This is a genomic window from Desulfobacter latus, from assembly GCF_013389365.1.
Lineage (GTDB): Bacteria > Desulfobacterota > Desulfobacteria > Desulfobacterales > Desulfobacteraceae > Desulfobacter > Desulfobacter latus.
Genome location: NZ_JACADJ010000016.1, coordinates 1 through 57,671 on the forward strand (window position 1 = coordinate 1; position 57,671 = coordinate 57,671).

A 57,671-nucleotide genomic window follows, 5' to 3' on the forward strand; every position below is an offset into this window, starting at 1 on the left:
TCTATTTGATTTTATTGATAAAATCAAATAGATAATTATTTCAAATATTTATAAGTAACCATTTGAAATAATTAATAAATAAATTTAATATTTGACATTAAAAACCATCGAACCGACAGTAATAATTAACCATTCGTTTTTTTTTTGCGTTAACTGAATTAGCAGCGTTCGGCATTAGCCTCTATGAGATGCAACATCTCACTAGGCAGTACAACGAGAATGCCGCACAATTGAGCAAGCTTAACTCTTCTTTTTAGTATGCCTTTGTCGGTCGTTACGAAAAACTTTCCATATTTTTGCGCTTCGAATACATGCTCTGAATCCTGTAGCATTTTGTCTCGCCGACCATTCCCAGCCAACAAATTCAAGATTTGTTCTTTTAAAATTAGCTCGGCTTCTGAAAGCTCTACCTCTATTGTATAAATTTTAGCATCTGCTTCCATTTTTACTACTGGTGGCACATTGGGATGTTCAATCTCCTTCATATTCGAGTGGGATATCACAAGATTTATCTCGCCAGCGTTATATAGCTGAAATAGCCTTTCAGAGGCTAAATCCTCTGGCATATACTTTGGATCGAAGGCGCATGAGTCTATAAAAATATTTGCCCTTCGTGTGTTAATAGATACTGAACCTAATGGTATTCTCCTTTTTGTATTTTCAGGTATGGATTTTTTCATTTTACGTTAAATTTTATCTTCGCTTGTGAAATTATTTGGTTTGCAATAGGAGAACAGACGTCAGCGGGAACTCCGCTGCAACTCAGATTCCCGCTATACCAGTTGCAACCGTCTTCGTCCTCATCTGTTAGGCATATTACCGAAGTGACTTGGCAAGTATTACATTCTTCGTGGTTCGATAACTCTGAATTTATTATTTTAAGTAGTTGTTGATGAGACACTAATGTTCTATCCATTGTATCCTCCAAATTTCAGTTTTTTGCCGAACGGGGGGCACATTGCCAAGCGCGTTGTAAAAGCCAAGTTTTTTCTAAAACCAAGCATTTTCAAAAAGCGATAACTCCCCGGTCGGCTGTAGCGTTGTTGTTCGGAGATCATCGGTTTTACAGGGACATGATGATGTTTGAATTTAATAAATAGGTATCATGTCCCCGGAATCCTTCGTAAAATGGTATTATGTCCCCGGAATTCCTAATATCCCTGATACTTTTCTATATAATAGATGTCATTGTTTTAGATATCCTCTAATATTTTTTTTCGCTCATGTCGCGTTTTGGGGTCTAATTTTTGACGATTACTTTAACTATTTGAAATAATTAGCAATATCTACATTTCCTTTGTATCGCAAGGCCGAGTCTTTTTATCATATATTTCAAATAGTTAACCTTATCAGCCCATAAAAAAACCCTGAAACACAACATGAGCCATCTGTTTTTCATTTTTTAATTCTTCCTTTCTTTTTGTTGGGCACAGTGGTCATTTCGTTGCCGCCGAACGGGGAGCTGAGGTGCCGGGCTTTAAAACCACAAAAGCTCCAATAAAAAGTTAAATTTTCATGCACCAAGAGCTTTCAAAAAGACGGCGCAGGTAGCCCGGTCACCTCGAGCGTTTTGTTAGCCATTTTTGAACACCTTTTCTCGATGATATTCCATGTATTTCATAAGTCTATCAGGGAGTTTTCTTAATTTCAAACTATCTGATAGTGTCAATTTCTTGATATCATCTTGCGATAATCTTGATGAAAATATTACAATACCTTTTACGTCAAATGAAATGAGTCCTGAATCAAATAGATGATCTAATGTCGGTTGAAGGAGTAGTCCATTCTTAGGGTCTAAGCGCTCCTGATTGGATGAATCTCTCCAGGGTTTTATATGTGATGCACGAAGTATAGAAAGGTTGCTTAGGCCTGTCACTGAACAATTGCCCCATAAGGCTACGACTCCATCTCTAAACAACCCTTGTCCGATACGACTTTTTATAATTGAGTCTTTTTCTGTTTGACTGAGAGATTTATAATCGTTTTGATGGAACTTGATGTCATCTAATAAGTCTGTCACTTGCTTTGCCTGGCCAATGCTAAAAACAAATTTGCTTGGTTCTTTTGTATGCAGGATATGGTTTTTTAGGAAAATTTCCCCATAATAAACAAATGGTGAATGATGAATATCTCGGTAAAATAGGTGAATTTCATCCTGCACAGACTTTGCATTTACAATCCTGCTATCTGAGGAATGCTTTTCTTCCCCTTCCCAGTGCAAAAACTCTCCATCCAAATAATCGTTGTATTGGGTTAAAGCCTGTTGTTTTTCTTTTGTGACAAATAAAATTATGAAATTGGTTCCCGAAGGGGTTACAACACCTCTTGAAATTGCCTGAAACCCTCTATATCCCCAAATGTCAGCTAAATAAGGGCGGTCGTATTTTTTCCCAATACTTAATTTATCAAAGTTAACAGGCACGGTTGTGGTGTCCTTATTTGGAGGCTAACGGGGAGCTGAGGGGCCAGGCTTCTTAAACCCCAAAAGCTCCGATAAAAAGTTAAATTTTCCTGAACCAGGCACTCCCGAAAGGCCGCGCAGTAAGCCTGGTCCCTCTCCAGCGTTTTGTTCTTTTCATTGCTTATTATGTAGCAACGGAATTAATCATCGGGGGATGAATCACTTTGTTTTTTTAATGGCCTAATAGCTGAAACTTCATAATCGCCCACAGGATTATCCACTTTATAAATTTCTACCAATCCTTTTTTTTCAAGGAGAGAAATAAGCTCGTATGAACTCCGAAAATCAAACCCTAAAATGCCTAAATGATTTTTAACAAAATGACTGAGTCCAACAAAGCCATCTGTGGACAGGAACTGTTCATACTGACTTTTAAGTTCCTCAAGAAGTTTATCTTCGCTGATGATATCAAAAGCACTATGTTCAACTATACTTTCCCGAATAGCATCCCTATCTAAATCGCTAAATTGTATATCTTCAACGCCACTATCAGCTTCATCTATAATTTCTAATAATTCTTTTATTAAGTTTTCTCCTATTTCACATTGATTTTGAGTGAAAAGGTTATTATGCGCAACTTTGTGACGAATTTTTTCTAAGTCTTCCCATTTTTTTTGAAAATCTTTTATCCGAAACGCGTCGTTAAAAAATTTTGTATAGTTCGTTTCAATTTCTTCCTTTAAAATACGTATAGAATTGACAGATTCATCCATATTTCGAATTCGTTTGATAATGTCATCTCGACTCAAAAAACCTGAAATTTGTTGAAACACAATTCTTCCCAAGTCACCGAAATCAATAAGATATGCTGAACTATCAAGCGATGTAGTTAAAACTCTACTTTCGACATTACGGGCTTTTGCTTTCCGGTTCATGTCTGAATCAGCTGTTACTTTCCACCAATTAGGGCCAAGTTTTTTTATGAAAAATTTGATCAGGTATCCTCTTAATTTGTTCTCTACTTGATGGATTCCTGGATAAAGTTGAGAAGCTATTCTTTCGGAGACTTCATCTAAAACAACGTAAATGGGTTCAAATTTTAATTCTTTTGAGTAGTCAATTATTGGTATTCTTAATTTTTCGGTGTCCTCAAAAGGTCCTTTTATATTTATCAAAAAAGCTCTTTTGAGTTGCTGATCGGTCTCATCCTCTGAATCAACAAGGGCTATCTTTACTTTAAGAGCCTGATCGCAAATAGTATCTGTTGCCTGTGAAGAAGGAGACTTCCATAAATTTGAATTAGCCAGTAATGCGTGTTTAAAATTTTCTACTGTTTTAATTACAGTTTTCCCGGTTTTATCAACACAAAGAAATTCAAAAGAAAAATCTGTTTTCATATTCATGGTCCCCTATTTCACCTGGAAGGAAATAATTCATTTCAAAGATTTTTATTTTTGAAGAAACCAAATATCAACATTCATTATTCTCGTTTAGTTGGTCTATTAAAAAAGAACAGTTGTTATAGATGGAAAATTTTCCATTATATCACTCTATAGAATAGAAAATTTTCCATATATTGAAATAATTAAGACGTAAATATGGAAAGAAGTCCTTGATTTTTCCATGTTTTTTTATATATCAGCTATTATCATGGCAAGCAAGAAAAAGTTCAGACCAGATCCGAATTTGAAATTAATGAATCTAATTCGTCGCTCTTTAAAATGTTATCATTTAACGCTTAAGTTAATGACTTTGCGGTACCAATGTCAAAGTCGTTTGTGCATGGGCCTTAATGGCAACATCTGAAAACCACCAGTACTGGACAGATCCATCCATAAAACCGTCAACCAGGTCTTTCTGGTGGGAATGAAAGGTCCGGCCTGACGCCCCGCCCGGCAACACCGCCATGAGCTTTTCATCATCCCCCATATCCGCCACAAAGCGCAGGGATGCACAATGGGTCACGGCATAGGGGGCGTCAAAATCATACCATCCCCGATACAGGGTTTCACCGGAGCCGCCCATGGGCATAGGCCCTGTGCCAAGCAAGCCCTTCAGTCGCCCTTTACGGACAAGGGGATTAACCAGTTCAAGGGTATGCAGATCCCCCCAGCGCCATTGGGCAGGGTTATCGCCAAGGGTCCGGGACAACTCCTTCCGGGCGGCATGGGCGGCCCGGACAAAAAGATCCGCCATGGTTTCTCTTTTACCGGCAGTGCATATATCATCAAAAAAAGGACTGTCACCGGCCAGCACAAATTGTAAGAGGCGCTCCTGCCAGTAATACCAGGCATTCAACAGCGTCCAAACCTTTTGTGGCCCCAGATCATCTTCAAACACCGCCAATGCAAACTGCCGGTATATGGCTTGAAAAATCAAAGGCCCGGCCTTTTCAGGATCATCTTTAAAATCCCAGTCCGCCACAATCCGTCCCAGATCTTTTGTATCCCCGTTTGCCAGAAGAATCCGTGCCATAATCGGTGCAATGCGCCGGGCCATGACATTGCCCGTATCTCTTTGATATTGCCACATATCCAAAGGTGTCTGCTGGACTTTGCCTGCCATGAGCTCTTTTAACCTTGCATAACGGAATGACGGTGCAAAATAGGATGAATAATAATGGGGAAAGCCTGTGTCCACCGTTTTATTGTTGCAGGTGCCAATCCATTTTTTTTCCGGGTTGATCTGCCCGGGCATCTGATCCGGGGCAATCCAGCCCTGCCAGTTGTCTGTGCTCTCTTTGACCACATGGGGAAACGTGCCGCCGTTCCGGCGCAGGGGAACCCGGCCGGATGTCTGGTGGCCGATATTGCCTGAAGTATCCGCAAACACCCAGTTAAAACAGGCCATGGTCAGGTCCTGCAAAGCCCGGGAAAGATCTTCGGCATTTTTTGCCGTCAGCAGATCCAGCACCCCGATATCCGGTGTCATGGATTCAAGCGGCGCAAATCTGAGCGTAAACACCTTATTGGTGTCCAGACCCTTGAGGACTTTAGATACCACCGGTCCCCTGCGGGTGGTGCGGATATCGATATCTTCCGTTCGAAAGCCGCCGGGTGCCGCCTTATCCTTAATTTTCAACCGTTCTTTAATATGCCCAAAGGCAATGGAATTGACGCCCTCCAGATAATGGTCCGGATTGCCTGAATCAACGGTTTCAATATACAGGTCCACCATGTCACCATAATTGTTGGTGGCGGACAAGGCAATGTGCTCGGTGCGCCCTACCCCCATCCCCGGGATGCCGGGGATCTGCACCCCAACGGCCCGGATGCCGGGGCAGATCAGCCCTGCCGGATACCAGACCCCCGGCAGTATTCTCGGGTCCAGGTGGGGATCGCCGGAGAGCACCGCAGCCCCGGTCACGGACTTTTCCGGCGCCATGGCCCAGTTGTTACTGCCCACCCGCAGCATCCTGTCCCCGGCAAAGGCCAAAAGAGCGGGGTCAAACGGCAGGGCCACCCCAAGGATCTCCTTGGGCGGCATGGCAATAAAGCCCTGGTCATCCGGGTCATCCACATTAATATTCAAAGGCAGCAGCATGGCGGTTTTTTCATATCCCAGGGTATCCAGCAGCATCTGGGAGATGATCTCCGTGGTCAGGTTGGCTGCCGTGGAATATCCCATATAAAACAGTACCCCCAGGCAGTCTTCCACCTGCCATAAATCCGGTTTGATCCCGGCCATACGAAATGCCAAAGCAAGATCATGTGGACATTTTTTTATGAAGGTATTTATGCCGTCCACATAGTGTTGAAACTGTTTTCGCAAGGCAGGATTCAATATCCGGGCCTGTTTTTTCGCCATGCGTAAAATTCCGATGGTGCGCATGCGCACATCCAGATCCCTGGCCTTCGCCCCTGCCAGCTCGCACATCCGTCCTTCATAATACATCCGGGTCATCTGCATCTGGAACAGCCGGTCCTGGGCCGTGACAAACCCTTGCGCAAACAACAGATCTCCAATATTTTCGGCATGAATATAAGCAATACCCGAATCGTCCCGGGTTACGGTTACGGGCCGGCTTAAGCCGGCAAGATTTAATTGTCCCTCATCTTGGTAATCATTAAACCGGGGCAGAAAGAAAAAAAGAATCACACAGCAAACCACCAGCAAAGCGATGGCGATACTGACACGCCGAATCCATTTCATGCCAACTATTTACATCTCCTTAACCGGAGCCGCCTATTCCGGCTTTTCGCCTTTATGTATTTCATGGCGATCCTTTGGAAAAATTGGATCAAACATTGCGATACATGTTTGAGATGAGTTCAATACCAGATAATATCCGATGCTCATGGCAAAAACAACACCAGCAATGGCCCACACATATTGCGGGCTGGTCTTGTTGAAGTCAAGAATGATAACTTTCCGGGCAATGGCCATCAGGGCGGTTGCCATGACAATCTGGACATGGATCACATCTTCTCTCAGGTAAATACATATATTTACAAATATTTCAATGGCAATGAGTACCGCCATAAAGGCCCCGAAAGTGGCAAGGATGTCACTCATGGTCAGCATGAATCTGGGTGGAGAGATCAATTCCTGATACAACACCCAACACACATCAACCACCCCCCAAAGAATTACAGCCGTCATAATCATAGCCAGAGCCCTTACGGCAAATCGGATGATGGCACGAAGTTTCAAAATCAGGGGTTCATCGTTTTTGTCATGAGAATCCATTCTATTCTATTTCTCCTGTATGAAATGAATCATTACTGTGATGTAAATGCGTCTAAAATATTTAATCCCTGGCCTTTTTCTTTAACTGCCAGAACCGGATTGTGTGTTGTCCGGATCAACCCTTCGGTAATGCTGCCCAGAAGTATTGCCGCGATATTGCCACTTCGACCCCGGGCCCCGACAACGATCAGGGCCTCCCCCAGGCTTTCTGAAAATTTCCGGATACTGCCGACAATATTTTTATCTTTTTTAAACACCGGTTTGATACGCACGGATTTAAGATCAACCTTGGACAAGGCGAGCCGTAATTTTGATTTTGCATTCTCAAGCATGATATCGGCAAATTCCTCGTAAGTCTTACCTGTTTTCTGGTGTCCGATCGGAACCTGATACGTATTCAATATATAGAGATGATCAATGCCGGCCGCCTTTGCAAAGGCACTGCCCACATCCAGTGCATTTAATGAGTGATCACTGAAATCCACGGCCACAAGAATTTCATCAAAATACGCAGTGGTATTGCTTGGGATAACCAGGACAGAGCAAAAGGCTTTACGGGCCAATTTTTCCGGAAGCCAATCGGCAGTGGCCGAGTCGTTGGGATGATGACCGACGACTAAAAGGTCTATATCATATTTTTTTGTACACGAAATCAGCATGCCCAGCCGGGGCCCTTCCATGATCTTGAACGTAACCGCAGTATCTTTATATCCGTTGAAATGCGCATCCACGATTTTTTGCATTTTTTTTTCCACCATCGCTTCCGGCGGTGCATCTAATTGAGGATAAATCTTCCTGATCTCCTCAGGGATATCAAATGAATCATACACATATACAAACAGAACCTCTTCCGACGTGGTCATCCGGGAAATGAGCCCTGCGTATTTAACCAGGTACCGATCATGTTCGTCCAGGTTCAGACAGACCATCAATTTTCTATATCGATACATACATTATCCTTTCAAGCAGCCTTAGATTCTGAACCCATCATAGACTGCCGCGTACTATCCGTCAACAATATCCAAATTCACCCAGTGCTGACGCATGAATAAACCGGGCCTTTATCATTGAACGACAAGTTGCACTAATTTTGCGCCAGCACCTTCCGCAGTTTGACTGCCAGATCACTTTTCGAGAACGGTTTCTGGATAAAATTCACATCCTCGTCCAGGACACCGTGGTGGGCGATCACGTTGGCGGTATAGCCCGACATGAACAGGCACTTCAGGTCGGGATAAAGGGAAAGGATGTTTTTGGCCAGGTCGCGGCCGTTCATTTCGGGCATCACCACGTCGGTCATAAGCAGGTGGATATGGCCGGCATGTTCCGCGGCCAGGCGGACGGCCTCACCCGGTGCGGCGGCCCCCAGCACGGTATAGCCCTGTCGCTCGAGCATCATGGTGGTCATTTTCAGGACCGAGGGCTCGTCCTCCACCAGCAGGATCGTCTCGCGGCCGCGTTTGCTCGGTTTATCCGGCCCCTTCTCCGGCACCGGGGGCGTTTTGGGTTTGTGGCGCGGCAGGTAAATCTTGAAGGTCGTTCCATGGCCCGGTTCGCTGTAAACATTGATGAACCCGTTGTTTTGTTTCACCGCACCGTAGACCGTGGCCAGGCCCAGGCCGGTGCCTTTGCCGACGTCCTTGGTGGTGAAGAACGGCTCAAAGATATTGGCGCAAGTCTCCTCGTCCATGCCGCAGCCGTTGTCGCTCACGGCCAGCATAACGTATTGTCCGGGCGTAAATCCCCCATGATTCCCGCAATAGGCTTCGTCGAAAGCGGTATTGCCGGTTTCGATGGTCACCTTGCCGACACCGGCGATGGCGTCCCGGGCGTTGACGCACAGGTTGGCCAGGATCTGGTCGATCTGGCCGGGATCGATCTTCACCTGTTGGACATTCCCGCCCGGAATCCAGGCCATATCAATATCTTCGCCGATCAGCCGCCGCAGCATATTGAGCATGCTTTCCACGGTCTTGTTGAGATCGATCAGCCGGGGGGCCACGGTTTGTTTGCGGGCAAAGGCCAGCAGTTGCCGGGTCAAGTCGGCCGAGCCCTCGGCGGCCTTGCGGATTGCCGCCAGGTTCTTTCGAAAGGGGCCATCAGTGGGCTGATTCTCGGACAGCATTTCGACATTGCCGAGAATGATGAAGAGCATGTTGTTGAAGTCGTGGGCCACGCCGCCGGCCAGACGGCCCACGGCTTCCATTTTCTGGGCCTGACGCAGTTGCGCTTCCAGTTTTTCATGGGCAATTTTTTGGCGGGCCTCTTCCCGGATGGCGAACAGGATCGGCGCGGTGTGTGCGGCCGCAGCTTCCAGGAGTTCCCGGTCCTCCTGGTTGTATCCCCCCGCCTTGTCGGCCACGACAAACTGGCCGATCAGGGTGTCGTGGTGCACGATGGGCACCGCCAGGGCGTTTTTCAAGACCACATGCCCCTGGGGAAGCCGGAGGTTTTCGTTGGCAACCAGGGTTCGCTTTTCCAGCAGGGACCGGCCCCACAGCCCGCCCCAGTCGGACCGGGGGAAGACGATACTCTTTTCGGCCACCGGGCATTGATCCCAGACGTCGCGCGTCATGGAGGGGCAGACCAGGTTGCCCGCCTCGTCGATATATCCGAAATAGCCGAACCGGCTGTCCAGGAGCCTCAGGATGACATCGAGAACTCCGGCAAAGACCTCGTCCCCAGAGGAGGTCAGGAAAACGGTGGCGATCCGGTTGTACAGATCAAGGGATCGTTGTTGCCGGCTCAGGTCCTTTTCGGCCTGTTTGCGGTCGGTGATGTCCAATACGTGACCGAGAAAGTTAAGCGGCTCACCATTCGAATCCCGTATCAGACATGCGGTCAAATGCCCCCAACGGACATCTCCGTTCTTGCGCACGAAACGCTTCTCCAGGCTGTATTGGTCGATTTCGCCGCGACCCAGGCGAGACTGCAGGCGGAGGTTCTCCGCCAGATCATCCGGATGGGTGAAATCCTTGAGTAAAAGGGTCTGAATCTCGGATTCGTCGCGTCCCAGCAAATCGCCATATGCCTGATTGAATGCCAGTAGGCGGTAATCCAGATCGACGAGAGCAATCCCAATCGGAGCATTCTCGAAAATCTTGCGAAACCGGCTTTCGCTCTCGCGCAGGGCCTCCTCGGCCTGTTTGATCCGCGTGATGTCGGTATGGGTACCGAACATGGACAAGGCCTTACCCGTATCGTCATGGGTCATAATACGCCCCTGATCGAGAATCCAGACCCATCGACCGTCCTTGTGTTTCATACGGAACTCGCATTTGTAGTCGGTTGTAATGCCGACAACGCAATCCGCCAGAGCCCGGCAGGCCTGTTCGAGGTCTTCCGGGTGGACCAGGCGTTCCCAGGTCGTGTAGTCGTAGGGGGTCAGTTCCTCGATGGTGTATCCGAGCATGCCTGCCCATTGCTCGTTGAAGCGGGTTTCGTTGGTCCGGACGTTCCATTCCCAGGTTCCCACACCCGAGCCTTCGATGACTAAACCCAGATATCGGTGGCTTTCCTCCAGCCGGTTGAGTTTGCGGATGGCCGGCATCACCTGCTTCTGGTGCGCTTGCCGGGCCTCGGCCTCAGCCGGGCGATCCACCAGGGTTTCTTGTTCGCCCGGAATGGTGTCCACCCGGCCTTCCCGGATAGCCTTCAACGCCGATTCCGCAGCCTCCAGGCGGCGCGTCAACTCGTCGTAAGATGGTGATTTCGGGGTACTCATTGCGTCTCATCCTTTTGGCGTTAAACAGCTCAAATTGCCGTAAATCGCACTCTCGGCCTAAATTCAAGCACCTGTTTATCTGCTGATCATTTTGATTTGCCCAGAAGCCGGTCTCTAAATTTTTTGTCAATTGGATTTTTACCGATCCAGATGGCAAATACCGCTCTGGCAAATTCCGATCCTTTTATTGTTCCGAGCGGCTCGGCATTAAGCGTCAACTGGGTTCCAAGTCCCGGCAGATAAGTCAACGCATAGCGGTCTTTGGGCTGAACATCTTTGTATAGTCGGTTCAATGACTTGATTTTTGGCAAAAGGCGCTGAAACGCGTCTTTGCTGACAGACGCCTTAATTTTTTCGGTGGTTGCCTTGGCAAAACCATCTGAAGACAGCGCCACACGATATTCCAAGACCAGGTGCTTGGATATATCATCCAGCGCATCCCGTCCATCCGTTTTCTCCGGCAAGTACAGTGCGCCGGTATATGCCTCTATGAAAAACATATATCTGAGCAGTGCCGCACCTGATAATTGCAGACGGATTCCCCGAACTTCAACCGAATTTGAAAATTCAGTCCCATTTACCATTATCGCACCGGCATGGCAAGTGCCTGAGACGGAAACACAGATAATTGCAGACAACATGCATATTGTTTTTAGTTTCATCATTGGCAAGGCTTAAAATCTGTTGTCAGTCAGGTTATAAAATGTACTTCAACATAATCACCTTTTAATATAATCAGATCCGAATCGTGTCAATTGATCTTGATGATAAACATAGCACATTTCGCGACGGGATGTGAGGTGCTGGGGAATGAAAATTCTTAGAAGTGAAGGTTATACTCATGAACGGCGTTTGTCAGACATTGATCTTCTTTTTTTTTATTTTTATTTTTATAATTTCTTATGTTTTTATTCATGATTTTATTTTATTGTTAAAGATGAAGTTTAAAAGTAATTTAAAAAAGAAATGGGAAAAAATGGCTAATATAAAGAAAAAGTGGATGGCATTATTCATCATCGGCTTACTTGCGATACTCGGTATCCTGGCCGCTACTGTTAATTTTATATTTCTAGATTTTTTTGTGGACTTGTGGTGGTTTCAAGCCCAAGGAATGACATCCTATTATCTTCTGAGGATACTCTATCCATACCTGATATTTATATTTTTTACGATCCTGTTTTTTGCAATCTTCTATATCAACTTCAGGGTTGCTTCCCATATTATTGGATTTGAAGACAAACCGGAGGGTTACAAAGAAAAAAAATGGCTCAAGCATCTCAATCATGCCTTGCGAAACATGTATCTGCTTCTTTCCTTTGTGATGGCTTTGATAGTTGCCATACCGGTTTTCAAAAATTGGGAAAATTCACTGCTGTTTCTCTTTGGAAGTCATAGTGGTGTGTTGGATCCTCTGTTCGGCAAGGACATTGGTTTTTACCTTTTTTCTCTTCCGATCTATAATTTGCTCCAAAAAGAAATCCTCATCGTCGTTACACTGATGCTCGCAGGCGTGCTCTTTATTTACTGGTACGAGAAAGCGGCAACCCCCATAGAATACCGTATTAAATCCCATAAAGCACATTGGCACACCAGTATCCTGGTGATATTTATTTTTGCGATTTTATGCTGGGGATTTATGCTGGAGCGGTATGATCTATTGTATGAAACAGTCAATCTTCCTGTTTTCAAAGGTCCCGGCTTTGTAGAGATGACTGTGATACTTCCCTTTATATGGGCGACAGTGGTTTCCCTGATGTTAACGGGTATTTTTCTGGTACTCAAAATTAACAGGCGCGTCGGATGGAAAATGCCCATTATCTTTTTTTTAATTTTTATTATTGCATTTCTGGGAAAAGATATTGAAACATTTGGGGATACCGTTAGAAAATACATCGTGATGCCAAACCAGATGGTTCGGGAGAAAGACTACATCAAAGCAAGTGTTGATGCTACGCTTGCGGCCTATGGGCTTGACAAGGTGGAAACCAGGGACTTTGAAACAACTTCGGCTGTCTCTTTCGATGCCGATGATCCGGATACCCTGCGTCGGTTGCGTAATGTTCCCGTCTGGGACAGAGAGATTCTTGGTAGTGTATTCGAGGAACTTCAAAGTATACGGACATATTATTCATTTCCAACGATTGATGTTGACCGGTATTGGGTAGATGGTGAATATCGACAGGTCTATCTTGGGGCCAGAGAGATAAATAATTCAAAACTGCCCGAAGTCGCTCAGAACTGGATTAACATGCATCTTCAATATACTCACGGTCAGGGCGTGGCCATGATTCCGGCCGCCAAGGCTGGAGATGAACCAATGACGTGGTTTATCAAAGACATCCCCCCGCGATCTCAATTTGGATTATCCAACGATCAAACCGATATTTATTACGGACTTGCGGATAAGCCCTACGCAATCGTTCCAAACAATGTCGGTGAAATCGGTTCGTCTACCGGAGAGGGTGAGAAGATAGTGCATTATAATGGAACGGGCGGCATCACGATCAATTCACTTTGGCGCAAATTTTTATTGGCAAATTATTTTAAAGATCGAGATATCTTTTTTACCACCAAAACAAACAACCAAAGCAGAATACTGTTTCGAAGAAATATTATAGAACGAATTCTGCATATTACCCCCTTTCTTAAACTGGACCAGGATCCCTATATCGTTCACACACCCAAGGGCCTTTTCTGGATACAGGACGCGTATACAACAGCATCCAATTACCCGATTGCACCCCCATACAACGAAGAAGGATTCAACTACATTCGTAATTCGGTAAAAATAGTGATTGATGCCTATAATGGAAACGTCTCATATTATATAGCCGATCCCGGCGATCCCATCATTAATGCGTACCGTAAAATGTATCCCGGAATATTCCAGCCGATATCTGAAATGCCGACGATTCTGAAACAACATATTCGGTATCCGCGTGATATCTTTACCATTCAAATGTCCATTTATGCGACCTATCACCAAACGAATCCGGAGCGGTTCTTTAGACAGGAGGATAACTGGATGTTTTCCAAGATTGCTATCGGTCAGGAATTTTTCCCGGCGACCCCGTATTACCTGACTTTAGATTTAATAGAACCTGGAAAAGATGAATTTTTCCTGTTTCTGCCCTTATCCCCATTTGGCCGGGATAATCTGCGGGCGTTGATGTTTGCGGGAAACGATCTTGAAAATTATGGAAAAATCTATGCCTACCGTTTTCCACGCAATCAACAGGTATATGGGCCGGCACAGGTCCACTCCCTGGTGAACCAGGATACCGTAATTTCAGAACAGTTCTCGCTGTGGGACCAGCGAGGCTCAGAGCTGGTATTTGGCAAAATGATCATTGAACCAACCGGAGGCGCACCGCTCTACATCCAACCACTCTATCTCCAAGAGGAAGGACCGCTGAAAATACCACAAATAAAGCGTTTGATCATGTCTTTGGAAGATGCGGTTGTGATGGCACCGAGTCTTGAGGAAGCCGCTGTCAAATTAGAACAAGAATTGCGTCGAAAATCCGATCGTCTTGAAAAAAGGCTGCCGGCGTCACCGCCCACCCAAATTCAAGAGATACCGGCAGATGATATAAAAGAAGAAAAAGAAGAAGAAGAAGAGACAAAACAATTAACCAAAGAGAAAACATGATATTTCAAGACCTATAGTTCCGGAAAATATATTTAGTTGAAAAACTCTCACAAAGACACTAAGACACAAAGATTTTTATTCGACTTTGTGCCTCTTTGTGTCTTTGAGGCTTTGTGAGAGAATAAATTTAGAATTGCCAACAGCCTGGTCCTAAGCACCTGTCTAAAAATCATGCCTTGCAATCATCTGCGCTATGGTTTAATTTTTGGCCCATTATTTGGGTTCTATAGAGACGACTATTAGCTGCGCGGCCTGTTGCCGCCTTTTTAAAAATTTGGAACATACTTATGAACACCGACCAGCAATTTTTAGCCCTGTCCACATTCAAACGTATCGTGGTCAAAGTGGGCTCAGGGGTGCTGACCCGGAAAAACAGCCTCAATATTGACGTCATCAACAGCATCGCAAGGCAGATCTGTGTACTCCATGACCGGGGTATGGAAGTGATTCTTGTCTCTTCCGGCGCCATGGCTGCGGGCGTTAAAAAAATCGGTCTGAAAAAAAGGCCGTCTGAGACGCCTAAACGTCAGGCGGTTTCCGCCATCGGCCAGGCGGATCTAATCCGTGAATGGGAAAAAGCCATGGAACACTGCGGTCGGAAAGTGGCCCAGATTCTTCTGACCAGAGGCGACCTGTGTGACCGGGGCCGGTATCTGAATGCCAGAAACACCCTGAACACGCTTCTGGAGTGGCAGGTACTGCCCATTATTAATGAAAATGACACTGTGGCGGTAAAATCGCTGCAATTCGGAGACAATGATAACCTGGGCGCCATGATCACCATGCTGTTAGACGCGGACCTGATGATCAATCTTACCGATATCGGCGGTCTGTATAATAAAGATCCGCGGAGACATGATGATGCACAGCTCCTCAGAGAGGTGACAGCCATGGGCAGCGAGATTGAGGCCATGGCCGGAGAGATCGCCGGGCCTTTGGGTACAGGGGGCATGGGCACCAAAATAAGCGCGGCCAAAAAGCTGACGTCGGCAGGCATCCCCATGATCATTGCCTGCGGCCTGGAACCGGATATCCTGGTCAAAATAATGGATAACAATTATACCGGCACCTATTTTGTTCCCAATGAACAAAAACCCCCATCCAGGAAAAACTGGATTGGCCTGACCCTGCAGGCCAAGGGAAGAATTACCATAGACAGGGGGGCCCAGAAAGCCGTGGTGGAAAAGGGGAAAAGCCTTTTACCATCAGGCATTACCCGGGTGGAAGACTATTTTGAAGTAGGCGATCCCGTGGAATTCATCACAGAGGATAAAGTGGTCCTGGGCATGGGCCTGGTCAATTACAATGCCTCGGATATATTGAAAATCATGGGCTGCAAGACCAGCCAGATCAAGAAGCGTTTAGGTTTCAGATCCTATGACGAGGTGATTCACCGGGATAATCTGATGATCACCGCTTACCCGGATGATGCCCGACTATAAAATTCGATCATCAAGTTTTTAAGGAGAACCATTCTATGTCTTTGGAAAATCAGATCATTGAAATTGCCAAACAGGCCAGGGCGGCAGCCCGGATTATGGCAGCCCTGCCTGCCGAACAGAAAAACAGAGCACTTTTTACCATTGCCCGGCAGTTGGAAAAGGATAAAGAGGAGATCCAGGCGGAAAATGAAAAAGATGTGGCAGCGGCCCGGGAAAACGGATTGTCCGATGCCATGATCGACCGGCTGACCATTACGGATAAGGTATTGGACGGTATGGTTAACGGTCTGAAATATGTGGCAGGCCTGGAAGATCCCGTGGGTACCTTATCGGATTCATCCATCCGGCCCAACGGTATTGAAATGGCCAGAATGCGCATTCCGTTGGGGGTTATCGGTATTATCTACGAATCAAGGCCCAACGTCACCGTAGATGCGGCAGGCCTGTGCCTGAAAGCCGGTAACGCCGTAATCCTGCGGGGCGGCTCCGAAGCCATTTACTCCAACCAGGCCCTGGCCCGGTCTATTGAACAAGGTATTGCCACAGAAGGTCTGCCGGCCGGTGCCGTCCAGGTGATCCCCACGTCGGACCGGGCTGCCGTGGATATGATGCTCAAACAGGAAGAATATATCGACCTGATTATCCCCCGGGGCGGTGAAGGCTTGATCCGCCATGTGGTGGCAGCCTCCAGCATCCCTGTACTCAAACATTACAAAGGGGTGTGCCACGCCTATGTGGATGATCCTGCAGACCTGGATATGGGCGTCAGTATCGTTCTCAATGCCAAGGCCCAGCGGCCCGGGGTATGCAATGCCCTGGAAACCCTGCTGGTTCATGAAGGTGTGGCGCAACAATTTCTGCCCATGGCCCACACGGCACTGGCCGATGCCGGTGTCACCCTTAAGGGGTGCCCGAAAACCTGCGAAATACTGCCCGATGCAGTCCCCGCCACCGAAGCGGACTGGCCCATGGAATACCTGAATTTAACCCTGGCCGTCAAAGTGGTTAAGGACATGGATGATGCCATGGCCCATATCGCGGCCTACGGCTCCAATCACACCGAAGCGATCATCACAACGGATCTGAATCGGTCTCGACGTTTTATCCGGGAAGTGGACGCCTCTCTTGTCATTGTCAATGCATCCACCCGGTTCAATGACGGGGGCGAGCTGGGCCTGGGCGCTGAGATGGGCATATCCACCTCAAAACTGCATGCTTACGGCCCCATGGGCATAAAAGAACTGACCACCACAAAATTTGTGGCCTGGGGGAATGGACAGATCCGGTCCTGATCAAGGGGCGGAAATGGATCCTGCCCCTACGTTTACGTCAAAATGGATGGCAAAGATTTAATCAAAGATTATGGCAACGAAATTACTGGGAACACATTATCCGCAACGAAAATGAATACCGGAAAATTGCCCATTTATGACGATTTCAAGGGCACCCTTGCCCAGGGGCCTGATGCGCTTTTGGCCTGCATTGAATTCGACCTCAGTGTCAGGCGGGAAGCGGCGGCATCCCATTTTGAATCACGGATCAACGAACTGGAAACCCTGTGGCAGTCCATTTAGACCCCATCGGGGTACTCCATACCTGTTTCAAGGAAAAATTCGGCATTCCCCGGCAACCCAACCTTGCGGTCGAGGCACCGGGGAGGCTGGATTTTTTCCCTGAATTTGCAAGGCCCGAGGCCGTAAGAGGACTTGAACAATTTTCCCATATCTGGCTGATTTTTATTTTCCACAAAGCGGTGAAAAAGGGTGGGAAATGGTCTGCCATGGTACGTCCGCCACGCCTTGGGGGCAATAAAAAAGTGGGCGTATTTGCTTCTCGCTCCCCTTTCCGGCCCAACCCCATCGGTATGTCCTGTATCCGGCTTGAAGCCATTGAATCGACGCCCAAAGGGCCGGTGCTTCACCTGACCGGCGTGGATATCCTGGACCAGACCCCTGTTCTGGACATCAAACCCTATCTGCCCTATTCCGACCGGCTGGACACGGCCCGGGACGGTTTTGCACCGGCACCGGACAACAAGACTTGCCAGGTCAGTTTTTCAGACACGGCAGCAACCCAGATCCAAGAAAGGGAAAAGGCTATCCCCAATCTGTTCTCCATTATTACCCAGGTGCTGGAAAATGATCCCCGGCCCGCTTACAGCAATGCCCGTTTTTCCAGCATAAAAGAAGAGACCCGGACGGATGGGTTGAATAAAGACCGTGTATACGGTATTCGACTGTTTGACTTTGATCTCAAATGGCAGGCCGCAGGGAATAAGATCCGGGTGCTTTGCCTGGACCCGGTTTAATGGCGATTACAATTAATCAGGTTTTAGGACTGTAATGGCGTTTCAGCCAGCTCCCCAGTCCGTCCAGGCCGGGAAACAGCACACGCTCCGTAATATTGCACAGATCCAGTTTATCCCGGCATTCCCATTTAAGTTTCGCCGGAATAATAATGCGCTGGAAAAGATCGGCATGCAGGTTCAGCCAGTCATCAATGACACGGCGGGGATTGGGCATGACTGAAAACAACGCATACTGGTTCACGATACGCTCGTCAATGGATGGCGGTTCAAAAAAAAGCAGGAACTCCTCGAACCGGCCTAAAGCATCAAACTGGGTTAACGTTTCAACATATTGATGAAAAGTGGTTTCACCGGTGTGACCGTCCGATCTTTCCTGGCCGATACTGGTGAGCAGCTCCACGGTAAACGCCTGGGCGCCTTCTGCAGCCAGTTGTCCTTTAAGCTCTGACGGCAGCAGGTCATGGACCTCTTTATAATTTATCCGCCAGATCACCCCGTCCAGGTCAAACCGCTCAAGATTGGCCAGGGCAAAATGAAGGGCAATGTAGGGTGAATAGGTCCAGTCCATGAGGCGGGTGGGCAGTCCGTGGTGCTGGGCCACAGCCAGAAGGTGCCAGAAGGAATCAGAATCTTCGCGTCCCTGGGCCCTGGAATATTTTCGAAAATTACGCAGCAGATGCTTTTCAAGGGTCCAGAACGGTCCGCCCAGGCGCATCAAAGAGGTTTCAAGCCGGTAGGAGGCATCAGACAGACCCCGGTAAACAAAAGGCGGCCGATACCTTTGGATGGCATCATTCCAGGCACCTTTAAACAATTCCTCCTGAAGCATGCCCCAGGAATCGACGATGATGTCCGGCATAATTTATTCTCCACCGGGCTGCCCCGGTTTCTTTATTTTTTGTGGGCCTTGGCCCAACGTATTAATATCATATCTGCTTGAACAGCAATTGGTCTATCTGGTCCTCACCCAATACCATAATACCGTTCTGCCTTAAAAGCGCGGTTGTCACCCCCATGCCGTCCACAAGAGAGCCGCTGAAACTGCCGTCATAGATCCGGCAACTGCCGCAGGACGGACTTTTCTGTTTCAAAAGGGCCGTTTTAATACCACAGGCAACCGCCTTTTCCAACGCGGCCTGCGCGCCTTTGATAAAAAACTGCGTAACATCAGCCTGCCGAGTCATCACCCGGGCCGTTCCCGCCCACACCCCCGGGCCGCCGCCTGGGGTGATCTCGGCCGGCGGTCGGGGCACAGGAAGGCCACCGGCCATTTCCGGACAGACCGGAACCAGCAGCCCTCTGGCTTGCCATTGGTCAATGCGTGTGCATTCAATGGGACAGGACATGCCGTCATAGCGCACCGGCTGTCCTAGAAGACAAGCTGAAATCAGTATCTGTTCCATGGGGATGCGTTATATCAGCATTGCCGTGGTTTGTAAAAATATCTTGACGAAAAGATAGAATTAATGCAATGAATGATAATTCATTTTGGAGTACCATAGTCCCCCAAAAATAAAACAAAACACTTCATTTGTTCATTAAAAATTTTCATAGCGACGAGGACACATGACACAGGTAATTTCCGACCAGCGGGACATTGAATTTGTCATTCATGAAATCCTTCAGGCGCAGACCCTGGCGGAACTGAACGACAATTATGCCGACTTTAACAAAAAAACCATTGATATGATTATTAAAGAGGCAAAAAATATAGCCATCAAAGCGCTGCTGCCCATAAGCAAAGAAGGGGACGAATTCGGCTGCACATTTGAAAACGGCAAGGTCACCACACCGCCGTCTTTCAAGCGCGTATTTGATCTGTTCAATGAAGGGGAATGGCTGGCCCCTACCGAAGATCCCCAATGGGGCGGCCAGGGCATGCCTTTCACCGTTGCCGCGGCAATAGCCGAATATTTCAACGGGGCCAACTACCCCTTCATGATGTACTGCAGCGCCACCCGGGGTGCAGGTCATCTTCTTGAACATTTTGGTACCCAGGAACAGAAAAACACTTATCTTAAAAATATGTACACCGGCAAATGGGCCGGCACCATGCTGCTCACTGAACCGGGCGCAGGTTCCGATGTCGGTGCCCTGATCACCAAAGCCGTCCCTAACGGCGACGGCACCTACAACATTGTGGGTGAAAAAATTTTTATCTCCGGCGGCGAACAAGATCTGACAGAAAATATCATCCATCCTGTGTTGGCCCGTATTGAGGGCGCCCCTGCCGGCACCAAAGGCATCTCATTATTCCTGGTTCCCAAATACAGAGTTAAAAAAGACGGATCTTTAGGCGAATTCAACGATGTCATCTGCACCGGCATTGAGCATAAAATGGGTATTCACGGCAACGCCACCTGCACCTTATCCCTGGGTGCCAAAGGCAACTGTGTGGGCACCCTTTTAGGCGAAGAAAACAAAGGCATGAAAGCCATGTTCCTGATGATGAATCTAGCCCGGCTGCTTGCAGGGGTCCAGGGATTTGCCTGTGCCGGCGCTGCCTATATGTATGCATTGGATTATGCCAGAAACCGTATCCAGGGCCGGGACTTGATGGAAATCCGGAACCCTGACGCCCCGGCGGTTCCCATTATCCGTCATCCGGATGTGCGGCGCCAGCTCATGGTAATGAAATCCAATGTGGAAGCCATGCGTACTTTGATTTACTATGTTCATTACTGCATGGATATGTCCAAATATGCGGCAACCGACGAAGAAAAGGCCAAATACCAGGGCTTTATTGACATCCTAACCCCTATTGCCAAGGGGTATATCACAGACCGGGCTTTTGAGGTCTGCTCTCAGGGCATGCAGGTCTTTGGCGGTTACGGATTCATCGAAGATTACCCCATGGCCCAGCTGCTGCGTGATGTCAGAATCACCCTGATCTATGAAGGTACCAACGGCATTCAAGCCATGGATCTTTTAGGCCGGAAACTCGGTATGAACAACGGCAAGCCCGTCATGGATCTGTTCGGTGAAATGCAGATAACCATTACCCGGGCCAAAAATATGCCGGCACTCGAAAAAGCAGCGACCAAGGTCGAAGAGGTGGTAAACAAATTAGGTGACGTGGCCATTCACATGGGCACCACCGCCATGGGGCCCAAAATGCTTGCCGCCTTTGCCAATGCCCACCCCTTCCTGGATGCCGTCGGTGACACCGTTTTTGCATGGATGCTGCTGTGGCGCGCCGTGACCGCTGCCCAAAAACTTGAAACAGCCAAAAAGAAAGACATCCCCTTCTACCAGGGCGTTATCAAAAGTCTTGAGTTTTATGCCCAAACCGTACTGCCCATCACCCTGGGTCGATTTGCGGCACTGCTTGGCACAAGCGCCGTGGCTGTGGAAATTGAAGACAACATGTTTCCCGGTTAATTAGGTTCCTGCCTGACAATTCAAAACTTTTTTATACCATCGCCCGTTGGTAGGCTTGTCGGGTCAGCCGAACCTGTTCTTTCATGCTAAAAGAGCCTGCAACATGGGCATGGGCTTTCGCGGCAAGATCGCGGGCCTTTTCCGGGTGGTTGAAAAGATCCATAATGGCGTTGTGAAGCGCCTCTGAATCACCTGCCGGGATCAGCGTGGCATGGGTATTGTGGGAGAGCATTTCAGGAATTCCCCCCACCCGTGACGCGATTATGGGACGCGCCAATGCCGCCGCTTCAAGGAGTGCCAAAGGGGTACCTTCTGAAATGGAAGGCATGAGGAAAAGATCCGATGCCGCAACACGATTCAACACGTCAGGGCGATCCATGTGCCCTGCAAGGATGACCCGTTTTTCAAGCCGGCGGTCACGGACTTTTGCAGCCAACAGTGGATAAAGATGACCATCTCCAATGATGATACAACAGATGCGCGGATTTTCGATGCCGGCAAACGCATCAATCAGATGATCAAAACCCTTTGCTTCCACCAGCCGCCCTACGGCACAGCAGACAAATGCATCTTCCGGCAAATTAAACTCATTTTTTAATTCGTTTGGGCTGTATGATATGTCACCATCTCTTTCCACAGAAACGGCATTGGGGATATGAGCAATACGCCCCGGCCTTACCCCAATGGATTTCAGCTTATTGCAGATATCTTCAGATACCGCAATGTAGTGTGCTGTTCTCCCGGCTGTCAGGCGTTCAAGCAGCTGATAAGTTTTACCCTTGAGTGAGTTGCCGTGTTCCGCTGCATACCATGAGTTCAGGGTGGAGACAAGCGCAGCAGGTGTGACCATCGTGACCAGCGTGCTCCAGATTTTAGACTGAATGTTCTGGGTGTCCAAAATAAGAATTTGCTCTTTTCTGATATGCCGAACCAAAGAAAAAAAGATCATGGGGTCGATTTTAGACCTTCCTATCGTAAAAACCGGAATTCCGGCGGCCTGGGCCTGGCGGGTGACAGGGCTCTGGATAAGCCCCGCAAGTGCGATCTGATGCTTTGGAAACGCTTTCATCAGGGCGATTACCCGGGCACTGGCACCACCGAACCGGGTAGAAAGATCAACCACAAGCACCTTGGGGGTTTTGGGTATTTGATCAAATGAACCGTCAGTTCCATGAGTTAACGCAGTGACATCTTCCTTGACCGGCTCCCAACGCGTTACTGTTCTGCCCATGAAAAAATCCATTACGCCAAGAAGGGTGCCGATATTTCCGATGCAAAAATAGAACCCCATCGAAATCAGCTTAGACAGCACCCCCATACCGGGGAAGCCCCTCCACTTTGCCGGCATTCGTGAGATGAACAGATGAGATAAACTGATCAGATATGCCCCGCTTTGGAGAATAAACAATAGATAAAACCATTGACTGACATGAGCGAGAAAGAGACTTGACATCCAGATCAGGATAAGGAAAAAGGGCATGAATCGACGCAGCACTTTGTTGATGAAGAGCCCAAAGGCAAAAGCGCCGTGTTTCAACGGGTTGAAGACCGCTCGATGGGACATCATGCATCTGAGGCTGCCGGAGACAATTCGGCGTCTTCGTGTTACTTCATGGGCTGGATTTCGGGAGGGCAAGCGGATCGCGGCCTGGGCGGTATTATCGAAAATAAAGCGTTTTCCATGGCGTTTCACGCCCAATGCCACGGACAGGTCATCGGTTACCCCCTCTTGAATGGGCATGAACAACGATTTTCGGATGGCATAGAGTTTTCCATCATTGGAGGTGATGCTGCCAAGTCGGCTTTCCAGGTGTTTGATCAGGCTGTCAATATGAATGTAGCGGCTTTGGGCATCCTTAAGGCCCGTAGACTCTTTTAATATCAGCCGTTGTCCGCAGACGCCGCCAATGGTTTCATGGTCAAAATGGCGAACAAGATGCCGGAGCGCCCTTTTTTCAAGGATGGCATCCACATCGGAAAAAACGATGATGGCACCAATGGCCTCCGGTACCGCCAAGTTCATGGCATGAATTTTTCCTTTGTGGGTGCCGGAACTCATCAGCCGAATACCTTTTTCCCGGTATTTTTGGATAATGGATTCGGTCCGGTCGGTGGATCCGTCAGAAAAAAAAATCAGCTCCAGTTTTTCAGATGGATAGTCCAAGGCCAAGCTGTTTTTGATTTTTTCTTCAATTAATTTTTCGCCATTTCTCACCACCACAATCAAACTGATATGCGGCGTATCAGAACGTATTCGGTCAAAGGATGGAGGCGCTGTTTGTTTGAGCCGGTAACAGCGGGAGAGAATAAAAAGTATTAAAGGGTAACTGAAAAACAGCAAAAGGCCGATGCTCGATAACATGAAGCATATGAACCAAAGATGATAGATCATGTCTAAATTGATCATGGCGTAACGTTAACCTTTCCCGGAGCATACCGGCGAACGACTTCGGACAGAACCAGTAAAACCAGAAAGTGTTTGTGAAGCGGTTCGCTGAAGACCAGCAGATAGAGGCAAAGCCCGGTAAATGAAATCCTGAATGTTTTGACCAATGCAGCGGTTTTTAACTCTCCCGCCCTTAAATATTGTGCTTGCGCCTTGATAAAGTTGACCATGGCCGATCCGATGACAAACAAAAAAGCCGCCAATCCCAGAAGACCACTGCCAACAGCAATTTCAAGATATGAGTTGTGTGCAAAGCGTCGGGGGGATTTATTGACGGAGGTGTACTTTTCAGCATAATCGGTTCTGGCATAAATATCGGGAAAGGTGCCGGGACCGGTTCCCAGAAGAGGATTTTTCTTGATGGTATCCCACGCCACATAAAGGTAACTGGTGCGACGTCCCATGGATTTATCCGTTGCTTGCAACACACTCAATTGGCGTTCCACATACCCTTCCGGAATCGTAAAATAGAATAAAATCAGACTGATGCCAACAGCCCCGATGAAAATTCCCATCAGTTTCGGCGTTAGCTTTTTAAAATGCGCCACAAATAGAATGCCGTAAACCAGCAGTAAAACAAGCGCACCACTTCTGGAAAACGTGGTGACAAGTCCCAATCCATTGATCCCGATCAAAACAAAAAAAAGAGCGCGCACCCAAAACCGATCGGCATAAAACAGATAATAGACCAGAAACGGAAAACCGACGATGATCATCAATGCCAGATTATTTGGATCTGTGGTGCCGCCAAGCCCTCGCTTGAATGCCCCGGAAGTCACTTTTTCAGCAAACAAAGGGATGTTGAAAAAGTATCCCACGATTGCAAGAAAGCTGCATAAAGAGATGCTGGATATCAAAATCGCCGGCAGGGTTATCCGCATTCCTTTTTTTGAAATGAATACCAGACCCAATAAAACAAATAAAAAGCCAATGGCAAACAAAATTAAATTTCTAATTGCGGTGGACGGGTAAGGGGATAGTATAGTCGAGAGGGTATTGAGGATGAAAAAAATGATCAGCCACGCTAACATGGAAAACTGCCCCCCCTGAGGATGTCTTTTTTTAGGAAGATATCGAAGAATGACCACAATCAAAAGCCCGAGGGCAATCAGCCAGGGAACCTGAATGAATTTATACCCTCGATAAGCCCCAAAAGGAATGAGAAAGATAATGAAATAGTATCCCGACGCCGGCCATCTGGAGAGCCATAAAAAACCTAAAACCATGAGGGCCGGAGCAGGCGCCAGAAAAAAATAAGGCGTGGCCAGAATGACGACGGTGATCAGTGTTACCAGAATACAAGTAAGGTTCAGTATCGGGTTGATCTCTCTATGAAGGGTGGCATTCGGCATGGGCAATTCCCTCCCGGATCACTTTAATTTTTCAGGATGGAAAATAGCGTGGGTTTACCCAGAAACTGGTGGATATCTTCCGGACGCTTGATTCTCTGATCAAAATACTCAAATAAAAAGCTGAGGGAAACGCCGGTGATAAGACCAACCATGATACCGACAGGAATCAGGGTTCTTTTATTTGGAAAGACAGGGGTTCCTGAAAAAAAAGGTTTGCTTGAAATACTTACAAGGGAAAGGGCGTTGGTATCGGATGCTCTTTGAATTATGGTCTCTTCCCACCGCCTCATGAGGGTCTTATAAGAACTGTGCATCAAGTCCAGCTCATTTTTGACCCGTTGATATGACATGGATATGATATGCAGATCAATATTCCTGGCATCGATTTGTGCCACTCTGGACGCCATGGAAGCCACTTTTTCTTTAAGGATCAGGGCTTGATTTTCCTGTTCAGAAAGATACGTCGTTACTTCCGCCTTGAGGACAGCGTAGGTATTTTGAATCTGTTCCTCAATACGAAAGACTTTGGTACTTTCGGGATGAAATTTTCTTAACAGTTCTCCTTTTTCAATCACCAAGCCCTGGAGTTTGTCTGCAAAGCTGGTGATGGAGAGGTTGTCAATAAAAGTAAAAAACTGGATATTCTTATTCTCCAGGGCCGCTTTCAGATTGCTCACTTCCCGTTGTTTCTGGATCAGCTTAGACTTATCCTGGTTAAGGTGCTGGACGAGATCCTGTTTGATCATGAGGTTGTTTTCGATTTCCTGAAAAGGATCGGGGGTTTCATATTTTGAAACCAAATTGTTCAGTTCGCGCTCTAAAGTGAGGATCTTTTTTTTGTATACATTTACTTGATCATTAAAAAATGGATCTGCCTGGCTGGGGGTGTATATTTGAGATCGATAGGCCAGATACTGTTCAAGATGATTTTCAAGGATGATCCGTCCTTGATGGGGTGATTTCGTTTTTAATATGATATGAATGACATTGGAGTTCGGTATAATTTCCGATTCGAGATTTCCTTTGATATTTTTCACCATTTGAAATTTGCCGTTCTCATCAAGATTCATCTCACGGAATACCGCTTCATTGGCTACCAGGTGATCCACAGTATTTCTGATAACGTCGTGGGCGGTGAGCAGTTCGATTTCAGAGTTAAGATCTTCTTTGTTGAGTTCAGATACTTTTGACGGCGTTGACTCAAGGGAATCCAGATTTTTTTCCACACGTTTACCCCTTACCAGAATATGGCTTACAATCGCATACGTCGGTGGAATAAAATAGGTAATCAACACCGCGGCAAGGGATATAAAAAGAGTAATTGCAATGATCATTTTTTTTCTAATGAAAAGAAAAGTGGTCAACTCAAATAGATAATCTTCGTATAATTTCATTGGTGTTTTTTATCCCAAAAGAGTTATGCGCGCCAGATAATCAAAGTGATAATTAGTCATCCGGTCCTAAAATCGGTGGTTTATATATGGTTCCGTCAAGACCGATACTCCATCCTCTGAAGAACAAAATGTCGGCGATTTCCCGATGCGCCTCGGCCAGGGCAGACCGTTGATTCTTGGGAACAAATACAATATCATCCGGTTTCAGATAGAAAAAAGTCGACGCATCATCCGGATACAAGGTATCCTGGACATTGACGGCATTGGCGACCAGTTTATTTTTTAAACGTCTGAACACAATAACTTCTTCAAGCTTGCTGCTGGACTTGAACCCTCCCCCCATGGCCAAGGCCTGCATGATTGAAATTGGTTTCATGACGTTGTAAGTACCAGGCGTGTTGACTTCTCCCATAATATAAATCACGGATCCTGAATGCTTTTCTAAAAAGAGATCGACATGCAGACCGGGCAGGACACTGTCATACAGCTTATTGAGGGTCTCTTTAACTTCGGGAAATGTTTTATGTGCCACAAAAATATCACCGAGAAGGGGAAACGTCGTATATCCATCCGGCCTGACCATAACAAGACGACTTAACCCCCTTGGCGCGGTATGGAGATCTTTTTTCAGCTCTTTGATTCTTGACCGAAATTCCGGAACCGTTACGTAAATGAGTGGGTCTCTTAAAATTTTACTGTATCGCTGAGTCAGGTATTCGGTAAGCGCTATAACCGTTTTGTTCACCACATAGACTTCGCCGAGATAGGGAAGAGAAATTTTACCGTCAGGCTGAATTCGCTGGGTTTCATTGAGCTCCGGAGAATTAACAAATTTAACACTTAATGTATGGTCAATGGCAATTAAGAACTCATTCTTTTCACGCCAGGTCTGAATTTGAAAGAGAACGTCTATAATGTCACCAGGTGCCATTTGATAATGGGGGAACAGGTTATCAGACGTGGGATACGTGTCCGCATCAAAAGAAAAGGTGCTGCTGTCCAACCCAACTTCATGATCTAGTGGTTTATGTCTTCCAGTAGAACAACTGCAAAGTATTATGATGATCAATAGATAAACAACCGAAATAGATTTTTTTTGCATTCGTGTATCCCAACGGCATTGGAATTGCCATGATTTTGTACCATCCGTTATTTAACATATAATCTTTATTTTTGGCATATTACCCGAGCACCAGATAAAAATCAAATTCTCTTATTCGAGAATTCAGGCAGGAACCCAAAACCAATAGCTTGCAAATAAATCCATCTTTATGTATTTCAAACCAACCGTCCTTTCAAACGACATGAAATAAAGGAATGTATTGATGGAAATTATCAACAGTCTGTTGTCTTTAGATCCAAAAATAAGTGCTGTGTTGGGAATCTTTGTCTTATCTGCGTCTATCTTTTTTGTGATGCGGAAAATCAGGCGAAAAGAAAATTTAGAAATATCTCGTAAAAATTTTTTGATAGACGACGCATCATTACCAAGTTTGTCACAAAAAGATGAGGACAGACTGTTTTCAAACTTGGGCGACTTGTCTATGGTCGAAAGTAATCTATTTTGTAATCGTCCAAATAAAGAGGATTACAGAACAATTTATGTATCCAGCTGTTTTAATGGAGAGGGAAAGACGATCAGTGCCGTTAGTATGGCATTTGCGTTAACCATCAACCAGGGTTCTAACGTGTTGCTTATAGATGGCAACCCTCGGTCTCCCGGCCTGCATAAACTATTCAAGATCAATTCGTCCCCCGGTTTGATTGACCTTCTTAAAGACCCTGAAACCATCAATGATGTCGCCCGAGAAACACGATATAAAAATTTACATGTAATCCCTTTCGGGCACCACTCTTCCGGGCGCCCCAATCTTATCAAAGACAATCAAATTCAAAACATGAACCAGCATCTTCTCGATCAGTTTGACTATGTTGTATTTGATGGGAATTCCTTGATCGGATCTTCAGATTCCATCATGGTTGCCGGTAATTTCGATACAGTTGCCGTTGTCGTCCAGGCGGAACTGAGCAAATGGAATATTGTCAAATCCGTTATTGATCGATTGGAAAACGCCGATGTACCGGTGGTCGGGGTAATTTTGAATAAAAGAAAAAGATACATTCCCCAGTTTCTGTATAACCGCATTTAAGGCCGGTATAAAAGATTTCGGCCTTGGTCATATTTTAGGCCATACGGATTTCCGGTAGGTTGGGTTGAGGAACGAAACCCAACGCCGATAAGTTGTTGGGTTTCATTTCGTTCAACCCAACCTACGCTGTGGCCGATGTTATGACCAAGCCCAAAATTTCAATATGCGCCTTTGCCATGGAAAACGGCAGACAGTGTCTGCCACATCACTTTCAGATCCAAACGCCAGCTTTGGCGTTCAATGTAATCGATATCCATCTCAGCACGTTCAATAAAATCGACATCACTGCGTCCACTGACTTGCCATAACCCTGTAAGCCCCGGGCGCACTTCAAGTCTTTCGGTTTGCCAGAGTTTATACGTTTCTGCTTTAAACGAGGTTGGACGAGGCCCGACGAAACTCATATCCCCAATGAGAATATTGATGAGCTGTGGAAGTTCATCAAGGCTTGTTTTCCTGAGCATTCGACCCACTTTTGTCATTCGAGGATCATTGGTGATTTTAAAATCCGGCCAAGTCAATTCATTCAGGTGTTCATATTTCAATTTCAACTCGTCTGCGTTCTCCAGCATCGTGCGGAATTTTAACATCTTGAATCGTTTTCCGTTTAATCCGGTTCGTTCTTGAAAAAACATGACCGGACCCGGCGAATCAATCCGTATCGCGATGACAATGCCGATCATCACCGGAAGTGCAAAGGGAAGTTGAACCAGAGCAAAAAAGAAGTCAAAAACTCGCTTTGTTATTTGAAACCAACGCCTGAAAATACCACTTTTATAGTGCGGAAGCATTATGGGGACCTTGATGGTACGCTTGGGGATATATCGTTCAGCGTCAGAGCTATGGCGGTATCTTCGAAGATGAATGCTGATACGCAAAAGAAGCTCTTCCTGACTAAATGGTTTAATGACAATATCATCAGCACCCGCTTCAACCCCTTTTCTTTTATCTTCCATTGTTGCGCGGGAAGGCATTAACAAAATGGGAAGGTAGAGAAAACGATCAAAGTGTCTTATCGTACTCACTGTTTTAAAGCCATCCATTTCAGGTATGTCGACATCAATCAGAATAATATTGGGAACCCACTCTGAAATGACTTCAAGGGCTTCAGACGCATTGGATACACTTCTGGTCGTGTATCCCTCAGCGTTAACCGTTTTTTCTATCCATTCCTGTTGTGAGGTATCGGCAATAACAATTAAAATCCTGCCCTTTTTGATCATTTTAGTATTCATATCTGTTGTATTTTAGCTTTGAAAAAAGAGTTCGCTATTGGTCTCAGGCATTTTTTTTTCGAGGTCTGCGCTTGCCAGATCAAGCAGACCATTCAGGGTAACAGAATGGTCCGGAAAACTGGAGAGGCCGAAATCCAAATTGATTTTTAAATTGACGTGTGCCTTTTTGGTTAATGAATCGAGTACTGCATATGCATCTTTTTCACTTGTTTCTGGTAACAGGACAATCAATTCATTGTTTTTGATAACGATCAAGTCGGTATCTCTCAACTCGTCCGAAAACAGTTTTGCAACCTTGGCCTGTGCATATCGATCAACAAATGCTCTTTGCATTTCTTTAAGTAATTCAGTCGGTTGATATTGTCCGGGGTCAACCTTGGGGCGCACCTTAATTAGTGAAAGCGGGTGTTGAAATCGCCTGCACCGTTTGACTTCTCTATACATATCTTCAGTATCTTCGGAGTCATATAATTTCGGACTCATTCCGATCTGTTGAAATGTCAAATTTTCGATGGTCTCTTCAAATTCATTAAAATTAGCGCTTATTTTTTGCGACAGTTGACAGGTGAAAACCAATGAAAGTATTTCCGTACCCGTCAGGGGTAGGGATTCACCGAACACTTCATATCCCAATAGCGGCTTTAATACCAAATAACCGGCAAAAGAGAATAAACAAAAACCATAACGTTGAAACGTTTTCATCACTCTTGACAAAAAAAGAGTCAGGCAAGACATCAACGGCGTATAAACATACACAAAGCTCGAAAGGTTAACCGCCTCAAAGACGCGCTCAATGTTAAAAAAAATAAAAAACCAGAAGATGAGAAAAGAAATGTATGTTCTTTGACGAAACATGGCAGCCTTTTTTATGTTTAATATTAGTCAATGTCTGTATACGCTCAGGTGTTTATGATAAAATTGAGAATTAATCAATAATTTGTTATTGAGGTGATAATTGGGGAAACGGGAAGCACCTATACTAAAAAACATTATTCACTATTCGGCCAGTCATTATTTCAGACAGTTTTTAAGCATCTTGACTGCGTTTATTCGCCCAAAGCTTCTATCACCTGAGTATTTCGGATTGTGGAACCTCATGAAGACCATCCAAACCTATGCAGCCTATTCTCATATGGGTGCCCGGTCATCCATGCGCTATCAAATCCCTTTTCACCTCGCCCGAAACGAAAAAAAAGAGATCAACCAGATCAAAGGGGCAGCATTTTGGGGTGCATTTTTCATCAATGGGGTGATTGCACTCTTTCTCTTATTTTCTGCTTTTCTGGATCGCTTTGACCTCATTGAACGGATCGGACTTTTATCCTTTGCCTTCATTGTCCTGCTGCAGGGGTATTGTGAATACAAAATCGCTCTTTTAAAATCTTACCAGGCGTTTAAGGGCATCAGCCGAGCCAATTACATTCAATACACCTTGATGTTTTTATCCACGATCTGCTTTATTTGGTTTTGGGGAATTATCGGCGCGTTTTTCAGCCTGATTTTCTCATTGGGAATCATGGCACTCTATTTTAAAATAAAAGCCCCTGAAAATGAAACGTTGAACTTTAACCCCACGATTTTCATCAAGCTGGTTCGCTATGGATTTCCCATTTTGATGTTCAATATCATCACCATTTTGATACGAACATCGGATCGGATTCTCGTCTCATCTCTTATTGGAATGGAAGCGTTGGGACACTATTCCATTGCCATCATGATTTTGGGATTTTTGATGAATGTGCCCGGGGTCTCCAGAGAGATAATTGAACCGAAGATCATGGAGCAAAAAGGGCAACGCGCTTCGGAAATCTGGATGAGAGAATACTTTATTCAACCGGCAATCAATACCGCCTATCTAATGCCCCTTCTCATCGGTGGGGTGTTCTTTTTCTTGCCGTTTTTCATAAAAATGGTCTTACCGGCATATGAGGCAGGTATCGTGCCTGCCCATATTTTGTTGGCCGGCGGCTATTTTTTAGCGCTTTCTTACACGGTGCGGGGCGTTATCGTGGCCATGGATCTTCAGCTTCAAGCGGCATGGGTGATGATGATCGCACTTTTTGTTAATGTTGTTGCCGGCATATTGTTCATCCGGGCCGATTTCGGAATTTCCGGTATCGCTTTGGGAAGCAGTCTCTCATTTGGGGTCTTATGGATTTCTCAATTGATCTTTCTGTGCATGAAAGATCTCATTTTAAAAAATCTTATCGTATCTCATCTGCTGTCGCTTGGACTGCCGTTCCTTGCCATGTTATTATCCATAGAATTGATTCAGTATATCTGTGCAGCCCTGCCCATCACCAATGAATTGATAGCCGCATTGGTGAAGCTGATTTTCTTTTTCGGTATCTGGTTGGCTCTGATGTGGATCAAGAAAGATACGCATACCGTTATGAATCGTTTTAGTGCCAAATAAAAGGGATTCTCCATGCATACAGTCGATTTCTATCTCTATAATTTTATTAAAATTCGGTCCGTTGGAATGCCTTCGGATGTCAATCGCCTCATTTTGGAACAACTCAGGTGCTTTGTTTCCAAATCAAATATGAGTTCAACGCGTTTATCTGAACAACCGGATATCCATATAGAGTGCTGTTCGGATTTGCCGACACTCAATGGTAGAGGCGAACAATTGGGCTCCTCTTTTAACTTTAACGTGATACGATCCTTGAAATCGGATAGGGTCATGGTGATTTTTAATTACAGAGGGGTACCGGATGTCGTGTTGGATTTTACGGCACCCGACGTCCCTGTCCATATTTCGTTCAGACGTAGAAAAGGGATTGCACGACGGGTGTACGGATTGCTTCTTTTTGGGATTATCCAGGCGCTTAAAATGAATCATGATCTCCTGTGCCACGGCGCCGTTCTCCAGAAGGACCAAAAAGGCATACTGATCGCAGGACATCGAGGCATCGGAAAAACAATGATACTGCTCTCTCTACTGAAAGCCGGGTGGGGTTATATCGGGGACGACAAATTTATCCTTTCAGACGGAAAGGCCTATCTTTTTCAGGATTTTATTGTTCTTCGAGATCACCACTTCTCAGCATTACCTTGGTTGACAGGTCGCGATCCTGATTTTGCTCGCTTTGCCAAAAAAGCCAAACTGCAAAAGTACCTTCAATATCAGATACTGAAATGGCTTCCACAAAAAATACTCCCTTCTTTGGATCGCTTTTTGAATCCAGCGATGCGCGTCACACCGGATCGGATATGCAAACAGGCCGTCACGTTAAGTGAGACAACGATTTCAACGGGCATTGTTCTCGGTCAAGGAGATCGTTTTGAAGCAAAGGAAATCTCTCGAAAGGCATTCATTCAAAAATTTGACCTGCTTCAGCAGATGGCGATTCGAGAATACAATGATCTGGAAAAAATGATCTATTATTATTGTCCTAAGCGCCAAATAAATTGGGCACAGGTGTTGGATGACAATATTCACGGCAACCGGTTTATCGACATAACAGTTCCCATGAATGTGGGATTTGACAGTATTGGAAAAAAGGTGGTCCAATGTTTAACGTAACCCTGATTATACCGACCTATAATCGTCCAAAGCTCCTTAACGACTGTATTGAATCAATCCTGATCCAAACCCGGCTACCCGATGAACTGATCGTGGTCGATGACGGAGATCTTGATGAAATCCCCCTTGAATCCCAGTGTACTCAGGCAGGTATCGCCTTGAGATATATCAAAAAAGATGTCCCCGGGCTCACGGAGTCCAGAAATGCCGGCGTCCGGATCGCCACAGGGGATATTATTTTCTTTTTAGATGATGATGTCATCCTGGACCGGGAGTATATCGATCAGATCATGGTGGTATATGAAAATGCCCCGGATGATCGGATCGGAGGGGTGGGCGGTGCCATTACCAATATAAAGCCAATGCATCTTCATAGACGGCTCAGACGATGGGTGGAACGCTTTTTCATAATTTCCGGTTTCCAGGAAGGGCGTGTGTTGCCATCGGGCTACTTTACCGATTTTACGGCATCGATCCCCGGAGGAGAAACGCTTAAAGATGTTGATTTTTTGTCCGGCGGGGTCATGTCTTTTAAGCGGCAAATTTTTGAGCAATTTCGATTTACCGATCGGTACCGCGCCTACGGGTTGGGGGAAGATAAGGACTTTACTTTTCAGGTCGCCCAGCAGTACCGCCTTGTCTTTAATAAAAAAGCCACGCTGGTTCATTTAGAAGCCATTGAAATGAGACCGGATAAACGGCTGTGGGGTAAAAAGTTTGTACTGGGAAGATATCTGTTTTTCAGAGACCATGTCCTTAAAAATCCATGGCAGTGGATTCTGTTTGCCTACGCCACAACCGGGTATCTCATCATCAGAACTATGATTTTCTATGTATCGTGGCGAAAGGAGAATGCAGAGCACGTCCTGGGCATTTTAGATGGTATTTATGACATTATCAGGCAACGTGTTTTGATCAGGAGGTGAACCCATGAATAGATACAAATCCTGTAACAGTTTTATTTTTTTATGGATCTGCATTTTATGCATTGGACAGCCGCTATTGGCAAAATCTCAAGATACAGAGAACTCAGATGATTATCTTTTTTCAAATCAAGTTCCCTATGCTTCGGACAGTCCATGGAATTTAAAAATCGGTCCAAATCCTGTTTACGATGAAAACAGTGATCTCTATGTAGCGTCACTCCAGGGCGTGTTTGGGTCAGATCCTACGCGTTATACGATGCCGGTATATGAAGTGGATCAACAAACGCCCTTTGTCAAGGTGACGTTGTCTGGTTTTTTTTCCAATGTCACTGAAAATGGAGCGCAGCTTTCTGTCAGCAGACGGGTTGACATCACGGCCCCCATCCCATCCCATGCTCTTCCGGCAAAAGGAAGGGATGCTCAGTTGGTGGTATGGAACATTGAAACCGGTGATGAATGGGGGTTTTGGCGTATTTCAAAAAGCGTAGAGGGGTGGACGGCCCAAAACGGGTACCACTACAATACGTTGTGGCGAGGTGTGCCGCCGACCGGATTCATTAGCCGTGGAGCGGGGGTGCCATACCTCACCGGTTTGATTCGACCATGGGAGATCCGGAAAGGCCGGATTGACCACGCGATTGCTTTGGGGCTGGATTATCCCAACATGCTTCATATTTTTCCCGCCACCAAAAGTGACGGAAAAGGGTTGGAAGAATATTTCCCCGCAGGAACCAGGCTTCAGCTAGACCCCTCATTGACGGATGCCGATTTTGAAGCATGGGGGCTGGATCTGACCGGTCGAATCATTGCCAAAGCCCTTCAACACTATGGTATGATTCTGGTGGATGGCAGTGGACACCCCAAAATCTATGCAGAGTATGAAGGCACGGCAAATTGGAATGGCGTGATCCATAAAAATACGGTTCGAAATATCCCTTATCATGCTTTCCGGGTATTGTCGTTGCAAACCCCTGAAACGCCATTACCGCCGGAAAACGTCCGTGTAGAAAAGACCCATGAAGGAATTTTGATCACTTGGGATGCCTCGCCATTCGCCACCCGTTATCGGATCTGGCGTGCTCAAAAAGGGGAGTTGCCGGTGTTGATCAGGCCATGGATTGAGGTTGAGGCTGAGACTGATTTTGTGGATACTCAAGTGATGTTTGACAATGAATATATTTATGGTGTTGTAGCCGTAAATCACAACGGAATCAGTAAACCGGCAATATCGCAGCAGATCATTTATTGATCATCCAGAGATCTTTGAAGGTCACAGGCCTCATCGGCAAAGCAGATTATGGCCCGCTCCAGTCTCGGGTAATCCGGGTTAAAGGAGCCTCTTCTCCAGTAATCATACCCCAGCTCTTTTTGGGCCGCTTTAGAAGCAATGTCTTTTTCTCCGAAAATGGTTTTGGCTGACCCTTTTTGGCATTTATTGAAATCTTCCATATCCGGCGGGGTATCATAGGCTTTGCATTGGTGATACTTCCCATTAACGCCGTAATGGGGATCTGCCGGGCTCATGGATAGAGCGGTGTGGGCGTAGTTGGCAAACCGGTATGCGGTTCCCTGGAATTCCCGGTCCACCGGACCGGGTTTGACTTCTTTGATGTCTTCACAGGGCGGATCAATATTCCGCCCGGCATGGCGGGAGGCATACCAGATCAAGGCGCGGCGCCGGGCGGTCACCCGGTCACAGAAAAACTGCCGGGCCGCTTGGGCGTCAATGGTTTCATCGTCGGCGCTGACCGCCATGAGTACCGGAACGTCAATGGGCGTTTTGCGTTTCATGATGTTCCTGGTGAGCAGGAAAAATTCGGCACCGGCATTGACGGAAAAGGATTCATATTGGGCCGCGTCTCTTTCTTGAAATGTGGCGAGCCAGTCCTTTACCCGGCGCAGGCAGGGGCAGAGAAAGGCCGCCCAGGTCTTGGCCTTGAGGGCTGTGGAGATCAGGATGAGGCCTTTGATTTTGGGACGTTGGGGGGTATTCTGCAGATGGCGAATTGCAAGGGCCGTGCCGGTGGAAAAACCCACCAGGTAAAGGTCGGAAATCGTCTCCATCTGTTCAAAGCTGCGGACCCCATACTCGGTGATGGCCATCCAGTCCGTATGCCGCATGGTCAGTGAGTCTCCGGCAACCGTACCGTGGCCGGGCAGCAGCACAGCCCGGATGGTGCCGTTGGGATAGGCCTGATGCAGGGAGTCGGCAATATTGCGCATCCGGTAGGGGGAGTGGGTAAGCCCGTGGATAAGAAGAAACCCCTTGCCCTTGCCGGGGCCTGTACTGCTGATTTCCGGGAGGATTTCAAAAGGCCCCCGCATTTTTGCTGCCTGGGCCGCCGTATATCCGCCAAGATAGGGACTGGCTCCATCGGCGAACCGGATGTCACGCAAGATATGTTCAATATTTTTAATGCTTTCCTGAACATATTGACTGAAAGGCAGATCCGGATCCAAAGGGACACCGGCCGGACTGCCGGTTTCTTTGAGGAAAGAAGGTTCCGGAGTGCAGGAAGCAAGGGAAAAAAAGAAAAAAATAAAGACCCCGGTTATCTTAGACCTCAATATATTGGTGCTCCTTAATCCTAAATATGAATCTTTTTAGTTGAGAACTCGCACAAAGACGCCAAGACACAAAGATTTTTATTGGGTTTTATGGTCCTTTGTGTCTTTGAGGCTTTGTGCGAGAATAAAAGCCGTGCTATGTTAATCGCAAATAACCAAATATTCACAGAGGATGCAAGATGAAAAACTATATTACAGTCCAACTGGTGAAATTCATCTGATTGGTGTGGAATTTGACCGAACCCAACGGAACATCATCCGGTTTGAGTGGGAACAATTAAAGCAATCTTAAAGCAATCTCCTGCCAATTCAGGCAATTTTTAATTTACGCCCAAGGTAGGAGAGAAAATCCTCATAGGGCATGGGTTTAGCAAAAAGATAGCCCTGAATCATATCACAGCCTTCTGTGTTAAGGTACGCCATCTGACTTCCGGTTTCCACACCTTCGGCGATGGTTTTCAACGACATCGCCCGGGCCATGGCAAGGGCCGCCCGGACAATGGCTCTGCTGGGCTCATCCTTCTCAATGTCTCGGATCAGGGACGCATCTATTTTCAACGCGGTCAGGGGCAAATTTTTAATGGAGTTCAACGAAGAATATCCGGTGCCGAAATCATCCAGCTCAACCTGCAATCCCATATTACGAAGCGCTTTCATAATATTTCTGGCACGATTTATATCCTGGACAAGACACGTCTCGGTGAGTTCAAATTTTAATCGAGACGGTGAGGCACCGGTATCATCAAACACCTGTTTAACGGTTTCAATGAAATTTTCTTCGGCAAACTGCAAGGCACTGATATTGACAGCCAGGGCAAAATTTTCAGGAAGCTGGTATTTTTCCAGATCCGTGACAATGGTGCAGGCCTGCTTGAGGACCCACGCCCCCAAGGGCAGAATCAAACCCGTGCTTTCGGCCACGGGGATAAAAGTTCCCGGACTGACCGGTGTTCTATTACTGGGCAACCATCTGAGCAGCGCCTCTGCCCCGCACAGCGAACCATTTTTCAACACCTGGGGTTGAAGATATAGACTGAATTCGTCGTTATCCAGGCCGGTTTTAATATCTACGGCCATGGCGCTTCTGGTATTCACAATGGCCTGACGGGCCTGGGAATAAAAACAGATGCGATTACGGCCCAGATCCTTGGCTTCATACATGGCCACATCAGCTCGTTTAAGTATCTCACTTTCATCCCGGTCATTGCCGTAGAAAAGGGCGACCCCCACAGAGGCACTGGTGTGATGGACATGCTGGTCATCTCCCAGAATATAAGGACGGTTCAATTCCAACCTGATTTTTTCCGCCACCGCCACGGCTTTTTCATGGCCTTTTATCTTATCATTGCCCAGGCACTCTAAAAGCACAACAAATTCATCTCCCCCAAGGCGGGCCACGGTATCTGTTTCCCTGACACTTCTGCCAAGACGTGTGCCCACTTCTACGAGCAAGGCATCGCCGGTATCATGCCCCTTGGTATCATTCAGGCTTTTAAAATTATCCAGATCCAACATGATCACGGCACCATAATCCTTTTTCCTGCCGGACAGGGCAACGGCATGGGCGAGTCTGTCCATGAGCATGCGCCGGTTTGCAAGACCGGTCAAGGCGTCATAAAGGGCCAGACGTCGAATCTTGTTTTCGACCTGTCTTCGTTCGGTGATGTCCCAGATATAGCCATACCATAATGTACCACCGTCCATCATGCGCTCCGGTGTCGCATGACCTTCCACCCAGACCTCGCCTTGTTCCGGATGCCAGATTCGAAACTGGGCCTTCCAGGTTTTTAAAGACAGGGCCGACGCATCAATGCTGTCCATGACCATTTGCAGGTCATCTTCATAGACAAGCTGTGACAATGCCTGGACGTCGTTCTGAAGCTCGTCGGCACGGACGCCACAGGTCTGGTACACCCCGCGGCTGACATAGGGCATAAACGCATTCTTGTTGCTGTCAAGTTTATACTGAAAGATAAATCCGGGGATATGCTGGGAAAGTTTATCCAATCGATTTGACAACTCTTTGCGGTCGGTGATGTCATGGATGGCCCCTGAAATTTTAACCACGCTGCCGTCACTGCCCTTCACAGAAGCGGCCTGCTGATATACCAGCCGTTCAGATCCATCCGGCCGGACCACCCGGAACTCCACATTTAAAGCATCCGGATGCCGGGAAAGGGCATTGAACTGATTTCCCACGATGTTTCGATCATCGGGGTGGATAAAATTAAGTATACTCTCCCTGTTCATTTCAACAGTGCCCCTGGGCCTTCCTACAATCTCATAGATTTGATCCGAACAACTTATCGCCCCGGTGGCCGCATTCATTTCCCAGTCCCCAACCAGGGCAAGCCGCTGGGCTTCCAACAGGCGCCGGCGGGTATCGGTCAACTTGGCCACAGAAGCCTGCAGGGAATTCAGCGCCTGACGCACCTGTTTTTCCAACGGCATAAAAATAAAAAAAGCTTCCAGAAGCAGCGCAACCAAGGCGGCCAGCCAGACAATCCCTTCAAATCGCTCTATCTTGAGAATAGAGGTTCGACCGATGTTTTCATATTCGTCGACCGCTGCATCCAGAAGAGGCTCAAGCACATGGGGACCATAATTAACCAGATATATATAGTCAATGGAACCGGGGGATAAACGCGCCATATCGGTTTCATATACTTTTCGGGCCCGTTCCAGGAATCGTTGCAAGGCAGAGTCCAAGCCCACCATCGGGTCTTCGTAAATGGTTTCCAGGGTTTCATTGGTGACTTTGGGAATCCGGGTGTCACTATCGCCTTGCCTTAACGCCTTGTGGGCAGCTTGCATTTTATGGATGGTCAGCCCCACCTGGCTTCGGGCCTGATTGAATTCGGTTTCATCATCAGTGGCAACCATCAGGCTTGCAAAGTAGGCAATACGATTGGTCAGGCCGGCCTGGTGCCCGGCAAGATTAATCAGCTGGGAAAAATCACGCTGTTTTGAAATAAGATGCTGCAAGGTAAAAAACGAAGTTGTCACAAGAATGGCAATCGCACTTAAGCCAAACACATAACGCAGTCGCAGATTTCCAACAATACTCAAAGGTATGCCCTCCAATTATTTTAAACAGGCGCTAAAGCGCAACGCCTGAATGGTCTCAATATCCAAAGTACCTTTTACCATTCATTTATTAGTATAGGGTTAAAAACCGGTGAAAACCGCTTTCAGTTCACCCAAACTGTTTCGGGTTTGTCTTTTTTCGTTGAATCTTGGATTGTTTCAAATTAGATTAGGGATTCGGCATTGTTAATAAATTTGTATTGGGGGGCAGGCGTAACGCCTGAGGATCAACTAAAAAATGAGTAGAAAAGAACCCGACCATCTTAATCTGCTGTTCGACATGGGGGAACTTGCCTCCATCATCACCAGCGGATCGGACATTGAGGCCTTTCTCACCGGTGCCGGCGAACTTGTGGCAAAGCATCTCCGAGCCCATGTCTGTTCCATTTATCTTTTTGATTCCCGTTCCAAAGACCTGGTCCTGAAAGCCACCCGGGGGCTGAAGCCCGAAGCGGTTAATCGAGTCAGGATGCTGCCCGGAGAAGGCCTGGTGGGCCGGTGCTTCTCCCAGGATCAAGTTTTGCGGGTGGGAAACGCAAGAACAAGCCCGGGATTCAAATATTTTGACAATGCCGGAGAAGAGGCATTTAATTCTTTTCTTTGTGTTCCCATCCGACGTGGGGTAGTGAAAATCGGCGTCCTGGTCGTCCAGCACCGGGAGATGGATCATTTTACCCTGCTTGATGAGCGTGCATTAAGAACGGCGGCCACCCAGCTGGCCGGTGCCATTGAAAATGCAAGACTGCTTATGGCCCTGGCGCCTGAACCGGCAGATGCAGACAAAGATGCAGATACGATTTCAAATAAATTTCCTGCATTTATCAAAGGCAAGTCCGACGGATACGGCCTGGCTTCCGGCACAATCCGGCCGTCGAGAAGAAAACGCAAAGCCATTCTGTTTGAAGCGGACACACCCAATATCACTTATTCCCTGGCTGATTTTCAAACCGCTGTGGAAAAAACCATTGATGAATTAAAGGCGCTGCAGGATAAATTTGCCGCAAGTCTACCGGAAAGCGAATCTTTGATATTCACTGCCCATTTCATGATGCTCAAAGACAAAAATTTCACGGGAAAAATGAAAACCCTGATAGAACAGGGCACCTCTCCTGTGTCAGCCATTCAGCAGGTCACCCTGAAATACATAAACGTCTTTTCGGACAATCCCAATGCCTATATGCAGGAAAAAGCCGTGGATGTTGAGGACTTAGGCATACGCCTTTTGTCTCACCTCAAGGCCGTGCACACGCCCAAAGCCCCTGACAGGGGAACCATTTTCGTCACCCAGGATATTTATCCCTCGGACATGATGAAGCTCACCGCTGACGGCATCCGGGGCATTGTGCTGGTAGGCGGCGGCGTGACCTCTCATGTCGCCATCCTTGCCCGATCCCTGTCCATTCCATTGATCATCGCCGACGACCCCCTGTTTCTGGATCTGCCCGATACCACCCGGCTGCTGCTCGATGCCGGTCAGGGAAATATTTACATCAATCCGGATGATAACACCCTTTCCATATTCAAGAGCAAACAGGAGGCTGAGGACCGGGCAAAAAACCGGGAGATGCAGCCTGCCACCTACACCCTTGACAACAGACGCATCCGGTTGCTTGCCAATATCAACCTGCTCAGTGAAATTCACCTGGCACGGGAACTGAAAGCCGAAGGTATAGGCCTTTACCGTACGGAATTCCCGTTTCTGATCCGGTCCGGGTTTCCTTCGGAAGACGAACAATACCTGATTTATAAAGGGTTGTTTGACAAGACAGAACCAGGAACCGTCACCACCGTGCGTACCCTGGATGCCGGCGGAGACAAGGTCATAAAACACACTGATTTTATTCAGGAGGCCAACCCGGCTTTAGGCCTGCGCTCCATTCGCTTTTCCCTGAAGTACCGCCAGATTTTCCGGACCCAGATCAGAGCCGTTCTAAGGGCGGCCCATGGCAAGGAAAAGGTCCGCCTGATGTTTCCATTAATATCCTCCATTGACGAATTTCTGGAGGCAAAACAGGTAATGGCGGAATGTATCCGTCAGATGGAACAGGAGGGGGTGCCCCACAAAAGCGATCCTGAGGTGGGCATAATGATTGAACTGCCGTCAGTGCTTGCCACCATAGATGAATTTGCGCAACTGACGGATTTTTTTTCCATCGGCACCAATGACTTTATCCAGTATATGTTGGGTGCGGACCGGGGCAACAAACTGGTGGCCGACCACTATATCCCTTATCATCCTGCCGTGAACCGCGGCATTGCAAAAATTGTAGCGGCAGCGATCGGACATGGTATTGATGTATCCGTATGCGGAGAGATGGCCCATGATCCCGAACATATCCCCTTTCTGCTTGGCGTGGGCATCACCACCCTCAGCGTGGCCCCCAAATTTCTGCCCAGGGTCCAGGCCGCGGTCATGGAAACAAGTTTTTCCCGGGCAAGCGCGTATGCCCACCGTCTGCTGGCGCAGACCCGGGTTAAGGATGCCGCTGCGGTATTGAAAACCGGGCCCGGGAAATAATGTTAATCAATGAGCAGAATCAAAAAAACAACATGACGACTCATGCAGATAAGGTTTTTCATCATCTTTTTAACTGAGGCTGCTGGTTTCATATAAACATTTATCAAATAACTGAATACCTGTATCGAGACACATTTGTGTGCCAAATTGTTGAGACAAATAAACCTTTGGACAGGTGTGCCATTTTTTTTCAAACCGTTTGAAACACGCATTGGTAAATTAGCGCCCTTTGGGCGGGCTGTTAGGTACTGGGTACTACTGGGTGCTGGGTACTGGGTACTGGGTACTGGGTACTGGGTGATGGGTGATGGAAATTCCTATACTCTTCAAGTTGTTTGATGTGATTCAATGCGGTTTCTCCCGACGCCCAACGATGAAGTCTCCTTCAACAACTCGGCATAAGCCGGTATGGCATAATTTGTGCATTGATACATTACATTAAAAAAACCCCACAAGATAAACCCAAAGACGGTCAACAGCAATTAACTCTTATAAAGAGAACCATCATGAAACCATACGGCAGAAAGACAAAAAAACGGGTGGGCGAAATCCTTGCCCTTGGCAATCGCACCCAGGCTTTGGCCAAACTGGCACAGATACCGGATGCCCAGCTTGTGGGGCATCTGTTCTCTTATTTTTACAACAAAGAAGAACTGATTAAGTTCCGCAGCGTAACCGCCATGGGGGAGCTTGCCGCAAGAGTTGCGGATTATTCCATGGAAAAAGCCAGAATACTTATGAGACGGATCATGTGGAACTTGAACGACGAATCCGGCGGCATCGGCTGGGGGTCCCCCGAGGCCATGGGAGAAATTCTAAGCAAAAGCCCGGCCCTGGCCCGGGAGTTTAAATGCATCCTTTTTTCCTATCTGGATCACGGAGGCAATCACATTGAACATGACATGCTCCAGCGCGGGGTTTTGTGGGGTATTGGTACATATCTTGGAACAGTACCCCAAGGGCTGACCGATATCACCAGGGTACAGCTCCAGGCGCATCTTTCTTCTAAAGACCCGGTAAAGCGTGGATATGCCGTCAGAGCCCTGTCCAATGCCCATGTTCTCGAATCTATGGTTCTGCCGGATTTTATCCAGGCGGACACAACAACCATTGATATTTACACCGGATGGGATTTTACGGCTACCCGTATATCGGATATGGTTCATGCCTGCGCCCCGGAACAGACCCAGGCCGAGAATTAAAGAGAATTTACCATGCTGAAAAAAAAATGTGACAGAAATATCGCAAGCACCATTGAACTGGCACATAGAATGATAGAACTGGCACAGACCGGCTATGAACACCATGAAGACCCCGGATGCGGTGTACTTTATGGAATTTTACTGGATACAGGGTATAAAATTCTTGGTCTTGCCGAAAAAGAAAAACAGGCTCATATGCTGAAAGGCTGGTGGGATGAATCCATTGACAAAGGAGTGATCTAATGCGCATACAAAAGAAACCGGTAGTTGATCTTGGCTGCTGCAACCAGTGCGGGGTTTGTATTGATCTGGCACCCCACGCCTTTGAAATTAATGATGCAGGGTATGTGGATGTACGACCTCTTGACAGGTATGAGGATGACGAAGATATTCTTGAAGCGGTGAAAAACTGCCCCCAAGACTGTATTTCCTGGGAATAGTTCCTCCCCAAAACCAAAACAATTAAACCTTCAGTCCCAGGGGCTTGGAAAAAAACAAAGATTTATTTCCAAGTCCCTTAGCGTGCGGACATTCATTCAGCAAATTCCATTTTTTTCTTTTTACAGATGCAAAAAACCATTGCGTCTGATACACAAATGTGCCATTTAAGAAGCCGGTTCAAGAACAGCTTGGTATTCATTACTGAAAGCGCGTTGCCTGGAAATCAAAAATGGAAAAATTTACACATTCTCTGTTGGATCTGCACAATCTCAACCTCGTGGTAGACAATCTTAAACTGGGCGTCATGGCACATACGACGGACCGCATCATCACTGTTTTTAATAAAGAAGCAGAAAAAATTACCGGATATAGTAAAAAAGAGGTCCTGGGTAAAGACTGCCACGATGTGTTCCAGGGTCCGTTCTGTGGTTCCAAATGTTCCTTTTGCGAGGATTCGCCAAAACTTTCCGGCGGGACCAAAGAGTACCCGATTACCATAGTCACCAAAACAGGGGACACCCGGCATCTGGAAATGACCATTTACTGCATTCCGGATCATGAAGGGGAAATCCAGGGGGTTGTGGCTTCGTTCCGGGATATGACCGATTCCATACGTCTGTCCTTGAAAGCCGAAGATCTTTCCAATTTTGCCGGCATTATCGGCAAGGACAAAGCCATGCAGGACATTTTCCGGGAAATCCGGGATGTGGCCCTGTATAACTACCCGGTTCATGTATCCGGTGAAACCGGTACCGGCAAAGAACGGGTGGCATATGCCATCCATGATATCTCGCCCTACGGCAACGGCAGTTTTGTTCCGGTCAACTGCGGGGCGATCCCCGAAGGCATTGTGGAAAGCGAGCTGTTCGGTCATGTTAAAGGCGCATTCTCAGGAGCGGTCAAGGAACGTAAAGGCCGGTTTGAACTGGCCCATAAAGGCACCCTGTTCCTGGACGAAGTGGCGGAACTGCCCTTGAAAACCCAGGTAAAACTGTTGCGGTTCCTCCAGGAGGGATCTTTTGAAAAAGTCGGTGGCGAAAAAAAAATCAGCGTGGATGTCAGAATTATCTCCGCCACCAACAAAGATCTGGCAAAAGAGGTCCGGGCCGAGCGGTTCAGGGAAGACCTTTATTACCGGCTCAACGTCATTCCCATCCACCTGCCGCCTCTGCGGGAAAGAAAAAACGATATCCCGCTTTTAGCCGAGCATTTCCTGCGGGAGGCGGAAAAAGAGAACAAAAAATCCGTACCGGAACTTGCCCCTGACACCATTCGGGCGATGATGGATTACCACTGGCCCGGCAATGTCAGGGAACTGAAAAATGTGATCCAGTTTGCCGTGGTCCGCTCCCGGGGCAACATTATTCTGCCCACGGATCTTCCCTTTGTATCCAACAGGCAGCCCATGCCGCCTGTTTTATCAAATGAGTCCGCAAAGCCTGGGGGACAGTTCACCCGGGGCAAACTCAATCAGGAGAATGTCCAAGCCGCCCTGGTCAAAACCGGCGGCAACAAATCCAAAGCCGCCCGGGTGTTAGGTGTGGGCCGGGCCACCCTGTACCGCTTTTTAGGTGACCATCCTGAGATTAAAGCCTTTTCAGACACGTTCTGACAGACCGGATTATCCCACAGCCTCCACATTTTTGGGGCCATGACCGGGAACAAGCCGGTCTTTTTCCCGGTCGAGGCGGAAATATACGGTCTCACCTTCCAGATAATCGCCTTTAAGCAATGCCATGGACAGCGGATTTTCAATTTCCTGCTGGATCACACGTTTAAGCGGACGGGCACCAAATCCGGGATCATACCCTTTCTGCGCCAGAAAGTTCATGGCATCATCATCCAGGTGAACAGCCAGATTCCTTGCCGCCAGCCGCCGGTTCAGGGCAGCAATCTGGATGGCGGCAATATCCATGAGGTGTTCGCGTTCCAGGGCATGGAAGGTAATGATCTCATCAATCCGGTTTAAGAACTCCGGCCTGAATGCGTCTTTAAGCGCCTGCTGCACGGCCTGTTCCACCTCATCGGAAAGACCACTCTTCCCGGCTTCAAGCAGGATTCTGGAGCCGATATTGGATGTCATGATGATGATGGTATTCCTGAAATCCACAGTCCGGCCATGACCGTCGGTCATCCGGCCGTCGTCCAAAACCTGGAGCAGGATATTGAACACGTCCGGATGGGCCTTTTCAATCTCGTCAAACAGGATCACACTATAAGGTCTACGCCGCACCGCCTCGGTGAGGTACCCGCCCTCGTCATATCCCACATATCCGGGAGGGGCGCCAATGAGACGGGCCACACTGTGCTTTTCCATGTACTCGGACATATCCAGCCGCACCATGGCGTCCCTGGAATCAAACATAAACTCGGCCAGGGACTTGGCAAGCTCGGTTTTGCCCACACCTGTGGGTCCCATGAAAATAAAGGTACCAATGGGCCGGTCTTCGGGCTGCAAGCCGGATCTGGCCCGTCGCACGGCATTGGAAACCGCATCAATGGCATTTTCCTGGCCGATCACATGTTTGGCAATAGAGGATTCCATGGTGATCAGTTTTTCCTGCTCACCCTGGAGCATCTTGGATACGGGGATGCCGGTCCAGGAGGAGACCACTTCGGCCACGTCAGCCTCTTCCACGTCTTCTTTGAGCATCTTGCAGGTCTGCTGCAGGGTTTCAAGGCTCTGCTTTTTCTCCTCAATTTTTCTATTCAGATCCGCAATAGTACCATAACGGATCTGGGCTGTTTTTTCATAGTCACCGGCACGTTCGGCAAGCTGGGCCTCAGTCTGGAATCGGTCAATCTCCTCCCGCATGGCCGAGATCTCCCGGATAACTGATTTTTCATTATCCCAATGCACCTTCAAGGGACGGATCTCCTCTTCCATGGCTGCGATGTTTTTCTCCAGGTCTTCAAGACGCTCCTTGGAGGCCTTGTCCTTTTCCTTGAGCAGGGCCTGGCGCTCAATGGCCGCCTGGGTCAGCCGTCGCTGAATTTCGTCAATGGCCCGGGGCATGGAGTCAATTTCAATACGAAGCCTGGATGCGCACTCATCAATCAGATCAATGGCTTTGTCCGGCAAAAACCGGTCCGCAATATACCGATCGGAAAGGGTGGCGGCCCCAACCAGGGCGGAGTCCTTGATCCGAATGCCGTGATGCACTTCATATTTTTCCTTCAACCCTCTGAGGATGGAGATGGTGTCTTCCACCGTAGGCTCTTTGGCCATAACCGGCTGGAAACGCCTTTCCAGGGCAGCATCCTTTTCAATATATTTTCTGTACTCGTCCAGGGTCGTGGCCCCCACACAGCGCAGACTGCCCCGGGCCAGGGCGGGTTTAAGCATATTGGAAGCATCCACAGATCCTTCGGCAGCCCCTGCCCCCACCACCGTATGCAACTCGTCGATAAAAAGAACGATTTCACCTTCGGCCGCTTCAACCTCTTTTAGTACCGCCTTAAGACGGTCCTCAAACTCACCCCGGTATTTGGCCCCGGCCAGCAGTGCCCCCATATCCAGGGCGACGACCCGCCGATCTTTCAAGGTTTCAGACACATCGCCTTCCACAATCCGCTGGGCCAGACCTTCCACAATAGCGGTTTTGCCAACGCCCGGTTCGCCGATAAGCACAGGATTATTTTTCCGACGCCGGGACAGGACCTGGACGATTCGCCGAATCTCCTCATCACGACCGATAACCGGGTCCAATTTTCCCTGGCGGGCCAAATCCGTCAGGTCTTTTCCGAATTTTTCCAAAGACTGGTATTTGTCTTCGGGATTCTGGTCGGTCACCCGCTGGTTGCCCCGGATCTCCTTGAGCACGGACAGGATAACGTCCCTTGTAACACCTAAACTTTTAAGGATTTCGCCGGCTTTGTCTTTACCCTGGGTCAGACTGATCAGGATATGCTCAAGGCTGACATACTGATCCTTCATCTTATCAGCCTCTTTATAGGCCAGATCCAACATCTTTCGTCCGGGTTCGGACAGATAGGGCTGCCCCCCGGACACCTTAACCATATTGTCCAGGGCAGAAGAGACAAGCTGTACGGCAGCACCGGGCTCAGCGCCTATTTTATTAAATATGGATACCGCAATACCTTGGTCATCAGCCAGTAGAGCCCCCAGAAAATGAATGGGCTCAATGGCCTGCTGTCCCTTGTCAACCGCAATCGTATGAGCCTTCTGGAACAATTCCTGGGATTTCAACGTTAATTTATCAAGATTCATAATGTATCTCCAATTCTGTATTACTTTTTATTTCTGATGGTGTAAAAGTAATGATCATTTATTATCCGTCAACAGATGTCTTAAATAAAATTTATCCGGCCTTGATCATATTTTAGTGCCTTAGGCCATACGAATTTCCGATAAATTGGATTTATGTTTATCAATGTCTGCGCCGGCCTGATTCGCCGGTCTGGCATAACATCTCATCCCATTTTTGGGCCATATGCACCCAGGAAAACCTTTCGGCATGGGCTGCTAAAGCCACAGTTTTGTCCTGATAGGCGTCAGGCTTAACCAGAATACGTTCCAGCTTGGCTTCCAGGTCAGCATCATCATGATAAATGACATCAGATTTTAAACGTTCGGGGATCAGTTCGGGGTATGACAAGCGATTCGGCAGCAAAGGAAAGCATGCATGGGCCACGGCCTCCATCACTGAAATACCGAAATTCTCCTGGATGGCGGTACTGATCACAACACGGCCCTGGGCCAGCCATTTTCTGTAATCCGCCACCTGTTCCTGGTACCCGCAAACAAGAAGCTCGACATCAAACCGTTTATCAATGCCCTTAAAGGCTTCCGGAACGGAGTCATACTGTTCCCCCATCACTGCCAGGTAAAACAAAATTCCCCGACGCTTAAGCCGTTCCAGCACAGTGAAAAAAGTCTTTGGATTTTTATCATACTCCCACCGGTGGTTCCAGATCACCAACGGTCTGTCAAGGCGGCTTTTCTCCTGTTCCGAAGAAACAACAACCTTGGGGTCCAGCTCAATACCCGGATACAGCACACCGGTTTTACTCCGGATGTTATCCAGAACCCATCCCGGCCGAAGGTCCGGCATTTTACGAATCAGCGATTTTGCAGCACTGAAAAAATCATCTCTGTGGAATTTTGAATTAAAGAACACCTGATCCGCAGCCAGGGCAGATATAATATTGGTAAATCCCAGATGGAAATCTCTTTTTTCACCGGGTTCCAGGGGATAGCTGAGCTGATTTTCATGAAAATACAAGGCCACGGGCGGACATTGTGGCCCTGCCAGGGCTTTAAAATCGGTGACATCCACCATATCCGTGGCAAAGACCAGATCATAATCCGTCAAATTTTTAACCTGTCGGATAAATGCCAAGGCACTGCCGCGCATCCGCCACTTCCAGAATCTGGGGGCAAGGGATAAAATATCCACCTGGTGGCGGGAACAGGCAGCAAAACCATCTGCCACAGCCTTGTGGGATCCGCCGTAAAAAGGTTCAAGCAGTAATATTCTCAAAAAATTTCACCCGAAACAAAAATTTATATTCTTTTTAATTATACTTGGAATCTGTAATAATCCCAACCTTGATTTTACTCCCAGCTTAGTGATAAAGTCCGCTCCATGATTGATTCTGAACTCATATCTTTTCATGGCGGCCATTCAGGCCAGTTCTGCGGCCATGCCCGGGACAGCCTTGAAGACCTGATAAAGGCCTATATCAGCAAAGGATTCAAAGCCGTAGGCATCAGCGAACACATGCCCCCGCCCGAACACCGGCTGCTCTACCCGGATGAGCTTGCGCAAGGCCTCTCAGTCAAAGACCTTGAGTACCGGTTTTCAAAATATTTTACGGAACTGGAACGGCTTAAACAAAAATATAAGCCGGATATCCGGATATTTAAGGGATTTGAGACTGAAACCGTCACCGGTAGCCCGGCCCTGGTGCGGTCGTTGATCCGTGAATTTAATCCCGACTATATTGTGGGTTCAATCCATCATCTCAATGACAGGTGTTTTGATTATTCCAGGCAGGACTATGAGACCATTGCAGCGGATTTTAACGGTCTGGATGCCATGTATACGGCCTATTTTGACGCCCAATATGAAATGATCCTGGATCTGCATCCCTTTGTTGTGGGCCATTTTGATCTTATACGTATTTATGATCCTGACTTTGAGGGACGACTTGACAAGCCCGAAATTGCTGAACGCATCCAGCGCAATCTTGCTGTGATAAAAGATCTGGGGCTGGTGCTGGATTATAACCTGCGCCCCCTTGCCAAAGGAGAAAACATGCCATATCTGACCCCGGCAATTCTGGAAAGGGCAAAAGCCTTGGGCATTCCCGTGGTTCCCGGGGATGACGCACACAGTAAAGAGCAGGCCGGCAAGTTTGTAGACAGAGCGGTCCAGTCCTTAAAAGATATGGGATTTTCCACGAACTGGCCTATACCTTGGTGCATGACGCCTGCCTGACTTTTTTATCCCCGTATTTAAAACAAACCTTAAGGAAGCCGATGAAAGCCATTGTTCAACGGGTTAAAAAAGCCCATGTCACCGTAGACAACACGATCATATCCAGTATTGAAACAGGACTTGCGGTACTTTTGGGCGTGGCCCATGGCGACAAAGAAAAAGATGCCGAATACCTGGTGGACAAAATTATTAACTTAAGAATATTTGAGGATGATAAGGGAAAAATGAACCGGTCTCTTGTTGATGTCAACGGCGAGCTCCTGGTGGTTTCTCAGTTCACGATTATGGCAGACTGCCGCAAGGGACGGCGCCCCTCGTTCACGGATGCAGCCCCACCCGAGCCTGCATGCCGGCTTTACCGCTTTTTTGCTGAAAGGGCGGCTTCACTGGGCGTTGCCGTCAAAAAAGGAAAATTCCAGGCCAATATGGATGTCTCATTGATCAACCAGGGGCCTGTCACCCTGATTCTGGAATCCCCCAAAAACTAAAGTTCAATGCTCAGGGATCAAAAAAACATGAACCATCTCACTATTATCCTGGTCCGACCCCAGGGGCCCATCAATATAGGTGCGGTGTGCCGGGTCATGATGAACTTCGGATGCACCCGGCTGCGTCTTGTCAGTCCCTGCAATGCATATAAATCCCTTGACGCAAAAAAAATGGCCCTATCCGCCTTTCATATCCTTGAACAGGCGCAAATATTTGAAACCCTGGAGCTGGCCCTTTTTGACGTCCATTCCGCCTACGGCACCACCCGCAGGTTCGGCAAATACAGAAAAGATTTTTTAACACCTGCCAGCGCAGGGGCCCGGATCGAAGCCCAGAAACCGGAACATCACAGTGCCCTGGTTCTGGGGCCGGAGGATACCGGTCTTGAGACAAAAGAGCTGGCGCTGTGCCGGTATTTTATCACCATCCCCACCCATGACGGCTACCCATCCATGAATCTGAGCCACGCCCTGGCCGTACTGCTTTACGAAGCATCCCTTAAATCCGGGGCTGTAAAAAAATTCCATGATCCCGGGGTTAAAGCGCCTGCCCGGGGAGAAGAACTTGAATCCATGTTTGCCCACATGAGAAAGACGCTTTTGGATATTGATTATCTTGATCCCCAGAACCCGGATCATCTGCTGCGGACCTACCGCAGGATTTTCTCCAATGCGGGCCTGTCATCCAGGGATGTCAGAATTATCCGGGGACTTTTAAGCCGTATTGACTGGACCGAATCCCAACGCAGATTGAACCAATCCTGATTTTTAATTTCTATTGGGATCCATCAGATAGATGCATCAAAGTGGTTTTGAAATCTTCGGGCATGGGGGCTTCAAAAGACAGGCGCAAACCTGAATAGGGATGACGAAAGGACAGGGTCCAGGAGTGAAGCATCTGACGTGGCATCCTGGGATCTTTTTTACGAAACCGGCGCTCCTGATAAATGCAATCGCCGAAAAGGGGCATACCCTGGTCATAAAAATGGACGCGAATTTGATGGGTTCTGCCGGTGTAAAGCCGGATATCCATAAGACACCCTGAACTAAAACGTTTTATAACGCTGAACCGGGTTTTTGCGTATCTGCCGTTTTCATCCATGACGGCCATGCGTTTGCGATGGTGAGGATGCCGGCCAATGGGCCGCTCAATCACCCCTGCATCCGGTATATTTTTTCCCCGGGCCAGCCCCAGGTAATGCTTTTCCACCCGCCGTTGTTTAAATTCTTTTTGAAGAAATTCAAGGGCCTTCCGGGTTTTGGCAATGAGCATCAACCCGGAGGTATCTTTATCCAGGCGGTGAACAATCCCCGGCCGTTCCCTGTCCCAGCCTTGTTCGCTGAAGCCTGGATAGTAGGCAATCAAGGCGTTGACCAGGGTACCGGACGCATTCCCAGCCCCGGGATGTACCACAAGGCCTGCAGGCTTATCAAGCAAAAGTATATAGTCATCCTCGTAAAGGATATTCAAAGGGATTGATTCCGGGCTAAGGGGTTTTCTATCCTGTTGATCCGGTGAGGGGAGATCCCCTTCAATCAAATCTTTGGGCTTAACCTTATAAGCAGGGCGTTTACACTCGTGGTTCACCAAAATCAAGCCCTGAGAAATCAGACTTGAAACCCTGGAACGGGATATCCGGGTTTGGGAATCCGCAACAGCCTGGTCAAGTCTGACACCAGCCTGATCCGGTGAAATTTCTATCTTTATGTGCATGAAAAACACAAAACCGGCAGGGCGCCACCTGCCGGGATTTTTATTTTATCAGAATTTAACGTGTTTAGTTAAACAGATTTTCAATCTCTTTAATCATGTGCGCTTCATCAACATCTTTGGCCATGGAAAGTTCCTGAACTAGAAGATTCTGAGCAGTATCAAGAAGTTTTCTTTCACCGAAACTAAGATCTTTTTCAAGCTTAAGCTGGAAAAGATCCCGGAATACCTCAGCCACATCATAGATTGACCCGGTTTTGATCTTATCCATGTACTCTCTGTAGCGACGATTCCAGGTCTGATTGTCACAGGCCTGGGCCTTTTTCTGCATAACCTCATAAACCTGGGGCACTTCAGTCTCAGGAATGACTTCCCGCAAACCTACGGATTCAACATTGGATGTAGGGATCATGATTGTCATACCGTTTTCCACAATTTTCATCATGTAGAAATTCATGGTATCCCCATTTATTTCCTGGCTTTCGATGGATTCAATACAGCCGACACCATGTGCAGGATAAACCGCCATGTCGCCCTTTGAAAACGCTGTTTTGGTTGACTTGCTAGTTTCTTTAGCCTTGGTTGTCCCAGATTGTTTTGCCATTTTTTGCCTGCCTTATTATTTTAAAGATACACGTTATCCATTCTTAAGCAGAAAACCATATCTAAACAATATTGTCAACTTATTAATTAATTTGAGGAATTAACAAGATTCATGGCCTTGACCACCCCTTTTTCCAGAATAGAGAGACAGGCGTCACAGGCATCATCAGTAACCTGATCCAGGCAGGCTTGCTCATCCGGGGTATATTTACCCAGGACATGTCCAGTCACAGACCTGTCACTCCCAGGTCGGCCAATACCCACCCGAACCCGGACAAAATCCTTTTGTCCAAAGGCATCAATAATTGAACGGATACCTTTATGGCCGCCATGCCCCCTGCCCTGAACAATTTTTATCGTTCCAAAGGCAAGATCCATGTCATCATGGACCACAATGATATCCGCTATATTGATTTTAAAATAGGCTGCCAGCTTCTGGATGGGAATACCGCTTCTGTTCATATACGAAAGGGGCTTAACCAGAAGTATCTCCTGGAGCCCCATATGTGCGCCGGTGTAGGCGGCATTAAACTTTTGCTTGTTCACACGGCACCCGGCTCGGTCCGCCAACGCATCAATTACATCAAAGCCAATATTATGACGGGTCCGGGAATACTGATCTCCAGGATTTCCCAGCCCCGCTAATAATCGTTTTGAGTCAGCCATGACTTTATAAGAAATTAGAGACAAGATACAAGGAACAAGAGAACGAAGCGCCTGCAGCGACCATTTTAGCCTGCATTATTAGCACATTAGAACAAAAAAAATAAAACGGCCACATAAAACAAACGTTGTATCTATTCAGCAGCAGCTTCAGTCTCACCCGCAGCGCCTTCAGCAACTTCACCAATTTCAGCTTCTTCTTCAAGTTCCTCTTCTTCTGAGACACTCTCAGGCGGAACAATGGTGACTACGGTAAAATTGGTATCAAACGGAATCTCAATTTCGGCACCCAAGTCAATATCCGCCACATGAATGCCATCCCCGATCTCCAGTTCTGAGATATCGAGTTTAACACTTTCCGGGGTATCTTTAGGTTTACAAATTACTTCGAGCTCACGACGAATAATCTGGAGCATTCCGCCTTCTTTAACGCCGGCGCTGACACCTTCGGTTTCAACCGGAACAACAATGGATATTTTTGCATCCATATCAATTTCATGAAAATCAATATGTTGATAGCGCAGACCAAAAGGATCCATCTGAAAATCCTTGAGCATGGCCCTTCTACTGGTTTCTCCTTCGATTTCCAGATCAAAAAAGAGACCTGTAGTACCGTTTTCCCGGATCACCTTATCAAAAGAAGCAGCATCAATCGACACTTTTACAGGCTCCTTTTTCGCGCCATAAACAATGCCCGGAATAGCGTTGTCTGCCCGTAATCTTCTGGCAGCACCCTTGCCGGTAGCCTCTCTTTTTGCGACACTTAATTCTATAAGTTCCATCTTAACCCTTTCGTACCCGCCCTTTCACACAAAAGGCAGGTTGATCAAATATATCTTTTTATACAAATAAAGAATTTACAGAATCTCCCCTGTAGCTGCGCATAATAGCCTCTCCGACAAGTTTTGCAATGGAAAGCGTCTTTATCTTGCCACAGGAACGGGCCTTTTCCGACAAGGGGACGGTATCCGTTGCAACAAGGGAGCTCAAAGATGATTGTGTTATTCTGTCAATGGCCGGACCCGACAATACCGGATGGGTACAATAGGCATGCACTTCTTTGGCACCCTTCTCCCTGATGACACCGGCAGCCTCGGTCAATGTTCCTGCAGTATCAACCATGTCATCAATAACCAGGGCGATTTTGTCTTTGACATCTCCAATGATGGCCATGGCCTTGGCCTGGTTGGGTGCGCTGCGGCGTTTATCCACGATGGCAAGGCCGGCATCCAACCGCTTGGCATAGGCCCTGGCACGTTCCACCCCGCCTGCATCCGGAGAGACAACAATAATATCATCACTGAAACGAATTTTTATATCGTCAATAATAATGGGGGCGGCATACAGGTTATCCACGGGGACATTGAAAAAACCTTGAATTTGTCCGGCATGCAGATCCATGGTGATCACCCTGTCAACACCGGTTCGTTCAAGCAACTCTGCAACCACCTTTGCACTGATGGGCACCCGGGGAGCAACCTTCTTGTCCTGGCGGGAATATCCGAAATAGGGAATTACCGCAGTCACCCGGGCGGCAGAGGAGCGCCTGAAGGCATCAACAAGCAGCAGAAGTTCCACCAAATTATCGTTCACAGGCTTGCATGTGGATTGAATGACATAAACTTCTCGCCGACGTACATTTTCATGAATCTCGACCTGGGTCTCCCCATCACTGAAACGGTTGACTTTTAATCGCCCCAGAGGTTTGGCCAAATATTCCGATATTCTTTCTGCAAGCGGGGCATTGGAGTTTCCGGCAAAAATTGACAGGCCGTTCATAATAAACCTCTTTGTTTTCTAACCATTTCTGGCCCTTTAAAATTGTGGCTGGGGCGAGAGGATTCGAACCTCTGAATGCAGGGATCAAAACCCTGTGTCTTACCACTTGACGACGCCCCAAAACTTTTTATATCAGCCATTCCCAAGCCCGATCCGGGAAAGAAAAACAAATTTCATATTTCCCGGCCGCGCCTGCAAAAGCGTTTCATAATTTCTTTCGGCCATATTGTGGTCCGAATAAATCGCAAAAAGAGACGAGCCGCTTCCAGACATATATACATTTCTTCCGAGCAACAACGCCATCTCTTTCTTTGCAATACCGATCTCAGGGTATAAACTGCATGCCGGTCCCTCAAGATCATTATGCAAAATTTCCCTGCCATCAAGCTTTTTTCCGAATGGCAGTACATTCGAACTCGGATTTATAATATATGAAGGGGTGAATGTCAATCCAAATTCCAACTTTCTGAAAACATCTATGGTTGACGCAGGCACCCCCGGATTGACAATAATCACCGACAGAGCCGGCATATGCCTGCAGGGGACAAGTTTTTCGCCTGCGCCGGAGGCAAACGCAGGCACTCCGGAAATAAAAAAAGGAACATCCGCCCCCAGGGTCAAACCTAAACGCATCAGTTGATTTGTGGAAAACGGCGTTTCGCTATATTCATTCAAGGCCAGCAGCACACAGGCGGCATTGGAACTACCGCCGCCAAGTCCGCCGCATACGGGAATTTTTTTTTCAATATAAATTGTCAGATGATCAAACCCATAATCCCCTTTTTTTTCAATCATTGCAGACCTGAAAAGGGCAGCGGCCCTGCATGCCAGGTTCGTATCATCTTCAGGCACATCCGGGTGGCTGCACACCGCCCGGATGCCGTTGCCCGACCGGACAATTTCCAGGCGGTCGGCAAGTGTCAGCGGGGCCATGAGGGAAAACAGCTCGTGGTAACCGTCAGCCCGCCGGCCCGTGACATAAAGAAACAAATTAATTTTAGCAGGAGAACGCCGTACCGGCATCAGGCCTTCGCCTCCACATAGGCCATGCGCAACTCACTGAGCAGGGCTTTAAGCAGATTCTCCTCTTCCCCGGTCAGATTGCCTGCTGTTTTCCCCTGGAGCATTGCAATCATCTCAATGGTGTGTTTTGCCATTTCCAGATCTTTTGTTTTTTTTCCGGTGGCGGGCTCCGCCACGGTGCCAAGCTGAACAAGACCGGATGAATACAAAGACAAAATAAAGCTTGAAAAATCTATCCTGGGCAGTGCGCTTTCAGCGGCCGATCCATCAGTTTGCGCCTCATTCATTACAAATCCATTTCCTTGGGCCATATTTCCTCCTTTGTGTCACAGAATTTTTATAAATCTCCCAGGGCATACAGGGCGGCTTTCAGGGTATTTTTCATAAGCATGGCAATGGTCATAGGTCCGACGCCACCGGGAACAGGGGTAATTTTTCCTGCAATTTTCCTGGCTGCGTCAAAGTCCACGTCACCTTTCAGGATGGCTTTTTGGG

At 47.3% G+C, this 57,671-nt stretch carries 47 protein-coding genes and 1 tRNA gene (1 of these 48 running past the window's edge); 19 read left to right on the forward strand and 29 right to left on the reverse strand.

All coding sequences use genetic code 11. The features are described 5' to 3' along the window. Positions 1 to 158 precede the first annotated feature (158 nt). The 8 genes from HXW94_RS06765 to HXW94_RS06800 form a co-directional block, all read right to left on the reverse strand. Positions 159 to 680 carry a hypothetical protein gene (locus HXW94_RS06765; protein ID WP_178366137.1) on the reverse strand — a complete coding sequence of 174 codons (522 nt, stop codon included), beginning with the start codon at positions 678 to 680 and terminating at the stop codon, positions 159 to 161. Between the two features lie 893 nt (positions 681 to 1,573). Further along, positions 1,574 to 2,422, reverse strand: a complete 849-nt coding sequence (locus tag HXW94_RS20110) for an HNH endonuclease (RefSeq protein ID WP_178366138.1) — start codon at positions 2,420 to 2,422, stop codon at positions 1,574 to 1,576. 179 nt (positions 2,423 to 2,601) lie between these two features. Then, the gene (locus tag HXW94_RS06775; RefSeq protein ID WP_178366139.1) at positions 2,602 to 3,798 is read right to left on the reverse strand and encodes a hypothetical protein; all 1,197 of its coding nucleotides are present in this window, start codon (positions 3,796 to 3,798) and stop codon (positions 2,602 to 2,604) included. A 346-nt stretch (positions 3,799 to 4,144) separates the two neighbouring features. Then, positions 4,145 to 6,553: a penicillin acylase family protein gene (locus HXW94_RS06780; protein WP_178366140.1), complete on the reverse strand. Its 2,409-nt coding sequence runs from the start codon at positions 6,551 to 6,553 to the stop codon at positions 4,145 to 4,147. A gap of 33 nt (positions 6,554 to 6,586) precedes the next feature. Then, positions 6,587 to 7,090 (reverse strand): phosphate-starvation-inducible PsiE family protein, encoded by a 504-nt coding sequence (locus HXW94_RS06785; RefSeq protein WP_178366141.1) that lies wholly within the window; start codon positions 7,088 to 7,090, stop codon positions 6,587 to 6,589. Between the two features lie 32 nt (positions 7,091 to 7,122). Beyond that, complete coding sequence (locus tag HXW94_RS06790; RefSeq protein ID WP_178366142.1) at positions 7,123 to 8,040, reverse strand: universal stress protein; 918 nt, start codon at positions 8,038 to 8,040, stop codon at positions 7,123 to 7,125. Positions 8,041 to 8,174: 134 nt separating this feature from the next. Next, positions 8,175 to 10,814 carry a PAS domain S-box protein gene (locus tag HXW94_RS06795; protein WP_178366143.1) on the reverse strand — a complete coding sequence of 880 codons (2,640 nt, stop codon included), beginning with the start codon at positions 10,812 to 10,814 and terminating at the stop codon, positions 8,175 to 8,177. 86 nt (positions 10,815 to 10,900) lie between these two features. Continuing rightward, on the reverse strand, positions 10,901 to 11,398 hold the full coding sequence (locus tag HXW94_RS06800) for a chalcone isomerase family protein (protein WP_218576601.1): 498 nt from the start codon (positions 11,396 to 11,398) through the stop codon (positions 10,901 to 10,903). A gap of 416 nt (positions 11,399 to 11,814) precedes the next feature. On the opposite strand from HXW94_RS06800, the gene HXW94_RS06805 reads away from it, so the two are divergent. The 5 genes from HXW94_RS06805 (at position 11,815) to tsaA (ending at position 18,216) form a co-directional block, all read left to right on the forward strand. Further along, on the forward strand, positions 11,815 to 14,466 hold the full coding sequence (locus HXW94_RS06805; RefSeq protein ID WP_218576602.1) for a UPF0182 family protein: 2,652 nt from the start codon (positions 11,815 to 11,817) through the stop codon (positions 14,464 to 14,466). Between the two features lie 287 nt (positions 14,467 to 14,753). Further along, positions 14,754 to 15,908: a glutamate 5-kinase gene (gene proB, locus HXW94_RS06810; protein ID WP_178366146.1), complete on the forward strand. Its 1,155-nt coding sequence runs from the start codon at positions 14,754 to 14,756 to the stop codon at positions 15,906 to 15,908. Between the two features lie 35 nt (positions 15,909 to 15,943). Next, entirely contained in the window at positions 15,944 to 17,200 is a 1,257-nt protein-coding gene (locus HXW94_RS06815) for a glutamate-5-semialdehyde dehydrogenase (protein ID WP_178366147.1), read from the forward strand. A gap of 111 nt (positions 17,201 to 17,311) precedes the next feature. After that, positions 17,312 to 17,482: a hypothetical protein gene (locus HXW94_RS06820; RefSeq protein WP_218576603.1), complete on the forward strand. Its 171-nt coding sequence runs from the start codon at positions 17,312 to 17,314 to the stop codon at positions 17,480 to 17,482. Next, the gene (tsaA, locus tag HXW94_RS20115) at positions 17,467 to 18,216 is read left to right on the forward strand and encodes a tRNA (N6-threonylcarbamoyladenosine(37)-N6)-methyltransferase TrmO (RefSeq protein ID WP_178366149.1); all 750 of its coding nucleotides are present in this window, start codon (positions 17,467 to 17,469) and stop codon (positions 18,214 to 18,216) included. Before HXW94_RS06820 ends, tsaA begins: the two co-directional genes overlap by 16 nt. Before the next feature lie 16 nt (positions 18,217 to 18,232). On the opposite strand, the gene HXW94_RS06830 is transcribed toward tsaA, so the two are convergent. Both HXW94_RS06830 and HXW94_RS06835 read right to left on the reverse strand, forming a co-directional pair. Next, complete coding sequence (locus tag HXW94_RS06830) at positions 18,233 to 19,075, reverse strand: FRG domain-containing protein (protein WP_178366150.1); 843 nt, start codon at positions 19,073 to 19,075, stop codon at positions 18,233 to 18,235. Between the two features lie 67 nt (positions 19,076 to 19,142). Continuing rightward, positions 19,143 to 19,619 (reverse strand): 2-thiouracil desulfurase family protein, encoded by a 477-nt coding sequence (locus HXW94_RS06835; protein WP_178366151.1) that lies wholly within the window; start codon positions 19,617 to 19,619, stop codon positions 19,143 to 19,145. A gap of 163 nt (positions 19,620 to 19,782) precedes the next feature. Here HXW94_RS06835 and HXW94_RS06840 point away from each other — a divergent pair, with 163 nt between their 5' ends. After that, entirely contained in the window at positions 19,783 to 21,597 is a 1,815-nt protein-coding gene (locus HXW94_RS06840; protein ID WP_178366152.1) for an acyl-CoA dehydrogenase, read from the forward strand. 31 nt (positions 21,598 to 21,628) lie between these two features. On the opposite strand, the gene HXW94_RS06845 is transcribed toward HXW94_RS06840, so the two are convergent. Genes HXW94_RS06845 through HXW94_RS06860 form a run of 4 tightly spaced genes read right to left on the reverse strand, consistent with a single transcriptional unit; the run spans position 21,629 to position 27,891 of the window. Further along, positions 21,629 to 24,004 (reverse strand): glycosyltransferase, encoded by a 2,376-nt coding sequence (locus HXW94_RS06845; RefSeq protein WP_178366153.1) that lies wholly within the window; start codon positions 24,002 to 24,004, stop codon positions 21,629 to 21,631. Then, on the reverse strand, positions 24,001 to 25,395 hold the full coding sequence (locus HXW94_RS06850) for an O-antigen ligase family protein (protein ID WP_178366154.1): 1,395 nt from the start codon (positions 25,393 to 25,395) through the stop codon (positions 24,001 to 24,003). Before HXW94_RS06850 ends, HXW94_RS06845 begins: the two co-directional genes overlap by 4 nt. Before the next feature lie 23 nt (positions 25,396 to 25,418). Beyond that, a complete protein-coding gene (locus tag HXW94_RS06855) occupies positions 25,419 to 26,789 on the reverse strand; it encodes a GumC family protein (protein ID WP_178366155.1) in 1,371 nt (456 codons plus the stop codon). 52 nt (positions 26,790 to 26,841) lie between these two features. After that, positions 26,842 to 27,891 (reverse strand): polysaccharide biosynthesis/export family protein, encoded by a 1,050-nt coding sequence (locus HXW94_RS06860; protein WP_178366156.1) that lies wholly within the window; start codon positions 27,889 to 27,891, stop codon positions 26,842 to 26,844. A gap of 223 nt (positions 27,892 to 28,114) precedes the next feature. On the opposite strand from HXW94_RS06860, the gene HXW94_RS06865 reads away from it, so the two are divergent. After that, positions 28,115 to 28,939 carry a CpsD/CapB family tyrosine-protein kinase gene (locus tag HXW94_RS06865; RefSeq protein WP_178366157.1) on the forward strand — a complete coding sequence of 275 codons (825 nt, stop codon included), beginning with the start codon at positions 28,115 to 28,117 and terminating at the stop codon, positions 28,937 to 28,939. 158 nt (positions 28,940 to 29,097) lie between these two features. On the opposite strand, the gene HXW94_RS06870 is transcribed toward HXW94_RS06865, so the two are convergent. Next, entirely contained in the window at positions 29,098 to 30,162 is a 1,065-nt protein-coding gene (locus tag HXW94_RS06870) for a sugar transferase (RefSeq protein WP_218576604.1), read from the reverse strand. Between the two features lie 24 nt (positions 30,163 to 30,186). Further along, entirely contained in the window at positions 30,187 to 30,876 is a 690-nt protein-coding gene (locus tag HXW94_RS06875; protein ID WP_178366159.1) for a nucleotidyl cyclase domain-containing protein, read from the reverse strand. A 253-nt stretch (positions 30,877 to 31,129) separates the two neighbouring features. Here HXW94_RS06875 and HXW94_RS06880 point away from each other — a divergent pair, with 253 nt between their 5' ends. From HXW94_RS06880 to HXW94_RS06895, 4 genes are read left to right on the forward strand one after another with little or no spacing between them, the layout of a single operon-like run. Then, a complete protein-coding gene (locus HXW94_RS06880) occupies positions 31,130 to 32,590 on the forward strand; it encodes a lipopolysaccharide biosynthesis protein (protein WP_178366160.1) in 1,461 nt (486 codons plus the stop codon). Positions 32,591 to 32,602: 12 nt separating this feature from the next. Further along, positions 32,603 to 33,703, forward strand: coding sequence for a phosphoenolpyruvate carboxykinase (ATP) (locus HXW94_RS06885; RefSeq protein ID WP_218576605.1), 1,101 nt, complete (start codon positions 32,603 to 32,605; stop codon positions 33,701 to 33,703). Then, positions 33,691 to 34,629: a glycosyltransferase family 2 protein gene (locus HXW94_RS06890; protein WP_178366162.1), complete on the forward strand. Its 939-nt coding sequence runs from the start codon at positions 33,691 to 33,693 to the stop codon at positions 34,627 to 34,629. The genes HXW94_RS06885 and HXW94_RS06890 overlap by 13 nt, the downstream gene beginning before the upstream one ends. Positions 34,630 to 34,633: 4 nt before the next feature. Further along, positions 34,634 to 35,878 carry a fibronectin type III domain-containing protein gene (locus tag HXW94_RS06895; RefSeq protein ID WP_178366163.1) on the forward strand — a complete coding sequence of 415 codons (1,245 nt, stop codon included), beginning with the start codon at positions 34,634 to 34,636 and terminating at the stop codon, positions 35,876 to 35,878. Here the strand turns inward: HXW94_RS06895 and HXW94_RS06900 are convergent. Both HXW94_RS06900 and HXW94_RS06905 read right to left on the reverse strand, forming a co-directional pair. Beyond that, positions 35,872 to 37,197 (reverse strand): alpha/beta hydrolase, encoded by a 1,326-nt coding sequence (locus HXW94_RS06900; RefSeq protein WP_218576606.1) that lies wholly within the window; start codon positions 37,195 to 37,197, stop codon positions 35,872 to 35,874. The genes HXW94_RS06895 and HXW94_RS06900 overlap by 7 nt on opposite strands. Before the next feature lie 309 nt (positions 37,198 to 37,506). Next, positions 37,507 to 40,266: an EAL domain-containing protein gene (locus tag HXW94_RS06905; protein ID WP_246293775.1), complete on the reverse strand. Its 2,760-nt coding sequence runs from the start codon at positions 40,264 to 40,266 to the stop codon at positions 37,507 to 37,509. Positions 40,267 to 40,522: 256 nt separating this feature from the next. On the opposite strand from HXW94_RS06905, the gene ptsP reads away from it, so the two are divergent. The 5 genes from ptsP (at position 40,523) to HXW94_RS06930 (ending at position 46,057) form a co-directional block, all read left to right on the forward strand. Continuing rightward, positions 40,523 to 42,802 carry a phosphoenolpyruvate--protein phosphotransferase gene (gene ptsP, locus HXW94_RS06910; RefSeq protein WP_178366164.1) on the forward strand — a complete coding sequence of 760 codons (2,280 nt, stop codon included), beginning with the start codon at positions 40,523 to 40,525 and terminating at the stop codon, positions 42,800 to 42,802. 506 nt (positions 42,803 to 43,308) lie between these two features. After that, positions 43,309 to 44,004 carry a DVU0298 family protein gene (locus HXW94_RS06915; RefSeq protein WP_178366165.1) on the forward strand — a complete coding sequence of 232 codons (696 nt, stop codon included), beginning with the start codon at positions 43,309 to 43,311 and terminating at the stop codon, positions 44,002 to 44,004. A 12-nt stretch (positions 44,005 to 44,016) separates the two neighbouring features. Continuing rightward, the gene (locus tag HXW94_RS06920; RefSeq protein ID WP_178366166.1) at positions 44,017 to 44,247 is read left to right on the forward strand and encodes a hypothetical protein; all 231 of its coding nucleotides are present in this window, start codon (positions 44,017 to 44,019) and stop codon (positions 44,245 to 44,247) included. Beyond that, positions 44,247 to 44,444 (forward strand): ferredoxin, encoded by a 198-nt coding sequence (locus HXW94_RS06925; protein ID WP_178366167.1) that lies wholly within the window; start codon positions 44,247 to 44,249, stop codon positions 44,442 to 44,444. Before HXW94_RS06920 ends, HXW94_RS06925 begins: the two co-directional genes overlap by 1 nt. Positions 44,445 to 44,674: 230 nt before the next feature. Beyond that, positions 44,675 to 46,057: a sigma-54 interaction domain-containing protein gene (locus HXW94_RS06930; RefSeq protein WP_178366168.1), complete on the forward strand. Its 1,383-nt coding sequence runs from the start codon at positions 44,675 to 44,677 to the stop codon at positions 46,055 to 46,057. 9 nt (positions 46,058 to 46,066) lie between these two features. Here the strand turns inward: HXW94_RS06930 and clpB are convergent, their stop codons facing one another. Together clpB and HXW94_RS06940 are read right to left on the reverse strand one after the other, a co-directional pair. Further along, positions 46,067 to 48,676 (reverse strand): ATP-dependent chaperone ClpB, encoded by a 2,610-nt coding sequence (clpB, locus tag HXW94_RS06935; RefSeq protein ID WP_178366169.1) that lies wholly within the window; start codon positions 48,674 to 48,676, stop codon positions 46,067 to 46,069. 160 nt (positions 48,677 to 48,836) lie between these two features. Next, a complete protein-coding gene (locus HXW94_RS06940) occupies positions 48,837 to 49,949 on the reverse strand; it encodes a tRNA-queuosine alpha-mannosyltransferase domain-containing protein (RefSeq protein ID WP_178366170.1) in 1,113 nt (370 codons plus the stop codon). 105 nt (positions 49,950 to 50,054) lie between these two features. On the opposite strand from HXW94_RS06940, the gene HXW94_RS06945 reads away from it, so the two are divergent. Genes HXW94_RS06945 through HXW94_RS06955 form a run of 3 tightly spaced genes read left to right on the forward strand, consistent with a single transcriptional unit; the run spans position 50,055 to position 52,162 of the window. Beyond that, the gene (locus tag HXW94_RS06945) at positions 50,055 to 50,909 is read left to right on the forward strand and encodes a histidinol-phosphatase (protein ID WP_178366171.1); all 855 of its coding nucleotides are present in this window, start codon (positions 50,055 to 50,057) and stop codon (positions 50,907 to 50,909) included. 41 nt (positions 50,910 to 50,950) lie between these two features. Then, positions 50,951 to 51,397 carry a D-aminoacyl-tRNA deacylase gene (dtd, locus tag HXW94_RS06950; protein WP_178366172.1) on the forward strand — a complete coding sequence of 149 codons (447 nt, stop codon included), beginning with the start codon at positions 50,951 to 50,953 and terminating at the stop codon, positions 51,395 to 51,397. Positions 51,398 to 51,424: 27 nt separating this feature from the next. After that, positions 51,425 to 52,162 carry an RNA methyltransferase gene (locus HXW94_RS06955; RefSeq protein ID WP_178366173.1) on the forward strand — a complete coding sequence of 246 codons (738 nt, stop codon included), beginning with the start codon at positions 51,425 to 51,427 and terminating at the stop codon, positions 52,160 to 52,162. A gap of 10 nt (positions 52,163 to 52,172) precedes the next feature. Here HXW94_RS06955 and HXW94_RS06960 read toward each other — a convergent pair whose 3' ends face one another. The 9 genes from HXW94_RS06960 to folD form a co-directional block, all read right to left on the reverse strand. Then, positions 52,173 to 53,111 (reverse strand): RluA family pseudouridine synthase, encoded by a 939-nt coding sequence (locus HXW94_RS06960; RefSeq protein WP_178366174.1) that lies wholly within the window; start codon positions 53,109 to 53,111, stop codon positions 52,173 to 52,175. A 64-nt stretch (positions 53,112 to 53,175) separates the two neighbouring features. After that, positions 53,176 to 53,712 (reverse strand): CarD family transcriptional regulator, encoded by a 537-nt coding sequence (locus HXW94_RS06965; protein ID WP_178366175.1) that lies wholly within the window; start codon positions 53,710 to 53,712, stop codon positions 53,176 to 53,178. An 86-nt stretch (positions 53,713 to 53,798) separates the two neighbouring features. Further along, a complete protein-coding gene (gene pth / locus HXW94_RS06970) occupies positions 53,799 to 54,377 on the reverse strand; it encodes an aminoacyl-tRNA hydrolase (RefSeq protein WP_178366176.1) in 579 nt (192 codons plus the stop codon). Positions 54,378 to 54,508: 131 nt separating this feature from the next. Continuing rightward, entirely contained in the window at positions 54,509 to 55,156 is a 648-nt protein-coding gene (locus HXW94_RS06975; RefSeq protein WP_178366177.1) for a 50S ribosomal protein L25/general stress protein Ctc, read from the reverse strand. A gap of 58 nt (positions 55,157 to 55,214) precedes the next feature. Further along, positions 55,215 to 56,153 carry a ribose-phosphate diphosphokinase gene (locus HXW94_RS06980; RefSeq protein ID WP_178366178.1) on the reverse strand — a complete coding sequence of 313 codons (939 nt, stop codon included), beginning with the start codon at positions 56,151 to 56,153 and terminating at the stop codon, positions 55,215 to 55,217. A 45-nt stretch (positions 56,154 to 56,198) separates the two neighbouring features. Continuing rightward, positions 56,199 to 56,273, reverse strand: a tRNA-Gln gene (locus tag HXW94_RS06985). Positions 56,274 to 56,285: 12 nt separating this feature from the next. Further along, on the reverse strand, positions 56,286 to 57,176 hold the full coding sequence (ispE, locus tag HXW94_RS06990) for a 4-(cytidine 5'-diphospho)-2-C-methyl-D-erythritol kinase (RefSeq protein ID WP_178366179.1): 891 nt from the start codon (positions 57,174 to 57,176) through the stop codon (positions 56,286 to 56,288). Further along, positions 57,176 to 57,487, reverse strand: a complete 312-nt coding sequence (locus HXW94_RS06995) for a DUF1844 domain-containing protein (RefSeq protein ID WP_178366180.1) — start codon at positions 57,485 to 57,487, stop codon at positions 57,176 to 57,178. Before HXW94_RS06995 ends, ispE begins: the two co-directional genes overlap by 1 nt. A 26-nt stretch (positions 57,488 to 57,513) precedes the next feature. Continuing rightward, positions 57,514 to 57,671, reverse strand: the 3' portion of a protein-coding gene (gene folD / locus HXW94_RS07000; RefSeq protein WP_178366181.1) for a bifunctional methylenetetrahydrofolate dehydrogenase/methenyltetrahydrofolate cyclohydrolase FolD. Its footprint extends 739 nt past the window's final position; the window shows 158 of its 897 coding nt (coding positions 740-897); its start codon lies beyond the right edge, outside the window; it ends in the stop codon at positions 57,514 to 57,516.

What these genes read in the sequence shown, in the direction of transcription:
- HXW94_RS06820 (WP_218576603.1), top strand. Translation starts at nt 17,312, where the DNA reads ATGAATACCGGAAAATTGCCCATTTATGACGATTTCAAGGGCACCCTT.
- HXW94_RS06865 (WP_178366157.1), top strand. Translation starts at nt 28,115, where the DNA reads ATGGAAATTATCAACAGTCTGTTGTCTTTAGATCCAAAAATAAGTGCT.
- HXW94_RS06850 (WP_178366154.1), bottom strand. Translation starts at nt 25,395, where the DNA reads ATGCCGAATGCCACCCTTCATAGAGAGATCAACCCGATACTGAACCTT.
- ispE (WP_178366179.1), bottom strand. Translation starts at nt 57,176, where the DNA reads ATGCCGGTACGGCGTTCTCCTGCTAAAATTAATTTGTTTCTTTATGTC.
- HXW94_RS06975 (WP_178366177.1), bottom strand. Translation starts at nt 55,156, where the DNA reads ATGGAACTTATAGAATTAAGTGTCGCAAAAAGAGAGGCTACCGGCAAG.
- HXW94_RS06995 (WP_178366180.1), bottom strand. Translation starts at nt 57,487, where the DNA reads ATGGCCCAAGGAAATGGATTTGTAATGAATGAGGCGCAAACTGATGGA.
- HXW94_RS06925 (WP_178366167.1), top strand. Translation starts at nt 44,247, where the DNA reads ATGCGCATACAAAAGAAACCGGTAGTTGATCTTGGCTGCTGCAACCAG.
- clpB (WP_178366169.1), bottom strand. Translation starts at nt 48,676, where the DNA reads ATGAATCTTGATAAATTAACGTTGAAATCCCAGGAATTGTTCCAGAAG.
- HXW94_RS06785 (WP_178366141.1), bottom strand. Translation starts at nt 7,090, where the DNA reads ATGGATTCTCATGACAAAAACGATGAACCCCTGATTTTGAAACTTCGT.
- HXW94_RS06845 (WP_178366153.1), bottom strand. Translation starts at nt 24,004, where the DNA reads ATGATCAATTTAGACATGATCTATCATCTTTGGTTCATATGCTTCATG.
- HXW94_RS06815 (WP_178366147.1), top strand. Translation starts at nt 15,944, where the DNA reads ATGTCTTTGGAAAATCAGATCATTGAAATTGCCAAACAGGCCAGGGCG.
- HXW94_RS06890 (WP_178366162.1), top strand. Translation starts at nt 33,691, where the DNA reads ATGTTTAACGTAACCCTGATTATACCGACCTATAATCGTCCAAAGCTC.
- HXW94_RS06955 (WP_178366173.1), top strand. Translation starts at nt 51,425, where the DNA reads ATGAACCATCTCACTATTATCCTGGTCCGACCCCAGGGGCCCATCAAT.
- dtd (WP_178366172.1), top strand. Translation starts at nt 50,951, where the DNA reads ATGAAAGCCATTGTTCAACGGGTTAAAAAAGCCCATGTCACCGTAGAC.
- HXW94_RS06915 (WP_178366165.1), top strand. Translation starts at nt 43,309, where the DNA reads ATGAAACCATACGGCAGAAAGACAAAAAAACGGGTGGGCGAAATCCTT.
- HXW94_RS06795 (WP_178366143.1), bottom strand. Translation starts at nt 10,814, where the DNA reads ATGAGTACCCCGAAATCACCATCTTACGACGAGTTGACGCGCCGCCTG.
- HXW94_RS06790 (WP_178366142.1), bottom strand. Translation starts at nt 8,040, where the DNA reads ATGTATCGATATAGAAAATTGATGGTCTGTCTGAACCTGGACGAACAT.
- HXW94_RS06855 (WP_178366155.1), bottom strand. Translation starts at nt 26,789, where the DNA reads ATGAAATTATACGAAGATTATCTATTTGAGTTGACCACTTTTCTTTTC.
- HXW94_RS06765 (WP_178366137.1), bottom strand. Translation starts at nt 680, where the DNA reads ATGAAAAAATCCATACCTGAAAATACAAAAAGGAGAATACCATTAGGT.
- HXW94_RS06840 (WP_178366152.1), top strand. Translation starts at nt 19,783, where the DNA reads ATGACACAGGTAATTTCCGACCAGCGGGACATTGAATTTGTCATTCAT.
- HXW94_RS06775 (WP_178366139.1), bottom strand. Translation starts at nt 3,798, where the DNA reads ATGAAAACAGATTTTTCTTTTGAATTTCTTTGTGTTGATAAAACCGGG.
- HXW94_RS06945 (WP_178366171.1), top strand. Translation starts at nt 50,055, where the DNA reads ATGATTGATTCTGAACTCATATCTTTTCATGGCGGCCATTCAGGCCAG.
- HXW94_RS06885 (WP_218576605.1), top strand. Translation starts at nt 32,603, where the DNA reads ATGCATACAGTCGATTTCTATCTCTATAATTTTATTAAAATTCGGTCC.
- HXW94_RS06800 (WP_218576601.1), bottom strand. Translation starts at nt 11,398, where the DNA reads ATGGTAAATGGGACTGAATTTTCAAATTCGGTTGAAGTTCGGGGAATC.
- HXW94_RS06960 (WP_178366174.1), bottom strand. Translation starts at nt 53,111, where the DNA reads ATGCACATAAAGATAGAAATTTCACCGGATCAGGCTGGTGTCAGACTT.
- HXW94_RS06895 (WP_178366163.1), top strand. Translation starts at nt 34,634, where the DNA reads ATGAATAGATACAAATCCTGTAACAGTTTTATTTTTTTATGGATCTGC.
- HXW94_RS06830 (WP_178366150.1), bottom strand. Translation starts at nt 19,075, where the DNA reads ATGCCGGACATCATCGTCGATTCCTGGGGCATGCTTCAGGAGGAATTG.
- HXW94_RS06860 (WP_178366156.1), bottom strand. Translation starts at nt 27,891, where the DNA reads ATGCAAAAAAAATCTATTTCGGTTGTTTATCTATTGATCATCATAATA.
- proB (WP_178366146.1), top strand. Translation starts at nt 14,754, where the DNA reads ATGAACACCGACCAGCAATTTTTAGCCCTGTCCACATTCAAACGTATC.
- HXW94_RS06980 (WP_178366178.1), bottom strand. Translation starts at nt 56,153, where the DNA reads ATGAACGGCCTGTCAATTTTTGCCGGAAACTCCAATGCCCCGCTTGCA.
- HXW94_RS06835 (WP_178366151.1), bottom strand. Translation starts at nt 19,619, where the DNA reads ATGGAACAGATACTGATTTCAGCTTGTCTTCTAGGACAGCCGGTGCGC.
- HXW94_RS06920 (WP_178366166.1), top strand. Translation starts at nt 44,017, where the DNA reads ATGCTGAAAAAAAAATGTGACAGAAATATCGCAAGCACCATTGAACTG.
- HXW94_RS06870 (WP_218576604.1), bottom strand. Translation starts at nt 30,162, where the DNA reads ATGATCAAAAAGGGCAGGATTTTAATTGTTATTGCCGATACCTCACAA.
- HXW94_RS06930 (WP_178366168.1), top strand. Translation starts at nt 44,675, where the DNA reads ATGGAAAAATTTACACATTCTCTGTTGGATCTGCACAATCTCAACCTC.
- HXW94_RS06780 (WP_178366140.1), bottom strand. Translation starts at nt 6,553, where the DNA reads ATGAAATGGATTCGGCGTGTCAGTATCGCCATCGCTTTGCTGGTGGTT.
- HXW94_RS06965 (WP_178366175.1), bottom strand. Translation starts at nt 53,712, where the DNA reads ATGGCAAAACAATCTGGGACAACCAAGGCTAAAGAAACTAGCAAGTCA.
- HXW94_RS06805 (WP_218576602.1), top strand. Translation starts at nt 11,815, where the DNA reads ATGGCATTATTCATCATCGGCTTACTTGCGATACTCGGTATCCTGGCC.
- pth (WP_178366176.1), bottom strand. Translation starts at nt 54,377, where the DNA reads ATGGCTGACTCAAAACGATTATTAGCGGGGCTGGGAAATCCTGGAGAT.
- ptsP (WP_178366164.1), top strand. Translation starts at nt 40,523, where the DNA reads ATGAGTAGAAAAGAACCCGACCATCTTAATCTGCTGTTCGACATGGGG.
- HXW94_RS06875 (WP_178366159.1), bottom strand. Translation starts at nt 30,876, where the DNA reads ATGAAAACGTTTCAACGTTATGGTTTTTGTTTATTCTCTTTTGCCGGT.